The sequence below is a fragment of the Shewanella marina JCM 15074 genome (genome assembly GCF_000614975.1).
Lineage (GTDB): Bacteria > Pseudomonadota > Gammaproteobacteria > Enterobacterales > Shewanellaceae > Shewanella > Shewanella marina.
Window position 1 is genome coordinate 1 of record NZ_BALM01000024.1, and the last position, 57671, is coordinate 57671.

Genomic DNA, 57671 nt, shown 5'->3' on the forward strand with positions numbered 1-57671 from the left:
CCATCTCTTTTTAAATTCCCGCGACGAATTCTTCTATACTTTCCTAAGTTTTAATCTTCATACTGCGTAGTTCATTTTAATACAAATCGCTAATAGACTTATATCTAATATCAGTAATGCCTAATATTTGCCATATTCATAGCTCTTTCAAGGAGAGGGATGAATGATGCAAAAATTAACAAAAACGGCATCGGCTAGTTTAGTTATTGCTGTGCTTTATCAAAGCTCTGCAATTGCGAATATGGTCGATAATACTAAATTTGATTTTGGTGGTTATATAAAAGCGGACATTATGTTCAGTGACTACAGTAATGGCGCTCCTGACTCTGGAAGCCTTTCCCGTCAATTTTATGTGCCTGGAACGATTTATGGCACTCCCGGTAATGGCAAGCAAGTTGTTGATTTTCAAGCAAGAGAGACGCGATTTAATATGAAAAGCGTCACTAATGTTGGTGGCAGTAAATTAACCGGATTTATTGAGTTGGATTTTATGACTCATACTGATGGTAATGAGCGTGTTTCTAATAGTTATTCCCCTCGTATACGCCAAGCTTATGTGAGCTTTGATAATTGGTTGTTTGGTCAAACATGGACCACATTTCAAAATCCTGGTGCCTTACCTGAAAACTTAGATTTTGTGGGGGCTGCAGATGGTACGCCGTTTGTTAGGCAAACACTGCTTAGATATAGCAATAATGGTTTCCAATTTTCGATTGAAAATCCAGAAACGACGGCAAGTTCATTCGCGACAGGTCAGCGGATTGTAAGCGGTAGCGGTTCTATTCCAGATTTTGTTGGGCGTTACAATGTTAAATTCAATTCAGGCGGTAGTATGGCTTTTGCGGCTATTTTACGTCAATTGAATATAGAGCAGGGAGTGCTTGATACACAAGAGATGGGATACGGTATTAGCTGGTCTGGTGTCGTGCCAGTCGGTGATGATGATTTTAAATTTACTGCGACGTACGGAGATGGTTTAGGGCGTTATCTGGCGCTAAATTTTGCCAATGCTGCTCAACTTGATGCACAAGGTGAGCTTGAAACCATTAAATCGTATGCAGGCTTTATATCATATCGTCATTGGTGGAATGAAAAGTGGCGTAGTAGTATTACTTTATCAGGCTTTAATGCTGATAATGACCAACGTATAACTGCAGCAACCAGCAATAAATCATCATATAGCGGCTATTTAAATTTGCTTTACTCACCGAGTAAACCATTAACGCTTGGTATCGAATATATGCACGCCGAAAATGAAAAACAAAATGGTTATACTGGCGAATTAGATAGAATTATTTTCTCAGCTAAATATGTACTTTAGCGCAAGATAGTAGATATAAAAATGGAGGCCTAAGCTCCATTTCTTTTATCATCTTAAGTTAATCTGGCTGATTAACCTAGAAGATTGTTTTCGCGTACATATTGTTCAAACTCGGTGTAACCACCTACATGCGTTTGATCAACAAAAATTTGTGGAACAGTCTGTACTGGCTTACCAACAGTCTTTTCTAAGTCTGCCTTGCTAATTCCTTCAGCCTGAATATCGACATACTTAAATTTAAAATCTTCGCGTTTTTCCGCTAGTTGCTCTGAAAGTTGAACTGCACGAACGCAGTAAGGGCAGCCTGGGCGACCAAAAATTACAACAAACATAATTGCTCCTTCATCGTTAGAAACCAATTTATATCACAGCTAACGAGCAAATCATAATGCTTCTAGCTTAAAATTATTATCAGTTTGGTATCGGCCTTGGTAGTCAAACCAAGTCTCTTGTAAATCCCAGCCCCGTTTAGCTTTTTTAAGTAAAAGTAGGTCTGGCTTTCTGAATTTATCCCTATCGTTTATAACTTGCTCTACCTTGCTATATCTTGCCATTTTTAATCCCGGCGTCTTACTGTGAGGATAAATAAAAATGGCGTATAACGCACTGATCTGTGGCTTAGTATTCATTTTAAAATATTGGCAAAAATCATTACCTTCAAAATCGAGATAGCGAATAACTAACTTGTCATCTTGTTGTTCAAGTAGCATATCTTGGCATTTAAAAAGGTGATGATGTTTTTGCTGCAATACTTGTTTCAGTCGTTTGTCAGGATCGATTAACGTTGATTGGCAGCATTGGCATATTTTAGCGGCAATATCGTTTTCTGCGCCGCAATCGGGGCAGGCTTTACTGCGAAACCGATAGTCACATTGCTGTTTAATTGAATCGTGTTCTATAACGCCCTGACAGCGTCGACCAAAATGCTCAACAATATCGCCATCATTATCTGTAATTCCCCAGAAAATATTGGCAAACTGGCAGACAGGGCAGTGAACTTGCACTGGTACAGATTTACTATTGGGTTTAGCTTGTCCGACTTCTGGGTAGTAGAGGTCGTAGCCATTTGCCGCATAATCAATAACTAAGCAGTCCTGTTTACCTTCGCAAATCCGTAAACCGCGACCTACCATCTGTTGAAATAAACTAATAGAAGCCGTCGGCCTTAAAATTGCAATCAGATCAACATGCGGCGCATCAAATCCTGTGGTAAGTACGGCGACATTGACAATAAATTTAAGTTTTCTTGCCTTAAATTGTTCTATCACTAAGTCACGCTCATGATGAGGTGTATCGGCAGTAATTAATGCCGCGTTATCATCAAGCAAATTGATAATCTCTTGTGCATGACGTACCGTAGCAGCAAAAATAATGACCCCTTGACGATGTATCGCTAGGGTTTTTATTTGCGCGATAATTGCTGTGGTTGCACGGCCATTATGATTCAATAAATCATCAACTTGATCTGTCGCATAATGTCCATTATCGCTGGCCTTCAATTGGCTAAAGTCGTATTGAGCACTAAGGCCATCAAGTAGTTTGGGCTCAGTGAGGAACCCTTGTTTGATCAGCGGTCTAATTGGGTAATCAAAAATACAATGTTCAAAAATACCATGTTCTGGATTGCCCACTTTTCCGTGATAATGAAATTTATATATATAGCCAACACCTAGTCGATAAGGCGTTGCAGTTAATCCAAGTAAACGAATATGAGGATTGATTTGTTTCAAATGACTGAGAATTTGCTGGTATTGGCTCTCTTTTTCAAGACTAACACGATGACATTCATCAATAATAACCAGTGAAAAAGGTTGATCAAATTTAGTGAGAGCTCTTGCCGCTGACTGAACACTTGCAACCACGGTTTTGGCTTGAGTCTGTTTTTGCTTTAAACCTGCAGAATAAATATCAGCATCTTCAGTTAATAACCCAACCTTTTCCGCATTCTGTTCAACTAGCTCTTTTACATGGGTTAAAATTAAGACTCGCCCTTTAGCAATACGAGCTAATTCTGCAATAACAATACTTTTGCCTGCGCCTGTCGGTAGCACTAATACCGCAGAATCATGGCTTCTCTTAAAATGATTAATGGCGGCATCAACCGATTGTTGTTGATAATCTCTCAGTTTCACAAGCAAAAAACAATTAATGAATTATGCTGATAATTTATCATAAAATAGGCCGCTAAACGCGGCCATGATCACTTTATTACGCAGCAGATTATTGCTTAAGAGTAAAACTAAAGAACTGGCTTGTACCGTTATCATTGTCGCTAACGATATAGCCTTTAGCCTGTTGTTTTGTTTGTGTTGCAACAGCAATTGACTCTGCTTTGGTTAGTAATGCTCTTCCATCATGCTGCATCAGTTGAGTGTAAGGCGTAAGATCAATTTGCTTGCCATTTAATAGACTCAGTGGCAAAACGCCAACAAAGCTGCCTTGTATTTCTCCGTCATTGATGCTGCTTTGATTGTTTCCTTCCACTGAGGCGGTGAAGATAATACTGTTATTATCTTGCCAAAAGTCAGCGCCAGAAAAACACGCTTGTACGCCATTTATACTCGGTAATTGAATTTGATATACCTTGGTTGAATTCAAACGATGACTATGTCCCATTAAATATGCCATCAGTTCATTGGTATTGATGCTAAAGATTGCATTCTTACCTTCATTACCACGATTAAATATAAAAGTTTGCTGGTTATTACTGGCAAGGCCTTCAATATTTATTTTTTGCTTTGCTGTAAATCCTGCAAGCTTATGTAGCTCAGTGTAGAGAGAAGCAAGCGACAGCTTTTCTGTACTTTTACCATCAGTGCTAATTAAAAATGCTTGTTCCCGTAACTGCTTTTTACTGCCAGATCCCCATACAAAGTAATAAGATTTACCTTGATAGTTAAGTTGAGTCATTGATTCAAAATCAGGTTTGGTTTTATGGTTGATACGGTTTTGTTGATTAACCCGAAATGGAGCAATTTGGCTCTTGTGAGTAATATTAAAATTTGAGTTTAGATTAAATAACCAAGGCGAATCATCACCAGCAACGATAAGTTGTCCTTGATTAATCACCATAGCAGAACCAGAAGGAAGTTCATGATTAATGGTTGAGTTAGCTATTTTTAGTGTGAATGGTGGCGTAATTGTTTGTGCTGCAGCAGTGCTGCTCATTAATAGTGTGATGACACCAATAACATAGCTTTTATTAAGTTTCATTTGTATTCCTAAATTGAGCTGATACAAGCGTGTTGCTATATCTATTTTACGCCTGCGTCAGCTAATTTAGAATAATCTTATGACTGTTGATTTAATCTATCTTCAATTAATAGGTCAATAACCGACGGATCTGCAAGTGTTGAAGCATCACCAAGGTTCGTAATCTCATTCGCCGCAATTTTGCGTAGAAAGCGGCGCATAATTTTGCCTGAACGAGTTTTAGGTAAACTGCCTGCCCATTGAATTAAATCGGGTGTGGCAAGTGCACCAATCTCTTTTCTGACCCATTGTCTCAATTCTTGATTAAGTTCATCAGAAGGGACACAGTCTTTCGTGAGAGTCACGTAAGCATAGATACCTTGTCCTTTTATATCGTGTGGGTATCCAACAACTGCGGCTTCTGCAACCTGTTCATGTGCGACCAATGCGCTTTCTATTTCAGCTGTACCTAAGCGGTGACCTGACACATTAATGACATCATCGACACGGCCTGTGATCCAGTAATAGCCATCTTCATCTCGGCGTGCACCATCGCCAGTGAAATACATACCTTGGAAGGTTTTAAAGTAAGTTAATGCAAAGCGCTCATGATCGCCATAAACGGTACGCATTTGCCCCGGCCATGAGTCTAGAATAACTAAGTTGCCTTCGGTGGCGCCTTCTAGAATATTGCCTTCATTGTCAACGAGTGCTGGCTGTACCCCAAAAAATGGTCTAGTTGCTGATCCAGGTTTTGCTTTAATTGCACCTGGTAGTGGGCTAATTAGAATTCCACCCGTTTCAGTTTGCCACCAAGTATCAACAATTGGGCAATGTTCGTGACCAATAACCTCGTGATACCAACGCCATGCTTCTGGGTTAATAGGTTCACCAACCGATCCCATGATCCGTAATGAACTGCCGTCGAAGTTGTCAAACTCTTGTTTACCTTGCGCCATTAATGCGCGGATCAAAGTGGGGGCTGTGTATAACGTATTGACCTGATGACGATCTATCATCTCTCCTAGTCTTGCAGGACTTGGGTAATTGGGTACGCCTTCATGGATTAAAATCTTGGCACCATTAGCTAATGGTCCGTACACGATATAACTGTGCCCGGTAATCCAACCTACATCGGCAGTACACCAGAAAATCTCGCCATCTTTATAATCAAAAACATATTCATGGGTCATTGCGGCGTAAACCAGATAACCCCCTGTGGTATGTAATACGCCCTTTGGGTTACCTGTTGAGCCTGAGGTATAGAGCAAAAATAATGGATCTTCGGCGTTCATCTCTTCTGCGGGACAGTGTTCTGATGCCGTAGCCATCAGTGAATGCCAATCAATATCTCTTGTATCATGCCAATTAACGTCGCCGCCAGTACGTTTCAGTACGATGACTTTTTCAACGGTATTAACACTTGGGTGAGTCAATGCTTGATCAATATTTTGTTTTAGTGGAATGATCCGTCCAGCACGAATCCCTTCATCAGCGGTAACAATGACTTTTGATTGACCATCAATAATACGTGCCGCAATTGAATCTGGAGAAAAGCCACCAAAAATAACAGAATGAATAGCACCAATACGTGCGCAAGCAAGCATTGCTATTGCCGCTTCGGGCACCATTGGCATATATAATGTGACCACATCACCCTTGACGACACCTTGGCTTTTCAGCGCATTAGCAAATTTACACACTTCAGCATGTAATTGTTTATAGGTTAGAGTGCGCTGTTCGTTGGCATCATCACCTTCCCAAATAATCGCCTCTTGGTCACCACGGCTGGCTAAGTGACGATCAAGACAGTTAACACTGGCATTTAAGGTGCCATCATAAAACCAATTAATAGATAGGTTTCGATCATCAAAACAGGTTTTTTTAACTTCAGTATAAGGTTTTATCCAATCAATTCTCTGACCATGCTCACGCCAAAAACCGTCAGGGTTGACCACTGACTCTTGATACATTTTTCTATATTGTTCATCATTGACCATACAATGAGCTGCAATATTTTCCGGAATGTCATATAGGTTTTGGCTCGTCATAGGATACCCTTGTTAGTTGGATTTTTATTTTGCATAAGTATGCAGTCGATATACTAAAAAGCACTATTAGACCTTGGTCTAGGTATGTAAAATCCTTGTTTATTATAGGCTTGCAACATTTATTAAAATCTAATTTTGTGTATACTTATTGCACAATAAAAACTAATAACAATTATATTGAACTAACTGATGAATTTGACCCTACTTGTTGCCGTAATCGCTATTGTTTATGTCTTTCTTTTGTTTGTGCTGGCGTGGGCAGCTGAGCGTTGGGGACGATTTATCTCATCACGTTTGCAAGTGGCTATCTATGGGTTAAGTCTAGCGGTTTATTGTTCATCTTGGAGCTTTTTAGGGACGGTAGGCCAGTCTTCAAATAATCTTTGGTCTTTTACGCCGATATTTATTGCGCCAATATTACTGTTTGTATTTGGTTTCAGTTTATTAAAGAAATTAGTGCGTACAGCCAAAGCGCATAATATTACTTCGGTAGCAGACTTTATTGCGGCTCGTTACGGTAAATCTCAATTTCTTGCGGTATTAGTGACCTTTATTTCATTATTCGGCATCATGCCTTATATCGCATTACAGCTAAAAGCAATGATGCTCAGTTTTGGCCTGTTTATTCCTTCAGGTGATAATATTGATGAATTAAGTATGGGCTTAATTATTACCGTTATCTTAGCGATATTTTCCATTTTGTTTGGTACCCGCAAACTCGATGCAACCGAACATAATCCGGGATTAATGTTTGCCATTGCATTTGAGTCATTAGTTAAATTATCTGCTTTTTTATTAGTTGGAATAGTCATCATTTATGGGGTTTATAATGGCATTGGTGATGTGTGGCAACAATTCGAGCCATTAGCTACACCACAATTAACAGAGATAAATCTGCTACGTTTATTGCCTGAGATTATTGTCGGTATGGCGGCTTTTTTATGTATGCCAAGGCAATTTCATGTCATGGTTGTGGAATGTCCAGATCCACAAGCATTAGCGAAAAGTCGTTGGATTTTACCTGTCTACTTATTGTTATTTGCGCTGTTTATTCCACCACTAGCTTTAGCGGGCCAGTTATTACTTGGTGATAGTGTACCTGCTGATACCTATGTCATTAGTATTCCGTTAGCACTTGATCATCCTTTAATCGCCATTATTGCATTATTGGGTACTATCTCTGCGGCAACAGGCATGATGATTGTTGCTGTAGTCACGATCAGTATTATGGTGAGTAACGAATGGGTTGTGCCTTTGATGTTACGTTCAGGACAAATGCAACGTAAGAATTTTGATCAATTTTCACATCTGCTGCTTAATATTCGTCGCATCGTTATTATATTGATTTTCACCATTGGCTTTATTAGCTATATGGCGCTAAGTCATAACGATTCATTATCTGACTTAGGCATGATGTCCTTTGGCGCATTTGCACAATTGGCGCCAGCCCTTGTTGGGGGGCTATATTGGCAGCATGGGAATCGCTATGGCGTGATACTCGGTTTAGCCGTCGGTTTTGGTTTGTGGTGTACAGTGTTAGTTCGTGATGGCTTAGGTGTTGCTGCCGTGACCGACAATATTACGTTATTACAATCTATTACGCCGAATGTACGTGATATTTTGTTAGCGCTATTGGTTAATTGCATCTGTTATATTTTAGGTTCACTGTGGTTTAGATCTGGGGTGGTTGATCGTATTCAAGCCAGTAGCTTTGTCACTCCAGGGAATGAACGTAATAACTCAGATAAAGCCCGTTTTGTTTCTCAGCAAGAGTTACTACTTTTAGCGGGACGATTTATTAGCCCTGCAAGAGTTGAGCAAAGTTATGCTGCATTTGAACTGACTGATACCCCTAATAAAGCCGCATCAGCAGAGCTTATTGCCCACACTGAACATTTATTATCAGGTATTTTAGGGGCAACAAGTGCGGCGTTAGTGCTTAATTCTGTGATGAAAGGGCGTGATTTAGCATTAGATGAAGTATTTGAACTCGTTGATGACGCCTCAAGTCAGGTGGTAATGAGTCAAGATATGTTAAGGGCGGCGATTGAACATGCTTATGAAGGCATGAGTGTGATTGACAGTGAGCTTAACCTTGTTGCTTGGAACTATCGTTACGTTCAGCTTTATCATTATCCTGACGGATTTTTAAAGGTTGGGTTACCTATTGCCGAGGTGATTCGTTTTAATGCTCGTCGTGGTTTTTGTGGTGAAGGTGAGATAGAAGCACAAGTTCAAAAACGGTTGCAGCATATGCGTAATGGTAGTGCTCATACTTCAGAGCGTAGACGACTTGATGGCAAGGTGATTAAAATTCAAGGTAATCCTATGCCTAAAGGTGGCTTTGTGATGACCTTTACCGATATTACGCAATATCGATTGCAGGAACAGGCGCTAAGGGACATGAATATTACCCTTGAAGCCAGAGTTGCAGAGCGTACTTCTGAATTAGCCGCGTTAAATCAAGCATTAACTCAAGCTAAACAAAAAGAGGAGCAAGCCAATGCTTCTAAGAGTCGTTTTTTAGCCGCGGTTGGGCACGATTTAATGCAGCCATTAAACGCTGCTCGTTTATTTACAGCATCTTTGGCGCATGATCCGCAACTCTCTATAGCAACACAAAAGGCAATTAATAACGTTAATGGCTCTTTAAAAGCGGCTGGTGAGTTACTGACAGATCTACTTGATATATCTAGACTTGATTCAGGCTTGGTTAAAGTTAATCGTAAGGATTTTTATATTGCTCAGCTTATTGAAGGTTTAAGTGCTGAATGTATTGCTATGCAGGATGAGTTCAATATCCACTTTTCGATGTTGCCATGTAAGCTTGCTGTGAATTCCGATCCAATATTATTACGTCGAATTGTACAAAACTTTTTAACCAATGCTTATCGTTACGCTAAAGGTGGACGCGTTGTATTAGGTTGTCGCCGCAAAGCAGATGGCATATTAATTCAGGTATTGGATACTGGATGCGGGATAGAACAAGCTCATTTACAAGATATTTTTACTGAGTTTAAACGTGTTAGTAATCCCCATTCGAAAGTGATTTCAGGTTTAGGCTTAGGGTTAGCCATTTCAGATCGAATTAGTAAAGAGCTAAATCACCCCATCACAGTTGACTCAGAGATTGGCAAGGGCTCCGTGTTTTCGGTTTTTGTGCCGTTAGCACAGCAAACAGTCGTTAAGCCTGTCACTAAGCCTATGTCACTTCATTCTTTAGCGGGTATATCCGTGTTATGTATTGATAATGAACCTGCTATTTTAGCTGGACTTGAATCTTTACTGACGCGTTGGCAATGCGAAGTGATATGTGTCCCTGATTTAGGCCAAGCGCGGATCCAATTAGGATTAAAAGGGATTGCACCAGATATTGTGCTAGCTGATTATCATCTTGATGCCGGATGTAATGGGGTGGATGCTATGGATAGCCTACGTGAAATGTACGGTACATCGTTGCCTGGCGTATTAATGAGTGCCAATAATAGTCAAGAGTTGATTGATGAAGTTCATGCTAAGGGCTATCACTTTTTAGCAAAAATGATAAAACCCGCAGCACTAAAAGCATTAATTTTGAGTTTGACGCAACCCAATTAGGTTAATCGGTTTCGTTGATATTGGTAGGCTCAATATTGAGTTGCTTAAAAGCGATTACCGCTTGGGTACGGTTGCGCACATTAAGTTTTCTGAAAATGGCTGTCGCATGAGCTTTAATGGTCGCCTCTGAGACTGAAAAGTCATACGCGATCTGCTTATTTAACATCCCCTCGGCAAACATTTGTAATACTCGATATTGCTGTGGGGTTAAATCTGCTACCTGTTTAGCAATGCAAATATGCTCATCAGTGTTTAGTTGCTCGAGTGTTAGATTATTAGGTAGCCACATTTCACCTTGTAAGATCTCATTAATTGCTTCAATTAATATTGGCATAGACGAGGATTTAGGAATAAATCCAGCGCTGCCATATTCAATTGCTTTGGCTATGGTTGTTTGATCTTCATGAGCTGAAATAATCGCCACAGGAATATGCGGATAATGGCTGCGCAGATGGATTAAGGTTGAATAACCATTAGCACCTGGCATTTGTAAATCCAGCAGCACTAAATCATATTGCGCGGATTGCTGTAGTAATTGCTCTAAGGTTTCCGCATTTTCAGCTTCAAACCATTGGCTATGGCTAAAATCATTACTGAGTGCTTGTCGTAGGGCCGTTCTAAATAGGGGGTGATCATCAGCGATTATGATCTGTAGATTTTCAAGCTTCATAGTTATTTTTATAATTCATTGCTACACCTTGATAAACTTAATGTAACAGAATCTGGTTCAAAATAGCTACCAAAGCTTGAAATTGACTATAAATAGCTTTGTCGGAGATCAATCTAATACTTTGATTGGCTTACCGTTATTATCAATTGCAACAAAGGTAAAGACCCCTTTAATCGCGTGTTCACGCTTATCTTGATACATATCCTCAATAAAAATATTTACTTCAACTTTTAATGAGGTATTGCCAACGTAAATGACCCGTGCAACTAGTTCAGCTAAACTGCCTGCAGGAATGGGCTTTTTAAAATCGATTTTATCAGAGCAAACTGTGGCTAAGTCTTTATGACAAAAACGGTTAGCCGCAATAAATGCCGTTTCATCCATCCATGCAAGGGCTTCACCACCAAAAAGGGTGTTACGGTGATTGGTTTTTGAGGGAAAAACCACTTTAATAACACGTGATTCTGAACGCTCGATTCGTGCTAATATTTCAGCAGGGTATTGAAGGGGACTGGCATCGATGGACATACTACAACCTAAAGCGATGTATAAATAAGGCGAGCAATTATACAGACTAGCTCAACATATTCAAATTTGCTTATCTTATGTCAGTAATATAAAAAAATCCCTCATATAATGAGGGATTTTAATGTTTTGCGGATACTCAATTAGTTATTTAAGTCTATGCGCGCACGCGATGCTGCGGCTAAATCTCGTAATAACTTTTCAGAATCTTGCCAATTTAAACAAGCATCAGTAATGCTTTGACCATAAGTGAGAGCTTGGTCTGCAACAACTTTTTGAGTTCCTTCGATTAGGAAACTCTCAGCCATAATGCCTGAAATTACCGTATTACCACTGCGGATCTGCTGCATAATGTCATCAGCAACATTGAGTTGTAATTGATGCTGTTTTTGGCTATTACCGTGACTAAAGTCGACCACAATATGTTGGTTAACACCTGCTTGTTCAAGTTGAACACGGGTTGCTTCAACATCTGCTGCACTGTAGTTTGGCGTTTTGCCACCACGTAAAATGATATGACCGTATGGGTTACCGTGGGTACGGTAAACAGCCATGACTCCATCCTTGTCTGGTGAGTAAAAAATATGTGGCACTTGCGCAGCACGTACTGCATCAAGCGCGATGTTAATATTACCGTCAGTACCGTTTTTAAAACCAACAGGGCATGATAGGCTGATGCCATTTCACGGTGAATTTGGCTTTCTGTGGTTCGAGCACCAATTGCGCCCCAAGTAATTAAGTCAGCAATATATTGACCGTTGACCATATCTAAAAACTCAGTCGCGATAGGCAATTTAAGTTCGGTAATTTGCTGTAATAGCTGTCTCGCTAAACGCAGACCTTTATTTGGGCTAAAGCTGCCATCTAAGTCTGGATCAGAAATTAATCCTTTCCAACCTACAATCGTACGTGGCTTTTCAAAGTAAACACGCATAACAATGCAAAGATCATCTTTTAACTCTTGATGAAGTGCTGCTAGTTTACCCGCATACTCAAGTGCCGCTTCTGTATCATGGATTGAGCATGGGCCAATGATAACCAATAGACGTTTATCTTCGCCGGTTAAAATGGACTCAACTTCACGACGTTGCTGAACTAAATAGTCTGCAGCTTCTTGAGTTAATGGATACTCAGATGCTAATTGAGCAGGTGAGATCACTTTACATAATAGTGAGGTACGTAATTCGTCTGTTTTAGTGGTCATTAAGTTTACCGACAATTCTCATGGCTTATTTGCCTTATTGGTTCGGATTATAACGAATCAAGCGTCGCTGCACAGCGCAAATTGCTCGTTTTATCATCAAGTGTGCATATAAAAGTATAGATTGGCCCAATTATTTTGAAAAAAACATAAATGAGCCGTATCAAAGACAATTTTTTAGCATTAGAACATGTGACGTTTAAGACCCGTTTTATCCAAAATCTTAGTCGCAATTTCTTCAACTGAGTGATAAGTAGTATTAACGAATGGGATCCGTTCCTTCTTATATAGCATTTCAACTTCGCTGACTTCGAGTCGACATTGGCGCAGTGAAGAGTAGCGGCTATTACCTAATCGACATTCTCTAATTTCATGTAATCGATCTGGATTAATGGTTAAACCAAATAATTTATGTTTGTTGCGCTTTAATGCCTCTGGTAGTCGCAAATTATCCATGTCATCTTCAGTAAATGGATAGTTGGCCGCTTTAATACCAAATTGCATCGATAAATATAAGCTTGATGGTGTTTTTCCGCAGCGGGATACCCCTAATAAAATAATATCGCTTCATCCATGTGTTTCATGGTTTGGCATCATCATTATCCATTGCGTAGTTAATTGCACTAATACGTGTTTCATAACTGGCATTGGCTTGCCCATGGGTGCGATTTTGCACTGGTACAGCTTGAATGCCTAATTGTTGTTCTAATGGCGCCACAAAAGTATTTAAAAAATCGTAATTTAAGCCTTCACAGTTATAAATAATCTCACGGATCTCCGGATTAACGATGGAATGAAAAACTAAAGGCCTTTCACCTGTTGTAATAAAACTATCATTAATTTGTTCGATAACCTTGAGTGCTTTTTCTGTTGTCTCTACAAAAGGAATTGTAAGTGACTCAAATTCTATAGGAAATTGCGATAATACCGCATGTCCAAACACCTCTGCGGTAATAGCTGTTCCATCAGAAACATAGAAAACTTTACGTGACATTTTGACCTCTTGTAGTAATAAAATTACAAATAAAATTATGCATTTACGTTTGCTAGTTGTCGAGTGTAGAATGCCATGGCCCTCATGTGAATGGGTCATTAAAAAAATAAACATTTGGAGATAGAACAGTGTCGCAATATGTACTCTGGTATCAGGAATTAGGCATGGGTGACGTCAACGTAGTTGGCGGCAAAAATGCTTCGCTAGGCGAAATGATCAGTAATTTAGCTAATGCAGGAGTTCAAGTGCCAGGCGGGTTTGCTACCACCTCGTATGCGTTCAATGAGTTTCTTGAACAAAGTGGTTTGAATCAGAAGATTTATGATATTTTAAATACTTTGGACGTTGACGATGTTAATGCTCTAGCTGAAGCGGGCGCTAAGATCCGCCAGTGGGTGATTGATACACCGTTCCAAGTTGAATTTGAACAGGCAATTCACGATGCCTACAACAAATTAGCTTCTGAAACCCTAGACGCTTCTTTCGCAGTTCGTTCTTCTGCTACAGCGGAAGATATGCCTGATGCATCTTTTGCTGGGCAGCAAGAAACTTTCCTAAACGTTAAAGGCTATGAGTCTGTATTAGTCGCAGTTAAGCATGTATTTGCTTCACTATTTAACGATCGCGCTATCTCTTATCGTGTTCATCAAGGTTATGAGCATCATGGTGTTGCATTATCTGCGGGTGTGCAGCGCATGGTTCGTTCAGATAAAGCATCATCAGGTGTGATGTTCACTATTGATACTGAGTCAGGTAATGAAGATATTGTTTTCATTACCTCTTCATTCGGCTTAGGTGAAATGGTTGTACAGGGCGCCGTTAACCCTGATGAATTCTATGTACACAAGCCAATGCTAACGGCAGGCAATAGAGCGGTTGTACGCCGTAATATCGGTAGCAAGCTGATTCAGATGGTTTACTCTGATGATGCAAGCCACGGTAAGCAAGTTAAGATTGAAGATGTTGCTACTGAAAATCGTCGTCAATTCTCTATTACTGACGAAGAAGTGATGGAACTTGCAAAGCAAGCCATGATTATCGAAAAGCACTACGATCGTCCAATGGATATCGAGTGGGCTAAAGATGGTAATGACGGTAAGCTATACATTGTTCAAGCTCGTCCTGAAACAGTTCGTTCACGCGAAGATGTACAGTTAATTGAGCGTTATCACTTAAAAACTCGCGGTGCCGTGATTACTGAAGGTCGTGCTATTGGTCATAAAGTGGGTTCAGGTATTGCAAAAGTACTTACCTCTATTGCTGATATGGATCAAATTGAGCCAGGTGATGTATTAGTAACAGATATGACCGACCCTGATTGGGAACCGATCATGAAGCGTGCAAGCGCGATTGTCACTAACCGTGGTGGCCGTACGTGTCATGCTGCAATTATTGCACGTGAACTAGGCGTACCGGCTGTTGTTGGTTGTGGTGATGTGACTGAGCGTATTAAGCATGGTCAATTAGTGACGGTATCATGTGCTGAAGGCGATACGGGTTATATCTATGAAGGTAAGCAAGAGTTTGAAGTGCTATCTTCACGTGTAGACTCAATGCCTGATTTATCAATGAAAGTGATGATGAACGTAGGTAATCCAGATCGTGCCTTTGATTTCGCTCGTTTACCAAACGAAGGCGTAGGTCTGGCTCGTTTAGAATTCATCATTAACCGTATGATTGGTATTCACCCTAAAGCATTACTTGAATTTGATCAGCAAGAGCCTGCATTGCAAGCTCAAATCACTGAGATGATTGCGGGTTATGCCTCACCAGTTGAATATTATATTGAGCGTTTAGTTGAAGGTATTTCTTCAATTGCTGCGGCTTTCTATCCGAAGAAAGTGATTGTGCGTATGTCTGACTTTAAGTCAAACGAATATGCAAACTTGGTCGGTGGTGATAAGTACGAGCCAGAAGAAGAAAACCCAATGTTGGGCTTCCGTGGTGCTAGCCGTTATATCTCTGAATCATTCCGCGATTGTTTCGCGCTAGAATGTGAAGCGATGAAGCGTGTTCGTAACGATATGGGTCTTAAGAATGTGGAAGTGATGATCCCATTCGTACGTACTCTAAGCGAAGGCGAGCAAGTGATAGAGCTATTAAAGCAGCAAGGTTTAGAGCGTGGTGTAGACGGTTTACGCGTCATTATGATGTGTGAATTACCATCTAATGCACTATTAGCAGATAAGTTCCTTGATATCTTTGATGGCTTCTCTATCGGTTCAAATGATTTAACTCAGTTAACGTTAGGTTTAGACCGTGACTCTGGCATCATTAGTCATCTTTTTGATGAGCGTAATGAAGCGGTTAAAGCTTTATTATCAATGGCAATCAAAGCCGCTAAAGCACGTGATGCTTACGTGGGTATCTGTGGTCAAGGCCCATCTGACCATGCTGATTTTGCAGCTTGGTTAGTTGAGCAGGGTATTGATAGCGTATCATTAAACCCTGATACGGTAATCGATACTTGGTTATACCTAGGTAAAGAACAAGCTAAATAATTTTATCTTTATTGCGTATTGTTAATTTAGTATAAAAACCCACTGCAAAGTGGGTTTTTTGTTATGTGCGAAATAAGTAAAATCCCTGCTATTTACTGGGAAGTGGTTTATTGCAAACTAAACGAGTAGAGCTGCTACAATTGTGGTACTGCTTGAATACTTGGCGTACAGCAAAGGATTATTATGCAAGTTAAATATGAATGGAGAAAGAAAGAGAAATCAATTTATCTACCTAAAAATATACCTGAAATAATTGATATTCCTCAGTTTAATTTTATCACTATTCAGGGGGAAGGTAGTCCAGCTGAAGGTATTTTTACTGACAATATTGGTGCTTTATATTCTTTAGCATACACCATTAAAATGACTGCAAAAAAAATGAATGTCCCTCCTAAAGGCTACTTTGATTTTACGGTATATCCACTTGAAGGTATTTGGGATATCAATGATCAAGCTAAAGCCTGTTTTGATGGCACTATTGATAAAGATGATTTTGTATATAAATTAATGATACGTCAGCCTGAGTTTGTGAATGAAAAGTTCTTCTTACAAATGTTAGCAATAGCCAAACAAAATAAGAAAAATCCATTATTAGATCAGATAAGTTACCAATGCTTTACCGAAGGTCTTTGTCTTCAAATGCTCCATTTAGGGCCATTTGAAGAGGAGCCTGCAAGTTTTGAAAAAATGGAACAGTTTGCAAAAGAGCAAGGATATAGACGTATATCTAAGGTGCATCGAGAGATCTACCTTTCTGACGCACGTAAAGTTGTACCTGAAAAACTTAAAACAGTGCTTAGGTTCCAAAATAAAAAAAGCTGATCTTTAATTGAAATAATACCAAAAATAAAAACTGAAATATAAGGGGAGGCATAATGGAAAAACAATTAGTCGTTGATTCATTTAGTAATAAACTTGCAATGGATATTGGCCTCAAAATTATTCAGTTAGCAAAAGCACGTAATCTTTGTATCAGTGTGGCAATTAATAGAATAAATCATATTGTTTTTTTGTATTTAGACGATGGTCTACCTGCAGATAAACACTGCTGGTTAAATAGAAAAGCTAATCTAGCAATGCATTTTGAAGAAAGCTCACTTGCAGTAAAACAAGACCTAATAAACGGGGCGATGACGCTAGCGGGGACATTTGCTTTAGATGAAACTCAGTTTGTTGCACGCGGTGGTGCTATTCCTATAATGGTAAGAGGTTCTGGTTTAATAGGAGCGGTGACAGTAACTGGCCTTCAAGATACAGATGATCATCAGCTTATTGTTGATGCTTTAGCAGCAGATGTTGAGTTTATAAATTAGTTAATCCCATAGGCTTGTGATAAATGAATAGCAGTATTTTTGATATTCAATAACAATTTATTATTTCGAAATACATTAATGCTGCTTGTATCTTAACTATGTTGTTATGTCGTTTATTATTGAAGTAAATGTCATAAACCATTTAAACATAAAATGTTATATACCATTTAGAGTATTTAATATATTGCAGAACTGGTAGCGAGGGCTTTAAATTATGAGGGTAATTTTATTATGAATGATACCAAAAAATTTTTACCTATATGGATGTGGTTAATCGTTTTAGTACAAATTGGCTTAGTACTGTTTTTTTCTGCTGGGACAGCAATGAATCCGGGTCAATTTATACCTGATGTTACCCAGCTTAATTATATCACCCAGCTTTATATTACTCGAAATGTCACAGTCATTTTGGGGATGATACTGGCGCTATTACTTAAATCACATAAAGCGCTGTTAGTCGTACTGGTGATACGGTTAATTACTGATATCTCAGATGTTGTGACTGTCTATGCGCTAAATGTGGAAGTGATAAAAGAAAGTGTGCCTATGGTCGTTGTATTACTTATTATTCCTGCGTTTATCGCTGTTGCTTATTTAACAAAGTTAGTATTTCATTCTCAATCCAAATAATTTAGTTTGTGTTAGTAATATAAAAGCCACTATATCGTGGCTTTTATATTAATGTGCGATGTTTTTATTACTGAGCATTAAATTCTTCACCATTATGATTAATGCTGTCATTGCCCATTAAGTACAGATACGTCGGCATAATCTGCACAGGTGTTTTTAATGATTGTGGGTCCTCAGCTGGATAAGCACTAGCGCGCATAGAAGTACGAGTGGCTCCAGGGTTAATGCTGTTCACTCTGACTTGAGAACCATCACATTCATCGGCTATAACTTGCATCATGCCTTCAGTCGCGAATTTAGAAATAGCATAGGCACCCCAATAAGCACGACCTTTGCGGCCAACACTGCTCGAAGTGAATACAATTGAGGCATGAGCAGATTTACGCATAAGCGGTAATAACGCTTTAGTCATTGCTGCTTCCGCAATTACGTTAACGTGTAATAGCTCAGATAAAGAGTTTATATCTAAGTGTTCAAACGGGCCTAGTGCACCAAGTAAGCTCGCATTGTGTAATAATCCATCTAAACTGCCAAATTGCTGTTCAATGGTATCACTCATATCGCGATAGTGTTGTTCTGTTGCGCCTTTTAAATCTAGCGGAACTATCGCAGGAGTAGGGTAACCCGCATTCACAATTTCATCGTACACAGCTTCTAATTTAGCAACTGTTTTTCCTAATAAAATGACTGTAGCGCCATGCTTAGCATAAGTTAGAGCTGCTGTGCGGCCAATCCCTGCACCAGCACCTGTTATTAAAATAGTTTTATCTGTTAGTAAATTTTTTGGAGCTTGATAATCCAACATCGTTGTTTATTTCCCTTCTAATACCTTGACGGTTTATATCGAAAATAGCTTGTGATTAAACAAGCGTTTTAAACATTCAATCAAAACGAATGACTTAAATTACCATGAAAAGCAGACAAAGTTGTAGATAAGTCTTTATATCTGCGTTAAATTAAAGTTAATTTTGTGTTTTTAGTCACATCGAGTTGGTTTTGTTATTGTGACCAATTCTTGCAGAAATTAAAATAAATACAACAAGACTGGGGAATAAAATGAAAAGACTCATGTTAGGTATTGCTGTTACGTCAGCACTTGGACTCACAGCTTGTGACGGTGAAAGTGTTGACCAAATTACAGAAGGGACATTGCCGTTAGTGCCACAATCACAAATGGTGTATGACCCTGCGGCAGGTCTGTTACCGTTACCGAATGATCTGCTATTTAATGGTACCAGTGATGGAACACTTAATATCCCCGGTGAAGAAGGTGGTGATTATACTAACCCTGAATATGCGCTAGGCGCATTAGATGGTTGGTCTACTGTAGCACCAATCAGTTTAACGGTTACATTACCCAATGATACTGAAGGCAATCAGTTATCTATTATGGAATCAAGCGTATTACAGCCAGGTGCAGTACGCATGTTTGAAGCGACCGTAGGTGGAGCATTATCGAGTGATTCTGAATGTACTGCTGAAGCGTCTGTTAGTGCTTGTAAAGTGGGTGAAGAACTGACCTTTGGAGTGGATTTTGTTACTGCAGTTTCTGGTAATAGTATTGTTATCGTGCCGCTGAAGCCCTTAAAAGCTAAACAATCTTATATTTATGTGACAACAGATTTAGTTCAAGACAGTACGGGGCGTGCGATTGCACCTTCAACCAGTTATGCTTTATTGAAATTAGATATCACAACACACCCTTTAGAAACACCTGATCAACTTTTCTTACAAACCTTAGTTAATAGCTATGAAAAGAAGTTAGCTGAAGCTCATGGCATTGATCCTATGTCAATCTCATCTGCTAATTTATTTACCACACAAAGTGTTGGTGATGTTTATGAAACCACTAAATTGTTGATGGTTCAACCCGCAACAGAAGCGGGTCCAAATCCTTATGCACCAAGTTTGGTTACGCCACCAATGCCAACAGGAAAAACGGTTGCAGATGAGCTAAACATACCAGCAGCACACCCTAGTTACGCTGGATATGCTATTGCAGATGTCTATAGCGCACAATTTAAATTACCTGTCTATAGCCCTTGTTCATCTATTGGATGTTTAGAGGGAGATAGATTACTTCTTAATGATAATTGGTCAGCACATTTTGATAGCCCTGTTGCTGTCTTATTAGCGATTGAAGCGGGTACGTTATCAATTGCAAACTTTGCGGCGCAAGCAGAGGCTTATAATATCGATCCTGCCGCAGCGCAACAAAATCCAGCGCTACTTGCTGGCAAGGCTTGGGTATTAGATGATGGTACAGCAGTAGATAAAACTAAACACTTAACCCAATACAATCCAATTCCTAGAATTGTTGGTTATGAGACGGTTGATGCTTTAATTACTATCCCGAATCATATTGATAAGCCTGTGACTGGTTGGCCAACCACTATGGTGATGCATGGTCTTGGTGGCGTCAAAGAAACAGCTTTAGCAACAGCCGGTGCCTATGCTGTCGGTGGCGTGGCAACAATTGCTATCGATATGCCTTTACATGGTAAGCGTTCCTTTGGTGCAAATGCTGAGGGGGTATATGCCGTTTCAGCAACAGACCCAAGTGCGGGGCCTGAATATGCTAATGGTGATCCACTGGTATTTGTAAACATTGCGAGTACCCTTGCAGTGCGCGATAACTTCCGCCAAGCGATTTTAGATCATTTAGCTGTAAGAGCTGTAGTCACTGGATTTTCTATGGCATCAGCTCAAGCAGGCGCACCAGTATTATTTGATGCAACTAAAGTCACCGCTCAAGGGTTAAGCTTAGGTGCAATTGTTGATACCACTTTTTCAACTTATGCCAATACTGGTTTAGTTAATCCGGCAAATGGTGAACCATTGCCAAATCCGTATGGTTTAGTGGGCACGTCATTAGTGGCGCCTGCTGGTGGATTAGCAGGTACTTTTGCTGGCTCACCTACTTTTGCACCAGTGTTAAAAGCGACTATTTTGGCTACTGAAGATTTCCAAGCATTAGTTAAAGAAGCAAATACGGCTGGTTTCGCAGAAGGAACACCTGAATATACGGCATTGGTTGATGGCGTTTACGCATCATTCTTAAATAGCTTTGCCTTTGCGGTTCAAACTGCCATTGATTCAGCAGATCCTATCAATCATGGCGCTGCACTTGCTGCTACTGCTTTACCAGTACATTTAATTGAAATTGTTGGTGATGGCGGGGCAAGCTTGCCAGATCAAGTGCTACCAAATACTGTTGCAGGCTTCCCATTATCGGTACTGAACCATTAATCGCGGCAACAGGACTTGATTGCGTGGCAACCACCACTCCGGGCTCTGGTGCTGTGCGCTTTACTAAGGGGCATCATAGTTCTATCTTTAGTCCATCAGCCATCTCTGGTGTTACCGATGGTTCTGAGCTAGAAGCGACAGTCGAAATGCAAACTCAAGTAGCAAGTTTTGCATCTTCAGCTGCAGCAGGCCAAGCGACTATTGTCATCACGGATCCATCAGTGATTAAGCCATGTAGCTAGTTAATTAAGCAATTGCACTTAAAAACCCAGCTTTGGCTGGGTTTTTTTATGTTTTTTTAAGGTCATACGCTGTTAGAATGAAGCCATTAAATTTTGGATAAGCTGAAGAAATAGTATTACGACTATTTCAAAGGAAGTTGGAGTGTATTTTGGAATTTTTATACGAGTACGGCTTATTTTTTGCTAAAGCTTTAACGATTGTGGTTGCAATTGTTGCCGTGTTAGTTGTGGTATTGGCGACTGCTGTTAAGCAAAAATCAGAAAAAGGTGAGTTAAAGCTGACTAACCTGTCTGAAGAACTGGTTGATTTAAAACATCATATTAAACAAGAGTTATATACCAAGAAGCAATTTAAAGCTTATGAAAAAGAGCTAAAGGCTGAGCAGAAACAACAAGAAAAAGATGAAGAGGATAAGCCTAAGTCACGGGTATTTGTAATTGATTTTAAGGGCAGTATTGATGCCCATGAAGTGTCATCATTACGCCGTGAAATTAGCGCGATTATTGCGATTGCAGACGTTAAAGATGAAGTCATTGTTAATGTCGAGAGTGGCGGTGGCATGGTGCACGGTTATGGCTTAGCATCGAGTCAACTGGATCGTTTACGCCAAGCGAATATTCCACTAACGATTTGTGTTGATAAAGTCGCTGCAAGTGGTGGCTATATGATGGCATGTGTTGCTAATAAGATTTATGCAGCGCCATTTGCCATTGTGGGTTCTATCGGTGTTGTGGCACAGTTGCCAAACTTTAATCGCCTATTGAAAAAGCATGAAATTGATTACGAGCAGCATACAGCGGGTAATTTCAAGCGTACCTTGACCGTGTTTGGCGAGAATACCGATGAAGGTCGTGATAAGTTCCAACAAGAGCTAGAAGAGACTCATGTATTATTTAAGAACTTTATCCACCAATATCGTCCAGATCTCGATTTAGATACTGTTGCGACAGGTGAACATTGGTATGGTCAACAAGCAATTGAGCTTGGTTTAATTGATGCGATTTCTACATCTGATGATGTGATTATGAAACTCGCTGAAACGCACACCGTTATTAAGGTGAGCTACCAAATTAAGAAAAAACTCGCAGATAAATTTGCCCACGGCGCATCATTATCTGTTGGTGCTATCTTTAATAAATTAGCTGAGAAAAACCAACCGCTTAACTAATTTTTTCGTTATTTTCAAAGATTGCATTTTGCAGTAATACCGTTCACTTAAGGTGAGCGGTATTTTTATTTTGGGTATATCGATGAGGATTATGTTTTGCTGTTTCTACTTTCGATCCCCCAACTCTCTTTAGCAACGATGCCGGTACAGTTCGCTATATCGGCTGTTGGTCATCGCATGGCATCAAGCATCGAGGTTAAACCGCTATAGGTTTTACCTTTTAATTTTACGTGTAACAAGCCGTGCTTGAATCGTTTCAGGTCATTCAGACCAGAGCTTTTTCGCTCTTTGATTGCTAGCAATAGCAGCAATTTACCTTACACCATCGCGATGGTGTAACTTCATATTGGACGTTCTTTGTTTAGTGGAATAAGCCAATATCTTTCAGAATCATTTGCCTAGTTTCTATCAATTGCTCTGCAAGTATCATTTCATTGACGTTATCGTCATCAAAAGTACTCCCTGTAATTAAGTGACTACTTTATTTTATCTGGCAAACCATGCTTACTTGTAGATATTGAGTTTTTTGATGTGAAAATGCTTCACTATTCGTTGGGGGATCTTGGGGTTGGCAAGCAACATCATTGACACCTAAGAGCGTTAGTACACTCCAATGAGGTAAATTAGAACTGGTTAGCTAAAGTAATATTATTCAGCTTCAAATCGCTGATGATATTAAGAGTTTGATAAATTTTCATAAAAAAAATCCGAGTGTTAAAAACACTCGGATTTTGCCATCTTATAAAGATTGCTCAACCGAACAATACACAGTTAAATAGTGGCATTACCTAAGGTTCCTTTTGGTAATGCGGTATTTATATTATGGCGTTATTGTTTTTCGTTGATATATTGATTAACTAATTGTTCTAATACATCAAGTGGTACAGCTCCATTTTTAAGAACCACATCATGAAAATCAGCAAGATTGAATTTATCGCCTAATGCTTGTTTAGCTTGCTCACGCAGCGCCAGTATTTTCATCATACCGACTTTATATGAGGTGGCTTGCCCCGGCATAACAATGTAGCGTTCAATTTCAGAGACGACATCTGAATGTGCCATGCCAGTATTGAGTTCCATATATTCAATGGCTTGCTCACGGGTCCAACGCTTTTGATGAATTCCCGTATCAACCACTAATCTTACGGCTCTAAATAACTCGGCTTGTAAGCGACCTAGATTATCAAGCGGCTGACTTTGAAAACCTAATTCCCAAGCCAGTTGCTCAGTGTAAAGCGCCCATCCTTCGGTATAAGCAGTAAAGGGGGACATACGTCTAAATAGAGGTAAGCCTTCTAATTCCATCGAAATCGCAATTTGAAAGTGATGGCCGGGTATGCTTCATGGTAAGCAAGTGTGCGCATGCTGTATTTAGGCGTCGCTTTGATATCGTATAAATTGGCAAAAAAACGACCGGGTCTTGAACCATCAATTGCAGGTTGCTGGTAATAAGCCCCTGGTGAGGTTTTTTCTTTAAATTCTGGGATACGGACAACTTCCATGCCCGCTTCAGGACGTACTCTAAAGGCATGATCGAGACCAGCACCTATTTCATCGAGAATGGTTTGGTAATCCGCTAGTATTTGCGCGCGGCCAGCATCAGTATCTGGATAATATTGACTTGGGTCAGCTTTGAGTTGCTCCATAGCAGCATTAAATCCTTGTGAGGTGTCGTAACCTTCAAGTGCAAGAATTGCCAGCATTTCTGCTTGGATACGTTCGATTTCAGATAATCCAAGTTGATGAATTTCATCAGCAGTCATATCTGTTGTAGTAAAAAATGCTAACGAGCTAGCATAGACTTTGTCGCCATCAGGCATGTGCCACATGCCATCATTGTTACCCGCTAACGGTCTTATTTGAATAAAATAATCAATGAGCTGTTGATATGCGGGATAAACGCTTTGACTAATTGCCGTTTCAGCTTGCTGTAGAATTTGTTGTTTTTCATCCGCAGGAAACGATTCAATATCAGTGAGTTTTTGTTCCAATGAACTATAAAGAATATTTTCAGCTATCGGCGTTTCTATAAATTTTTGCATTTCATCAATCACACGATCAATCACAAAGGCGGGCGGAATAATCTGTTGTTGCTGCCTTATTTTTAATCCTGCGATTGTTTGTTGGAATTGTAAGTTAACAGCTTCTAAACGGGCAATATAATGCATCGCATCTCGCGTGGAATTCACTTGATGCTGGGCTTGCATAAAGCTTGGATAATTATTTTGAATACCGAATAATTGGTTTACCGGATAGTTGTGATAGCGGTACTGCTCATTTTCAACCAAGAAATCGAGTAGATATAATGCTATCTGTTTTGACATCAGTTCATTTTTATCAAGATCTTGATCTTGGTATTGCAAAATACCTTGGCGAACTTGTTTTAATTGTGCAAAGAGTTCGTCACCTTTTTCAGGGCTATTATCATCAAGTAGGGCATTATGTTTAGTTATCCCTACTGACTCTAAAAAACCAAGTGAAGTTAACGTTTCAGGGCTATCTAATGCCATTTTTAACGTTTCTCTGTCTAAATAAACTCTTAAATTGATTGGTTTATCAGTAAACCATTGGTGAGTTGCAAATATCGCGACGGCAAATATTGAAATTAATAATATTGCGCCTAACCATTTAAAAAAGCGTTTCATCAGTTATATCCATATTCTTTTACTGTTATGGTTAACTTAACAAAATGATGTAAATAATTTGGGTTGTAAGTGTAATCAAATGTAACTGCTTGCGGCGGAGCTTCTAAATATGGATTATTTAACACTGAATAAAGAGGCGTGGAATAAACGCGCCGCTTTGCATGTTTCATCAACATTTTATGATGTAAATGGTTTTTTATCGGGTAAAACAAGCTTAAACAAAATTGAGCTCAATGCACTTAATGATGTACAAGGTAAGCGCTTATTGCACCTGCAATGCCATTTTGGTTTGGACACGTTATCTTGGGCGCGTTTAGGGGCTGAGGTGACAGGGGTTGATCTTTCTGAAACTGCTATTGAACATGCAAATAGTTTGGCTAAACAAAGTGAATTAGCCGCCACATTTATCTGTCGTGACGTGATTGAGTTTGGCCGTACTGTGAATGCTGAATATGACATTGTGTTTACTTCATACGGCGTATTATGTTGGATGCCTGATATTAATTTATGGGCGCAAACCGTTGCCAATAGTCTAAAAGAGGGCGGCACTTTTTATCTGTGTGAATTTCATCCCTATTTTGATTTACTATCAGGATTTTCATATTTCCATCAAGCTGACGGTGATGTTATTAAAGAGGGCACTTATACTGAAAACTGTGATGGTGAGTTAACTGAACTGATCACTTGGTCTCATCCCATCAGTGATGTTGTCAACGCATTGATAAAAGTTGGAATTCAAATCACTGAGTTGAATGAGTACCCTTATAGTCCTTATAACTGTTTTGATGGGCTAGAGCTGGGAGATGATGGCTTCTATTACGTTGCAGACAGTAAACAAGAGATACCTCTGCTATTTGAGATTAAAGGGGTGAAATGCTGAATACTGCTGATTAGGTACTCAATTAGACAATTAAAGATTAGCGCAGTAAACTACGCGCCCCTTGTTGTAAGAGATAGATCCTGATGGCTACAGATACCCCGCACACATTTGAATTGCTTGCCCCGGGTGGCGATATAGATTCCATTAAAGCAGCAATTGTAGCGGGCGCTGATGCAATTTATTGTGGATTGGATAACTTTAATGCGCGTAATCGTGCGGCCAATATCTCATTTGATCTGCTTGAAGAGTTACTCGTCATTGCCCATGCCCATCAATGCAAACTTTTTCTGACGCTTAATATCGTTATTTTAGAAAAAGAGATGCCAGCCTTGCTGCGTTTATTGAATCGATTGGCGAATACCACAATTGATGGTGTGATCGTACAAGATTTAGGGCTGTTTGATATTTTAGCCAAACATTATCCAAGTCTTGATGTACATGCCTCGACTCAGGTTAATACGCACAATGAAGGTCAAATTAAGTTCCTGCATAAGCTTAATGCATCAAGAGTCAATTTATCGCGCGAACTTGAGTTAACTGAGATTGATCATTTAACGCAAATTGCTCATCAGCATCATATGCAAATTGAAGTGTTTGTACATGGTTCATATTGCATTGGTTTTTCTGGCTTATGTTATTTTAGTTCGGTGAAGAAAGGGGCGTCAGGTAATCGTGGTCGTTGTAGTCAGCCTTGCCGCGATCAATATCAGACGACTCGTGTAGGTAAGCAGTATCCATTCAATTTAAAAGATAATTCCGCATATCATGATTTTGATGCGCTAGCTAAAATTGGCGTTGATTCATTAAAAATCGAAGGCCGAATTAAGAAATCTCATTATGTTTATACCACTGTAGATAGCTGGCGTAAGCAGATCGACACTTATCAGCAAACCAATACATTACTGACCGATACCACCGCGCTTTATACGGTTTACAATCGTGATTTTTCTAATGCATTTTTACGTGGCACCATTGGTGCGGATATGTTTATTGATAATCCGCGAGATAACAGTGCAGATCACTTTGCGGCACTCGCCAAAGCAGGGGATGAAGCGCAAATTAAAGCGATTAAAACCCGCTTATATGACACTAAAACAGAGATTATTGAAACGCTTAATCAGAAAATCAGCCAATTAGGCGTTAATGCTAATCCGATTACCATTAAAGTGATTGCGCAAGTATCGCAGCCATTACTTATCCAAATTAGCGGTGCAGATGTTGATATTTCAGTGAGCTCACGTAGTGAACTTAAACGCGCCGATAAACATGGTTTGTCGCAACAAGAAATTAGCCAACGTCTCAATACGATTGCCGATCATCAATATCCTATTGCTGAGACTTGTTTCCAAGATTTTGATCCGCAGTTATTTTTGCCATTTAAAGAACTGATTGCTTTACGTGATGAATTAGCATTCTTATTGCGTGGTGCTAAACCGCATATGCCAGCGGTTGATAAAATTCCGTTACTTGAGCGTGCTCAGCAAACGCAGGCTCCACGTCTATCAGTATTGATTAATGATGAGCGTGATATTGGTCTGTATATGCCGTCAGATGCTGAGTTGTTCTATCAATTACCTGAATCTATTGCCCATAACTTTGATAAGTTAGTGGCTCTGTTTAATCAACACACCGCATTATTGCCTTGGTTTCCGGCGGTATTAATTGGTGATAACTATCAAGCTGCTGTTGAATTACTGAAGACAATATCGGCAAGACTGCTTGTGACCAATAATAGTGGAGTTGGCTTCGCTGCGGCGCAGCTTGGCTTACAATGCTCGCAGGCCCATTATTGAATACAACTAACTCATATAGCATACAAGCGCTTAAACAGGAGTTTAATTGTACTGGTGCCTTTATCTCCAATGAACTTAATCGTGCTGAAATGCGCCATCTAGTTAAGCCTGATGATTTTGAATTATGTTATAGCATTTATCACCCTAATTTATTGCTAGAGAGTCGCCAGTGTTTGTTCTTACAGACGCGTGGTTGCCGTAAAACGCAAATTGATGACAAGTGCTTAGACCGTTGTCAGAAATCGACTGAAGTGCTGAGTTTAGACAGTGATGCTTTTATCATTGATAAACAACGTGGTAGCCATAACAATTTATATGCACAGCAGCATTTTATGAACACAGAGAGTGTCACTCAGATGCCACAGTTCTTTGGCCGTTACCTCATCGATATGCGAGTGATTAACACCCATACTCACATTGAAGTCAGTCCGCTTGAATTAGTGACACTTTTTAAGCGGTTTATTGCCGGAGATATTGAGGCGGGGCAGCAATTGCAGTCGGTCGTGACTCAAACAAGTTGTCAGCAATATCATAAAGGTTTATAGCAAAAAGGCTGCAATTGCAGCCTTTTTTGTATGTTTTGTATATAACAGAGATTATGCTTTTAATTGGCTTAATACATAATCTAAACCAGCTGTAATGGCAGCAACTTGCGCATCATTACAATTTTGGTCAGTGACTAATGGGCTATCTGGATAGACTTCGGTGGTGGTGCAATATACCGCATCACTTAAGCCGGCGCAGAGTCCGAGCTTTTTGGTTGGATAGTTAATCACACCATGTTGCTCAAGTGGTGCGCCAATAATATTGCCATCTTTATCAGCAGGCGCAATATGCGTTACTTTTGACACATTGGCAATCATCGCCTGTTGGAACTCTGGCTGTGGCTTATCACTGTCACCCACCAAATAAAATCCATCAGGGATCTCGCCTGGCTCATACTCTTTACCATCACGTGCCGCAAGTGCAGGACGGAATTCAGTTTCGTCAGAGTCGGTGGTTTCATGCAGATCAATATGCACATAAATGTCAGTATTAAGGCTTGTAACCAGTGCCATTACTTGAGCTGCTTCTTCAGCAGGGCTATTACTGACAAATGAACGGTTAGGGTCAATCGCACTTGGATTCCAGCGATTGATGGTTTCATAACCCCAAGGGCTAATGCAAGGCGCAACAATAAAATTAAATTGCTGGCTATATTGCTCCACTTGAGTGTCTAGAAATTGGATTGCACCTTGTACACCACTGGTTTCATAACCATGCACACCACCAGTAATTAATACTGTTGGCTTGTTGTTATCCCAATTTAAGCTTTTAAAAGCAAATAATGGGTAGCGTATTGGATCGATCGGCAGTGAGCCATATGCGATCTTTTCAAAACGGCCATCCAATTGGGTAAATTTATTGAGTACTTCATCTTGATAGCTGCGTTTGATTGAACGGGTCGCTAGCCAAGTTGCTTTTTCGACATCATCCCAAGCTTGTCCCTGCGTACCTATGCTGTAAAAATTAACCTGAGTCATAATGTTCCTTTATTTTTATAGATTACCTATCAGTATATTCCGAGTTGTAATATTTTCACATCCTTGAAATTCGATTGCATCAGTGAATTTTTTAGTCGTAGAAGTTGGCTGAGCAATATTTAGAGGCTTTATTTCCTTATTTTATGGCTTAATTTGTGTGCATTGTTATCGTTAATTTGTACTAATCTTGCAGATTATGCGTCAACATAATTGCTGTAATATGACACTAAATAGTAATTAGTTAGACAATATTCACTACAAAATATTATTATAAAATAATGATTTACATCATATTGGGTAGTAGGTTCAATTCGATTCAGCTAAGGAGTTATTATGTCGATTAAACATCATGGATTATCAATTGGTATTAATTGTATTGAGCTGCAAAATTTTATTTCAATCAAAGCTGTTGGGACATTGACCCATGCAGATTATGAAGTGATTACGCCATTTATTGAGTCAGCGTTAGCAACAATTAATACCCCCAAAGTCAAAGTGTTATTTGATGCAACTGATTTAAAAGGATGGGAACTACGAGCAGCTTGGGATGACTTTAAGTTAGGTATGCAACATGGACATGAGTTTAGTCGTATTGCTGTTTACGGTGATAAGTCATGGCTTGAAGCCGCAGCTAAAATAGGGAACTGGTTCACTTCGGGTGAAATGGCTTATTTTGATGATTATGAAGATGCGATTGATTGGCTAAAAGACTAATTTTTAATTGTTCTAAGCTAACGGCGCAGTGTTATTTTGCGCCGTTATTTCTTTTATTATTTTATTCGCAGCATTGATCTATTACTGAGTTTAAGCGTAATGCTGACGACGCCTTAATTCACGTTGATATTGTGCTTCTGCTTTATACCAACTAAGTACGCCTAATAGTAGGCCTGTTAGTGGCCAAACAATATAATGCAACATGGCTTCTGGTGCTAATAAGCCATGATTTAAAGCCCTAGTAATCAATGACATTACGATTAGCAGTGGAATACCGTAAAGTACAACACCATTGATTAAAAAGTATCTAAACCTACCTTGTGAACGCACAGTTTGCCATGCTGTAAAGTCGTTGGTTTTCATTTTAAGGTAACTCCAAATATTAAGATAACGCGATCTGTTTATGTGTATTAATAAGTTTTGTAATTGGCAAATTACAAATTTTTTCATCTAACGGGTGTCGCCTAAAATTGATGATATGAGTTGTAATTTACGTATTTAGCACTGCTTTCAGACAATATTGTACGCCTACAATGTGACGTTAGCATGAGGCTGTACTTCAAAAAATCGTGAAATTATCAACTAAATAATATATTTGTGATCAAGTTAGCATTTCATTTGTGGGCGTTATTTTTAGCCATGAATATTTACACAAATTGAGTTTCAACCCTCGCTAATGTTGGCGTTCAAAATCAGTTAACAAGCCGCTAGATGAGTAAGAAGTGTATGCTGGTATTTAAATTTGATGATGGTTATCAGTTCTTGGTCAGAACTGACTAGAAAGAGGGAATTTATGCCCCATTATCATGTTAACGGATCAAAATGGTAAATAGCACAAGTAAAGCTTTGGCGATAAAAAACGAATGTGAAAAGTTTTACTAACCTACAATATCTGACAAACGATCAAATGGACTTATTGTCCCAGCTCTACTTTGCCCAAGTACATGTGTGTAAATTTCAGTGGTTCGCAAATCTTTATGTCCTAATAACTCCTGCACTGTACGTATATCACTGCCCTGAGCCAATAGCTGTGTAGCAAATGAATGACGAAAAGTGTGGGCTGTCACTCTTTTTTGTAGCTTGCTTTTTATCACTGCTTTTCTTAGGTTTTTTGAAAAACTCGAGTCATGAACATGATGACGACAATAATACCCGTCAATGGGATGACAACAGGTAGTTGTTGATGGAAATAGGTACTGCCAACTTAAATCTTTTAATACTGACTTGTACTTTCGATGTAAAGCAGAAGGCACTGACGTTAAGCCATTTCCATTATCTAAGTCATTTTCATGGATTTTTTTGACCAATAGTATTTGTTTTTGCAAAGGTTGATTTAATTGCTTAGGTAGCAGTGTATATCGGTCTTTTGCTCCTTTTCCTCTAAAAACAAACAAAGATTGAGCCTCAATGTTCACGTTTTGTATTCTTAAAGTTAAAGCTTCCTGTAGCCTTAACCCACATCCATATAACAATGAGGTGATTAACCAATATGGAGCAGTAAGGTTAGCTAATACCGATGCGACCTCGGTAGGAGTCAATACTGTTGGTAGGTTCTTTGGTTTTTTAGCATAGCCATACTTTAAACCTTCAAACTCCATCCTTAGCACATGTTTGAACATAAAAATGAGTGCACATAAGGCTTGGTTTTGTGTTGCCGAACTGACACCACGATTACAACCAAGAAACGTAAGAAATTGCTCTATATGACAACCCTGCATGTCCTTTGGATGCATATACTGATGAAACCTAATGAAGTTACGTACCCAATACAGGTAACTTTTCTCAGTTCTTAAACTGTAATGTTTAGTCCTTAACACCTGCCGAATGGATTCAATAAAAGATGATGACATAGTTTTTACTTATAAATACTGTTCATATATACAGTTATAATAGATGTTATACATTTTTGCCATTATTTTGGGGAAAGAAGGAAGGGAAGCGGCAGAGCGTATTCACTAAGTGATTGTTTAAAAGCAAGTATTCATAATGGTTGATTCAAAGTACATCACAAATATGCGAATTCCGGTTTTCACTATGACAAGTGTTAGCTAAATGGCGGCTAATGACATCATAAAGTATTGAAGTTATGACTGTTACAGGGTAATTTGTTGGTATTTAGTAACTTGGCTGTCTGTTCTTATTCGGAATTCAGCCTAATATACTGTTACATGCCCAAAGGAAGGTTCTAGTGAATGAAGATGATTTAGCGAAGATTCTTAAAAAAATGTACTTTGAATCGAAGAAAGGTGAGACTGCCACGAACGTTCATTTATTTGGAATAAAATATGCAGATGAGATTTCTGCGAGTAGATGTTCGCCAAAAAACATAGCTAAACTAGCAGGGATTCCTGAAACATATGGAACCGAAATTAACAAAGGTCGTAATCTTTCTCGCTTTGTTAAGGTAAAGTAAGTTCCATCAGAGTGTACTTAGGCTGATTGGGGTGATAGGTCAAGGTTCAATTCCTTGGGCGTTAGTTGGCTCCATAGCCTTATATTTGTGCTTTTACGATACGTAAGTATCCAACTGGCTTCATCAACCACGGGAGACAAAAATGAGGAGGTGTCTATGGTTAAAACTTTAAAAGCTCGTGCTCGTATTCTTTTCAGTTCAACGTTTGAAACAACTTGGGCTACTGGGGTCGGCTACGCTGCTGGTCACCTATCGACCTAAGTGCATTCGGCATGTAACAAGCGCATTAAATTTGACGCCTAAAGCTTGGCTGGTGCTCATTCTTCGCTATTTTTAGCCAAGCCATATCCGCAATTTATGCTGGCGTTATGAGTCACACAAGGAGAAAGCATGAGTGTAAAAATCACTGGAATGGATAGCCTTCAAAAGAAGCTGAAGAAAATGGCTGATGGCGCCCGAGAGCTTGACGGACAACATCAGGTGGCAATACCTGACCTTTTAACCGAGTCATTCTTGGCAAAGCACACAAGTCTTGCAAACGCTCAGGAACTATTCGACAAAAGCGGCTTTAAAATTGATTCTTCTGAGGATTTCAAAGCTATCCCAGATGATGAATGGGATCAGTATATTTCAAGTGTATCGAGCTTTGAATCATGGAAAGAAATGCTTCAATCAGCCACAGCCGAATATGCAAAGCGTAAAATGGGCTTCAGCTCATAACAAAGCCAGCCAGAGGGACAGCCAAACCGCTGTGCGCTTTGTCTGCCCCTGCTGGCGGCGTTATGTTACAAAGGAGTAAGTGTGGATATATCAACAATCACTGGTTTTTTGAAACTACCTAAAAAAGTCTATTTTTTAGGTGCAATTGTTGGGGGGATGTTGCTATTTCTAAATGAGAGTATGCTAGCACAGTTGGGGCTTTTATCATTTAAGGCCTCATATTCAATGTGGATAGGAATATTTTTTCTGGTTACATTTGGAATGAGCGTAATTTTTGTAGCAGAGAGTATCTTTCTTTATGCAAAGCAGCGCAACGAATTTAAGCAACGTCAAATAGAAATCAAATCAGAAGAAGAACGATTAGCCCGCGAGGCTGCTCGCCAAAAAGAACAAGAGCTTCAAGATGAACTCAAAGAAAAAGAGATGTATCTTAAAGTACTAACGCGGTTAGATAATTATGAGAAAGCCGTGCTACGAGAGTTATTTTTATCAAAGAAAAACACTGAGGAGTTATGCTTTGATGATGCTACGGTTATGGGGTTAATTAAAAAAGGCGTTCTTAAACAAGTAAGCACTACAGCTTATCATACCGATATTACGGGGCATGTTGGTAAGTTTAGGATTGACGATAGAGCTATTGATTACCTAGAGAGCTTTGATTTCAATACAATTAATCATATTTCTCGTCCTAGCTGGGTAGAAAAAATAGAAATTTATCAATCAATGCAGAACAAAATTTTAGATTTAGGTCGTCAGATTAAGTATTTGTAACATAACAATCTGTTTAAGAGTGATTCGCAACGCTTGGCATTTTTGCTATGCGTTGCGTTTAGTGTTTTAGGTGGTATGCGGGAGCTTCGGTATTGCGTTGCTCACACCTTAACAGGGCGTTAGCTGCTTTAGTGCACATCATTAATGAAGAGTATTAAATGAAAAAGTATCTTATTGAGTGTGATTTTGAATTCCAGTCATCCCATGGCATTAGTGAAATCGGGTTTGAAGGAGGGAGTAGCTACAACCTTGAAGAAGGCGTTTCATGTGATTGCCCCTTTGGATTACTAAATACAACGGTCTCACTATCTAGCTTTGGAACTCCAATCTTTAAAGTAAAAGTTGAGTCCTTTGATCTTGCTGATAAAAAAACACAAGAATCATACTTAAATAAATTGGCTAATTATTTATCATTCATAGCTGCAAAAAATGAGCACAACGGGCATCGTGGAACACCTTTCATAAAAATAAATTTCAACACTTTCAATGAAGATGTTGTTGATGTTTCAAATGCCAGTTTCAAAGATAACACTTTAGCTCTGAATTCAGTGATAAAGATGACTGATGCACTGTCAATATCATCTATAAATAGCGTTAAGTTCAATGACAGTAATGTACAAGAAATCCATTATAATGAGTTATTGGGTTACTACTACAATGGACTTAAAGCGGAGAGTGAAAAGTCAAAATTTTTCCATTGGTTTTTAATAGTTGAGTCTCTAGAAGGAAGTAAACGATATAACGAATTATTCCCTAGTGGAACTATGTTTACTAATGACGAAAGTGAAAAAATTACACAATTAGCAAATACACTATCAAATGACGGAAAGAACACTTTACTTTCTGTTCTAACAAGAACATCTGAGTTCAGAAACCCAAAGCTATTTAAATTCCTAGAAGAACTCGGCATAAGCCAGCTGACTAGCATGATGGGAACTAAGCCCGTTACGCTAGAAACAGTCAAAACTGTTACTGCAGCAAGAAATAAGCTATTTCATAGAGGAAATGAATTTCCTACCAATACACTTTGGTTCATCTTATTTCCATTAGTAACCACGATCATTGAGAAAATAATTACTGATCCCACGTGCCTAGATGCAGCTAACAAGTAAATCCTGGTGACGCCTACGGCGCACCTGATTTAGGCGTTAGCACACTTTTCGGAATGGAGATCTAAATTTGCAGCCTAAATCACACACGTTATTCCACTTCACTAAAAATTTAGAGTTCTTGAAAGATATTTTAAGAAATGGGTTTTGGCCTAGATACTGTTTAGAAGATGTGAAATGGTATAACGGTAATGAAAGTCAATCTGCTTACCCAATAATTTGCTTTTGCGACATTCCGCTTTCAAGAGTTGATGAGCATGTAAATTTTTACGGGCATTTTGGTATTGGTGTAACTAGAGAGTGGGCAAAATTAAATAAACTGGCTCCGGTAATTTACCTAAACGAGGGAAGTGCTCAGCAATTGGCACTTACGAATTTGTTTCTCGAAAATTTGAAGGTAAGCAATTTTATTCGGGAGTTGGTGATGATATCAACAACATTATGACTCACATAAAGCCAATTGAAGGGAAAATGTACATTAATGGTCAGTTTATTTTAAAGGAGTTTCACCAAGAAAATGAATGGCGATTTGCTGTTAATGGTAAATATATAGAGCTCAAAGCTAAGCCTTTTCTTTTGGAAAAACACTTTCAAGATGCACAGTTGCTAGAGAAAGAGAATCTAAAAACGAAAGAACATTATAGTGTTAAAATTTCGCCTTCTGATATTAAGTATCTATTTGTAAAAACCGATAGTGAAATACCTGATTTAATTAATTTTATTCAAACGGAACTCGATCATTTCGCTAGCTCTGAGGTGAAAATACTAATGTCCAGAGTAGTTTCTTTAGAAACAATAAGTCGCGATATGTAGTGTGCTAACAAGTTACTCAAAAGGACGCAAAACGCTTAGCTTGCGCTCCTTCGTCGCTAATTTTAGCCAAGCATTTATGCGCCTATTAGTAAGGCGTTAGTGTTCAAGGAGAGTTCGGTGTACACGGAAGATGATAAAGTTCTTTTAAAGTATTTGGCAGAACACTTTATTAATGAAGGGAATGGCATGATGACTTCTGATTTAGAAGCCCTTGATTGTTATTCTGAAGCATCAATAAACAAGTTACGTACTTTGAGTCTTGTTAAATATGATACGGACATATCAGTACAAATTCATCCGAATGTAGTTTCTGAAAAAGATAAACTTGAAGTTCTCCCTGACCATTTTCAGGATCTTAAAAAGTGGTGGTTTAGTAAAAAATGGGCTGTAATTTTTACGGTGATATTCTTAGTATTACCTGCACTAAAAACATATATTGATTTAGTTACGTATTTCTTAAATTGAACACTAACAAGCAAATAAAGCGGGACTGATAAAGCTTGGCTCAGTTTCGCTCCGCTACACAGTATAGCCAAGCATTATCAGCCCCTTATTAGGGCGTTATGTAGCAAAGGTAATTCAAAATGAAGCATTCTGAAGAGCAGCTTTACAAAGCGATAGATGAAATTTTGTTTTATCTTTGGGACCCACTAGATTGCAAAGAAATTCCAGCCGCTAGGGATGAGTACCGCTCATATGTGCCTAGAGTTTTTGATTTACTCGTATCTGATGCCAATGAAAAAGAAATAGTTAAATACCTTTCTAGTTTAGAAACAAACTCAATGGGAAGAAGTGTCGCTTCACAAAACCCAATTGATATTGCAAGAATACTAATCGAAGCAAAGGATTGTTGTTTTGAGTAAGCTACATAACAAAAAAATAAAGTCGGACGTATCAAGGTTGGCTTGCGCTCATTCTTCGCTAACTATAAGCCAACCCCTCTACGCTCCTTATTTAAGGCGTTATGAACGGATAAAGTGTGCAGGGCGAATAGGGGCTTTTGAATAAACTAAAATACTGTATCTGATTTAGTTCACTCGTGATAGACCGGATACTCGAACGTGTTTTTGCCTAAAAATCATTTTGAAATCAATCAAACTTAATTATGAACGTATCGCTATACTAGCCAGTAAAGGTGAACAATCGATTTTCATTGAAAGCTTACTAAAGGTGTTGCGAGTCTGATAGTTAGCGAGAAATAACAGAAGATTAACCATATACAAATAACCGCGGAGTAATTATATTGCGTGAGCAGCCACTTTTAGCTAAGTGTTGATGGTTAAGCATAATCCGTAGTCATTGAGAGCATAATTTGAATAACTATTTTTCTAGCCCTTTTGTAGGGATACCATTACAGCAACAGGTCACTAATCCTAATATTATTGTTGGTGAGCACAGTTATTACTCTGGTTATTACCATCAGCATAGTTTTGATGATTGTGCCCGCTATTTAATGCCAGACAGAGATGATGTCGATAAGTTAATCATTGGCCGTTACTGTTCTATTGGTTCTGGTGCGGTCTTTATGATGGCGGGTAATCAAGGTCATCAACATCATTGGGCCAGTAGTTTCCCATTCTTTTATCAAGATAATCCCAACTTTACTGATGCCAAAGATGGTTTTGAGCGAGCAGGGGATACCGTTATTGGTGACGATGTTTGGATTGGTAGTGAAGCCATGTTGATGAGTGGTATTAATGTGGGTACAGGTGCTGTTATTGCCAGCCGCGCGATGGTGACTAAAGATGTACCGCCTTATGCCATTATTGGCGGTAATCCCGCTAAAATCATCCGTTATCGCTTTACTGAATCACAAATAGCGCGATTACTTGAAATGCAGTGGTGTCATTGGCCTGATGAACAAGTTAAAGCCGCTATGGCATTAATTTGTTCTGCAGACATTGAGGGGTTATATCAATACTGGTTACAAAATATAAAGTCAGAATAACTAGAATTTACCATTGTCATTTTTCCATAAATTGAGATCGGGAACCACTTCTGTTGTGTCCCAATGTTCCATAATTTTACCGTTGCTCAGCCGGAAAAGATCATAAAAAGAGGTATGCTGTTGTTCATGCATACCTTCACATACACTTAAAACAAAGTTACCTTCAGCGAGCACTCGATGCATTTTTTGGTAATCGAGTTGTTGATGCATAAATTGCTGTTGTAATCGTGAATGTAAGGCGACTATACCATCATGATGAGTAGGACTATGATCAATCAGGTTATGATCGACATATTCTTCAAGCCGTGAGAGCTCTTTTGCTATCAGTACTGAGTTAATAAATTGTTTGATCCGTTGACGGTTAGTTTCTGTTTTATCAAGATCTTCAATGTTGTTGCTACCATCAACCATAGAATGGCCTGCTGGATTGATTGCTTGACGACGCTGAATATTATCCCAATGTTCAACGACTTGGTCATGCTCAAAACGAAATACTTCAAAGCCAATATTGGAATGAGCAAAGTCATATTCAGTATGACCAAAAACATAATCACCATCCGCAAAAATTCGAGCAATATTGACCTTAGGATTCGTTTTTGAAAGGCGTTTAAATAACGCGGCTAAACCTTCACTTCCTTCGTGTGTTTGCGGATTATGCTGAATATATTGAGCCTCATTGACCACTTTGACTGACTCACTATCTCCAGTCTCAATTCCTTTAAGTAGTGCACATATTTGCTGCTTTCTAATATCGCTCATATAGCTCGCCTTAGATGTTATGTCTGGAGATACATAACTAATCTCGCTTATTTGTATATGTTTGTCTAGTTACAAGCATATACAGGTTATTGATTGGTAAGCTTGATAGTACTTAGATGCTATAAATTTGGTGCAGAGTAACTCCTTTTAATGCCTATAATGTTTTTACGTGTTGTCACCCAATTTAGGTGGGGTGGTGAGCTCTCAGTTACAACTATGCGCTTTTTCTAATGTTAATGTGAGTATCTATTTGTACGTTTAATCATATAAATTTGGAGGCATGATGAAAAACAATACAGAATTATCAAAAAAAGATGATGCTCAAGTACTTTGTACCAATTTTTCTTTGAATAAAGAAATCTCTGCTTGGTTGAAAATGAAAAGAAATAGGCAAGGATATACGATGCGAATTTTAGCATTAAAAATGGGTAAATCTCACTCCTATATCAGTAAAATAGAGGCATCACAAAGTAAATTAAGTGTTGGGGATTATATTGAATATTGTCGCGCATTGAATGCGGACCCATGTGAAGGTATTGAGTATCTAAAATGGTATAAAATTTCGAGTATTTTAACTAGAATAAATAAGATTAAAGGTCTGAATATTTTAGATGTAAACTTAGCAAAAAAGTAAGTCTTAAATATTTTTATGTAAACTTAACTAAAAGTAAGTGATGATGAGTTATATTATTAAAATAGCAGAACGAATATGTTCTGCTATTTTATATAATGCCTATCTATAATTCTTTAATTCTTGTTTTACTCTATATTTTGCAGTTTTAAATTGCTCCTCTCCAATAATATCATCTTCAGATAAATTTAGCCCAATATTGAAAATGGATGCCATAGACTTATTTGAAATTTTACATGTGTCTTCAAATATTCTTGGTGAGTCAATTTCTTCTTTTTGAATCGTAGCATAAAAAGAACGAATAGAATCACTTATAGATGGCCTTTTTGACTTTATACCCATTTTAGTTGATAGGTCCTTGGGCACCACTTTAGCTTTGCTTGCGTCATCTGATATACATGAAATTACTTCTGCTATATCAGGTAGCTGATCATATTCTAATTCTTCGCTTTTGATTAAATATTCATTGTTAGTTGGTTTATTTAATTTGCCATTATTATTCGCGGCATTAATAATATCTTTAGTACAACAATAGCAATCTGTTTTTATTTTTGATGTTTTACATATGTTTGATCTTTGTTTTAGCAATACGCTTAAATTTGTAGCTGATTTTTCTATTTGACTATTGATCAACTTTAGCTGTTTTAGATCATCTCTAGCTTTTACTAAGTGATAAGGTGTATAGCTTTCAAATGTAGATAACAAAGCTTCTAATACGATCATTCTTTTATTGACAGGAATGTTCAATATTAATTGTTCACAAAATTCTATAGTTTCAATTTCATTAAATCTATTAAGAATTAACGAAATTACTGAGTTTTCAGATTTATTAATGTTTTCACAGTTTAGTTTTCTTTTTATCGTTAGGAACTTTCTTATTGATTCTATACTATTCATTAACAATGCTTTCTCTAGCATTATCTTTTGTTCATTCATGTTTTACTCCATATAACTGATCCGACATTCGTGCTTAGTATCATAATAGTTAATAAGTAAAAAATTATGGAAACTGTTAAAGTCTTTAAATATTTATCTCGGTTACATGTATAGCCTATAAATAATATATTAGTAAAGTAACTTGATAAAATAAGATTTCATGATATAGCTGTAGTGTAAATAGCCTTATTATTCAAAATTTTATGATGAAATAATTATTTAATTGATAACTTGGTGGTATGGCTTTTTTATCTTTTAATCTAATAAATAGATTGCTGTATTTGATATTTTCGATTATATAAAGTTGATTTTATTCAACATTAATAATGATGTCAGCTTGAATACCATACTATTTATATGGTTATTAGGTGACGTATATTTTAATATTATATGGCTGTTGAGTATAATGGATATATCATTAGATATGTTAAATCTATATTGACTTGCTGATTTTAATGATGTGACATTATTGATTTATGTTTTGGTTATTTTTAAATTCATTCGAACGATTTTTTTGTCACAGAGTAATTATAACTCTGTGATAGCTTATTTTTACTGTTGTGATAGAAGTATAAACACATGCTTTGATTAGTAGATTTCTATTGGAGCAAACCAAGTTTATTTATGTGTAAAAGTAAGATGTACAGTGATTCCACTTAACTGGTTTTATTTCATGGTATGATTCGATTTGACAATAGCTATACAACCATTGTCAAGGTGAGTCATTTGTTGAGTTTCATATATTTAGTAAATAGAATCAACTTATTCTATTTACTAAGTTAGTCTCTACACTATTGTAAGTTGTTAATGTATTAGGAGGTGATTCAATCATTGTTCCTAATCTTTGACTATTTTTGTTCGATGGTGTTGTATCTGCTTTTGGTTGAGTAATAAGTAGAGATAGTATTAGTGTATGTATTATATATATCATTTTAATCACCTCATGTTATTGGGGTATATGTTTATATTGTTTTCAGAACTTTATTGTCAATGTAGTGGATGTAAGTTTTATAATATTTAACTTGTTAAGGAGTGATGGTCATGTTATCTACCGTCAGTGATCCTGCATAAATATTAAAAGTAACAATGATAAATATAACAACTATCAGCAATAAAATTTGTTTTATCATCTTACACTCCTTATTTATCATTGATGCAGATTATAATGTTGTTTTAATTCAGGAATGGTATCTGAAATGAATAAATATAATAAAGTTTGCTATCTTTTTTAAATGGTTAGGATTGATATCTTTTTGACGGATGGGTATTTATCTAAATATATTTATGGTTTTATTTTCTATTAATTCTAGCGTGTGAAACTACATATAAATAAGCCCAATGATTAATTGGGCTTATAATATATATTAAGTTGCGTGTCAAAGTTGAATTTAATGTTGGTAAAGTCTTCGACTCTCGCGCATTACCTGAATGAGATCAGGCCACTGAGCCTTTTATCAAGCTGATGTAAATAATGGTTGTCATAAATACGGTATTTACCATGTCTGTCAATGACAGTAATTTCTTGTTTTTGGTAAATCGCAAAAATACGGTTATCACCCACATAAACCCAGTTTTGGCTATTTGGTTGCAATAGACTCCGGCCTGCACTGTAATCCGTGCTTGGGTTGGTACAGCCTAATAGCTTAGTCATGAGTGTTGGTACTAAACCATAGTGGCTGGTGCGGTAATTTATTCTTGATGCCGCGCCGTCTGGCCAATGGATTATCAGTGGTACTTTTACATTAGCAGGTGATAAATTATTTTTTGCTTCATTGGCATTACTGGTAAATACCTTACCACTGACTCCCGTGATAATGATTATGGTATCTGCAGGTTGCGCTTTGACTAATTGCGCTAGCTGTTGGTCAATAAAGTTAATCGATTGGCGGTACTGATTAAATAACACTTTTTGAGCCGGTTTTAGTGGAGTATTGGGTTTAACTGTTTCAATGCCCCAAAATCCGGCAGGGGTATCGTAACTTTCTGGTGCGGTTAAGTTTACTAGTGCAAACCAAGGTGCAGTTTGTTTTGGTTGCCATTGCTCGAAATGTGCGACAGAAGCAAGATCATTATTGGCTGAACTTTGCTGTGCATCATCACTGATGTAGTGCTTAAACTGCTTGAAAATAGCGGGTGATTTATCGATAACTTCTGTGTGTTTATCTGTAAATAACGCGAGTTTATAACCTGATTTAACCAGTGTTTGGCTTAATAACGGTGGAGTATTGGTGAGGTCATAAGCATCCATATAGCTGCCTTGTAGACCATATAATAATGAAAACATGCCACTGGCATATTCATTACCACCACTTAAGTGGTTAGTAAAATCTTGGTTTTTAGCCGCATATTGAGTTAAAAACGGCATGGTTTTAGCGTTAATTAAGTCAGCGCGTAGACCGTCTACTGTGATCATTAATACATTGCTTTGTTGCTGTTGGTGACACTGTAGTGGTTCTATTGGGTAAGTTAAGCCTTCAATATTATTGCTACGAGCATGACGTGCTGTATTGCTTTCAATGCCATGGCTTTCCATAAATGAACGTGCCGTTGCAGGATACGATAATGGGTAAGTATCATCAAAACGGGTAATTTGTGTGACATCGGCAGCGTCTGCCCAAATATGAATTAAATGGCTGCTAACAAAACAGATACCCACAAATGCGACAACCTTGTTGCCCCAGTTTTTACGTTGAATTTTGTCGATTCTCTTCCACAAAAAGTTAGCTAAGGTCAGCTCTATCGCAATAATGGCGAGTGGGGCGATGATATATGAGGTGCCATGCAAAATAGCATTAAGATCCGTCCATGCTAAATCAAATGAAAATGGGCTTAAATGTAAGCCATAGTCATCGTAAATGATGGTGTCATAAAGTAGGACATATAGACTAAGGCTTGCAATAGTTGCTGCTACGCCGCGTAAAATACGCGAGTAGGGCATAATAATCGTAAGTGGAAATAACGTGATAAGATAAACAATAAAGGCTAAAAAGCTGAAGTGGCCTATGGTACTAATGCTAAGGTAGCCCCAACCTATCCATGTGTCTGGATAGCCAACAGTCTCGATGTAACGATTGCCGATAATCATGGCGAAGATGCCGTTGATAAAGGCAAACCAATGACCCCAGTTAACTAAGCGAGACACTTTGTCACGCCCAAGTTGTTTTTTCTTCTCACCCATAATAAAGCGTTATTTCCTTAACTTTGGTGATGAATACCCAATCAAAAAACAGGCGTTGATTGGGTATCTTAAGTCGTTTTTAATCCTAGCGTTAGTCTTTTATTACTACCAAGACCAATAACACTATGATTAGTTTTTAATAGATTGTGTTAATGCTTTTGCAAATTGTTCAGCAACAAGCGCACGAGATTGCTCTGGTACTTTGTTTTGTAGCAGGTTAGAAATGCAATCGCCTAGCACCATTAAGCTTAGGTCTGTAGGTGCTTGGTGCTTGCTTAATACAGCAAGTACATCATTGATGATTGCTTCAACTTGCGCATTAGAATATTTTGATTGAATAGCCATAATTTAAAAAAACTTCACTTAGGAATGGATTAGCAGCATATAATAACAGGAATTATCCCTGTATCACTATCTAGGCTTATGAGTATTAACGTCGAACAAGCAATTATTCATGAAATTTCTCAAAATAGTGATGGCCAAATGCGCTGTCGCTTACGTCCACAACCGCTTTTGAATGGTAATGCGGTAGAAACCATGCTCGAAGAGCTACATCAGACTTATTCAAGTAAAGCCGGTAAGGGCTTTGGTTTTTTTGGTATTCATGGTGATGATGGCGAGGCTAACCCCGCTTTTGCTGAAGGTTTATCGGCATATCGTCAAGGTGAGTTAGGCTTTGTTGAGTTTTCAGCTAAAGCGGGTGAGCTGCTGATGGATGAGTTATCTAAGTATGACTTCAGTCAAGGCGGCTTTTTATTGATGTCGACTTACACGTCAATTGCTAACGAATATCTATTTGTAGCGTTATTGAATGCGAAATCGTCAATGACGGTCTTAGACGATATGGAGTTGACTCAAAATAATCATTTGGATCTTTCTAATATTCAATTAGCTGCCCGTATTGATTTAACTGAATGGCAAGTTGAAAAAGACTCTAAAAAGTATATTTCATTTATTCGTGGTCGTGCTGGCCGTAAAGTAGCAGATTTCTTCTTAGACTTTATGGGATGTGTTGAAGGCATTAATCCTAAAGCACAAAATAAAAACTTGATGAATGCCGTTGAAGATTTTGTGGCCAGTAGTGAGTTGACCAAAGAAGAACGTCAGCAATGCCGTGATAAAGTGTTTGATTACTGTACCGAACGATTTGACGCTGGTGCCGAAATCGAAATGAAAGATTTAGCAGATGAATTAGCTGATGGCGGTATGGAATCATTTTATGATTTCGCTAAAGGCGGTGATTACGACTTGGAAGAAGAGTTCCCAGTCGACAAAGCGACTTTACGTCAGCTGAAGAAATTTTCAGGCACTGGTGGCGGTGTGACGCTAAGTTTTGATGGCGTGCATTTAGGCGAGCGCGTTATTTACGATCCGGTGTCAGACACGATTTTGATTAAAGGCGTGCCTGCAAACCTAAAAGATCAGTTAGACCGCCGTTTGAAAGGTGAATAATCTTAGGTTTTAATAAAAAAAACGCGCTCATTGAGCGCGTTTTTTATTGGTCGATAACGATTATTGCTTATCTTGTTTATCGAGGAAACCTGCAAATTCAGTTTCGTATAAGTTAAACAATACCAGCGTGACTGCGAAGATAATTGGACCGTAAATTAAGCCAATAAGACCAAATAGCTGAATACCACCAAGTAATGAGAAGAAAAGTAATAGGGTGCTCATGCCCGAACTCCCCTGCATTAATAGCGGTCGTAAGAAGTTATCAATAGAACCAACAACAACAACGCCCCAAATTGCTAGAAATAGGCCCCATTGCCAATCACCTGTCAGTGCTAGATAGATAGAAGCCGGCATCCAAATTAATGCTGTACCCACAAATGGGATAAATGAAGCAAAGCCCATCATAGACCCCCAGAATAAACCTGGAAAACCCGCCATGCTCATGCTAAGCCGCCTGCAAAGCCTTGTGCGACCGCCGTTAAAAATGAGCCCAGAACTGCTGACTTTGCAACTTGTTCGACTTCATTAAAAATCTTATCTTCTTGACTACGAGATAGCGGCAAAATGTGGCGCATAACGCCAACAATTGAGTCGTGGTCGCGTAAAAAGAAAAACAGCACAAATAACATTAAGGTGAAGTTTAAGATAACACCAGTGACGTCACTTAAAATACTCGTACTCATGCCAACCACTTGGCTACTGACGCCAGCAATTAATGAACTTGCTTTTTGCAGTAATTCAGTTGGTGAGATGGTATCAAACGGCAACCATTTATTGATAAAGGTAAATGCGGTTTGGATCCAAGGGTGATGAATCAGTTCTTTGGCTCCGCCATCATTAACCCACTGATAAGCACTACTGAATGAGGTTGCGCCTTGGCTAACGATTGCAATTGCCACCGTTAATAATGGGATTAATACGATAAAGGTCAGCAAGGTACAAGATATTGCCGCCGAAAAATTAGGACTATTACTGAATCGCTTTTGAATACGCGAATGAATAGGCTGAAACAGAATAGAAACGATAAAAGCTAATACAATTGCGCCGACATAGGGGGCAATTAATAGATAGCTGGCATAAATAGCGACACAAAGGCAGGCGATTAAAATCCAATGTCTTGATTCGATTTTAAAGCCAGTCGAGCTAGTCGGGTGATTTGGCATAGTATTCAATAGATTCTTATTAATTTGGGCTGATTATACCCAATCTACTTGAAAATGCAGTAGCAGGCTGGAATTTAACTGTTTACCTTGTGGGTGTTGTTACTATTTTGTTATGTTGATGACATAACTAACTATCTGAAATATAAATTATAGCTACTTTATGTTTTTGGGGAGGGCTATGAATAGAGATAACAAAATTAAGCAACCAAGTATAATTGAGCAATTATTGCCAACAGAAGTGGGCTTTATACAGTCTTTAATTCAATCTAAGACTCTTGTCATCATGCTCGTTATCTTTTTGATTTTATTTGTAGGCTTAGGTTTACTTTTAGTTAGTCAATAAGTATGAGCATCATTTTAGACTTGACTACCGAATGGGTAATGAAAGTGTCACAAATAAAAAACCTCGAACTAAGGTCGAGGTTTTATTAAATAAAATGACTTTTAGCGAGTAAAGGTCAGTTTTTGTCCCACTTGATTATTGATAAACTTATTGCCATCAAATAGGTGATGACCATTGACCCAAGTGCCACAAATACTGGCGGCAAACTGGTGGCCCGTGAACGGTGACCAGCCACAATGGTAACGAGTATTTTCAGTCGTCGCGGTATATGGATTAGCTAAGTCAACCATCACTAAGTCAGCCATATAGCCTTCACGTAGGTAACCGCGCTCTTTTAGCTCAAATCGTTCAGCGACTGCATGGCTGGTTTTTTGGACGATTTTATCAAGACTAAATAAGCCTTTGGCATGTAAATCAAGCAGCGATAACATCGCATGTTGCACTAAAGGCACGCCCGATGGCGCACTGAAATAGCTTGCGGCTTGTTTTTCATCCCAAGTATGCGGTGCATGATCCGTCGCAATAATATCAATCACATCATTATTAACCGCTTCAATTAACGCTAATTGATCGTTACGGGTTTTGACTGCTGGGTTACACTTAATTTGGCTACCTAAGCGCTCATAATCCGCGTCATTAAAATAAAGGTGGTGGACACAGACTTCGGCAGTAATATTTGCCGCTTTTAATTCGCTTAAGGTTTTGCCTGCTTGGAAAAGGTATAACTCATCAGCGGTAGTTAAATGTAATACATGCAGACGAGCATTATTTTTTAGTGCCAATTCCGTCGCCAAACGAGATGAGGCTAAGCAAGCTTCACGTGAGCGAATTTCACCGTGCAAATGCATAGGGACTAGTTCGCCATATTTTGCACGCATCGCATTTTCATTGGCTTGGATCATTGGGCTATCTTCACAATGGGTTGCAATGACCACGGGGGAGTTAGCAAAAATGCCTTCAAGGGTTGCGCGGTTGTCAACTAGCATATTACCCGTTGATGCACCCATAAAGATTTTAACGCCACAGGCTTGATGTGGATCAAGGCGTTTAATCTCTTCTAAGTTGTCGTTGGTTGCACCTAAGTAGAAACTAAAATTGGCTAATGAGCTTTGTTGGGCGCGGTCGTATTTATCTTGTAGGGCTTGGAGATTGGTTGTTTGTGGGTTGACGTTTGGCATCTCCATGAAACTGGTGATACCACCGGCTACTGCGGCACGTGATTCACTGGCGATGGTGCCTTTGTTGGGAAAACCGGGTTCTCTGAAGTGAACTTGGTCATCTATCATCCCTGGCATTACATGTTTGCCTTGAGCATCTATCACTTTTGCCCCTGCTGGAGCCGTAATTTGATTGGCTATTTGGCTGATTCGGCCATTTTCAATCAGTAGGTCTTGAGTAGTGATCTGACCTTCATTGACCAGTTGTGCATTGGTGATGAGTGTTTTCATTAAGATACCTGAATTGCGTTATAAATATTATGTCCAGGAAATGGAGCTGCATTGTTATTGCTTCTAGGTATCTTCGAGGGTTACAAGTGATACCATTAGGTTGATGACAGCTCACATGTTCAGTCGATTTGGAATAATACCCGAAAACAAAGTAAAATGCTGCTCAATCCGAATTGGATCGTTATTTTTTTGTGACATTTTAATGAGATGGCACTATAACCGAGGGTTAACGCCCTATTTGGTGGACTGTTTTTCTGCCAGGAGTATTTAATGCAACTATTTGTAAAAGATTTAACTGTTATCGATTTTTCTTACCTTTGTCCGTTTCGCGGTATGGTCGGTGAGAGTTGGATCGTTGATGTATTATTAGATGGCGGTTTAGATGAACAAAATATGGTGCTGGATTTCGCCAAAGTGAAACGCACCATTAAAAGCACCATTGATGCAGTATGTGATCATCGTTTGTTAGTGCCCGTAAAACATCAAGCTTGCCATATTAAGCAACAAGCTGAACGTACTTGGGTGGATTTTGAGAGTCAGCGTGGTGCAATCCATTTGGCTTGTCCTGATCAAGCCTTTGCATTAATTGAAACAGATGTAATTGATTTTGATAGCGTAAACCAATATCTGCAAGTGGCATTAAAGCAAGCTTTGCCAGATAACGTTGCCAGTATTAGTTTGACGTTACGCACAGAGGTACTAGAAGGTGCGTTTTATCATTACAGTCATGGTTTAAAAAAACATGATGGTAATTGCCAACGTATCGCGCATGGTCATCGCAGTCCGATTACTATTTTTGAGCAAGGTATAGCCGCGCCGCAGCTTGATAGCTATTGGGCTAATCGTTGGCAAGATATCTATTTGGCTGCCATTGAAGATTGTGTCCCTGTTAGCAGTTTGGTTCTTTCAGGGCAGCAAGCGGACATAGAAGCAACGCATTTTGGTTTTCATTATCAAGCGCCGCAAGGTGACTTTCAGTTAGCGATGCCAAAACAGTGTTGTGACATTATTCCGCATGATACGACGGTTGAGTTATTAGCAGATTTTATTGCCAAAGAACTGGTGAAACAAAATCCAACGAAGCAATATAAAGTGATTGCATTTGAAGGTGTTGGTAAAGGTGCAATCGCAGTTCATTAAGGAGATTTCATTGAAAAAGTGGTTAGTTTTAGGCCTGCTAGGATGCAGTTTAACCGCGCAAGCGGCAGATACCATTAAATTTGAAGGCCAATTTACTCAGGGGGCGCTAATTCGCGCAACAGTACCTGTTGGTACTCATGTGAGTTTAAATGGGAATGTTGTCAAGGTGAGTCCTGATGGTCACTTAGCATTTGGTTTCGGACGTGATGCTGAACTGACTCAACAATTGACTGTGACATACCCTGATGGCAAACAGGTTAATCAAACGCTGACATTGACCAAGCGTGATTATCGTATTTCGTGGATTAATGGCATCAGTAAAAAGATCATGGAACCCGATCCTAAGGCTGTTGCACGTGCTAAGAAGGATAGCGCTGAAGTAAAAGCGGCGCGTAATGAGTTTACACCGAGCATTGATTTTACTGAGCAGTTTATCTGGCCTGCAACCGGACGCATTTCTGGTGTATATGGTAGCCAGCGAGTTTATAACGGTAAGCCGGGGCGACCTCATTTTGGTGTTGATGTTGCGGCTAAAACGGGGACTGTAGTGGTTGCACCCGCTAACGGTAAAATTAGTCTTGCAGTACCGGATATGTTTTATTCAGGTGGCACCATCATTTTAGATCATGGTTATGGGGTGAACTCTACTTTTCTACATATGAGCAAGCTGTATGTAAAAAAAGGCGAGGCCATCAAACAAGGTCAACCAATTGGTGAGGTCGGGGCAACGGGGCGTGCGACTGGGCCACATTTAGATTGGCGCTTAAACTGGTATCAAGAAAGATTAGACCCAACAACGGTTGTGCCTAGTATGAAATCGGTATTGGCGGCTAAAAAATAGAATAAAATCCGAGTTGTGAAAAGTGCTCAGGTTTTTATAGATAAAAAAATGCCGCTCACCTTGGTGAGCGGCATTTTTCTTGCGCATCTAACTAGTTAACTAATTAGCGCTTAAGTGCTTCACTTAATAAAGGACGTAATGTCTTTACTAATGAAATAGTGATCTTTGGAGAACCCGCAACAATGTTACCTGTTTGAACATAGTTGTGACCGCCAACGAAGTCAGTTACGGTTGCACCAGCTTCACGACAGATTAAGTCACCTGCTAGGATATCCCATGGCTTTAAGCCAATTTCGAACATACCATCAAAACGACCCGCTGCAACATAGGCTAAATCTAGCGCTGCAGAACCTGTACGGCGAACGTCTGCACAGTTATTGAAAACTTCTGCAAGCATATTGAAATAAGTTTCAGTATGTTGACGAGCTTTGAATGGGAAGCCTGTAGCGATAATACCGTGAGTGGTTTCATTTGCATCACCAACGCGAACACGGAAATCGTTTAATTTAGCGCCTTTACCACGAACTGCAGAGAATAATTCTTCACGAACAGGATCGTATACAACGGCAACTTCAGTTTTGCCTTTGTACTGTAATGCGATAGATACAGAGAAATGTGGGATGCCTTTGATGAAGTTGCTAGTGCCATCTAGAGGATCAATTACCCACATAAAGTCTTTGTTAGTACCCGCATTCTCACCACTTTCTTCACCAATGATGGTGTGATCTGGGTAAGATTTACGGATCTGATAGGTAATAGCAGCTTCAGCTTCTTTATCTACATTTGTTACGTAGTCGTTGACGCCCTTAGTTGAAACTTCGATACGATCGAGTTCAGTGTAAGCACGCATAATAGTTTGGCCGGCCGCGCGAGCAGCGCGTACAGCGATAGTAAGCATCGGATGCATTGCAATCCCCTGGATGTAAAAGAACGAAAAATAGCGCCGCGTATTATACGTAATTAATTGGATATATCAAATAGCGTTTTCATATTAATCGTATTTTTATGGTTGAGTTACATTAGTTGTATTAATTACTATTATAGTTCAATGAGTTATTAGTTGATCTTTTTAGCCATATTTTTGCTAGTGAAGTCTCTTGGGTATAGATCCTAGAACATGTTAAGATCCGCCAATCAGTTTTAATGAAGTTAATTATCAAATGTTAAGCAATATTCGAGTGGTTTTAGTTGGTACATCTCATTCAGGAAATATTGGTTCAGTTGCTAGAGCAATGAAGACCATGGGATTAACCAATTTATATCTAGCAGAGCCTAGAACAGAGATTGATGGTCATTCTATTGCACTGGCTGCTGGTGCAGCTGATGTATTAAAAGATGTGACAATTGTAGATTCGCTTGCTGATGCAATTGCAGATTGCAGCTTAGTGATTGCGACTAGTGCACGTAACCGAACATTAGATTGGCCAATGCTTTCACCACGTCAAGCTGGTGAAAAATTAGCGGCTGAAAGTGATAATAGTTCAGTTGCTATTGTATTTGGTCGTGAGAATCATGGCTTAAGTAATGAAGAATTACAGCTATGCAATTATCATTTAGCTATTCCTGCTAATGCTGATTATAGCTCGCTAAATCTAGCCCAAGCGGTACAGATTGTTTGTTATGAAACACGTATGGCGGAGCTTGCCAAAGTTGAAGAACCACAAGAGGTGATTGAATACCCTCATGCTGTGGATTTAGAGCGTTTCTTTAATCACCTAGAGTCTACTTTACTTAATACTGGATTCATTATTAAAAATCACCCTGGTCAGGTGATGACTAAATTACGCCGTCTATTCAGTCGCGCTCGTATCGAGTCACAAGAGATGAATATCTTACGCGGTATCTTAACCTCAATCGACCGAACTACAGATTCAGATAAAAAATAATAGGAACACTTCATGGGTGTGATTTCAAGAATCAAGCAAGATATAAAGTCGATTTATCATCGTGATCCAGCCGCCAATAGTACTTGGGAAATTTTGCTTAACTATCCGGGTATGCATGCCATTTGGTTACACCGAATTAGCCATAAATTATGGTGCGCTAATTGGAAACTATTAGCACGATGTTTATCCACTTTTTCTCGCTGGTTAACAGGGGTTGAAATCCATCCTGGTGCAACGATTGGTGATCGTTTCTTTATCGACCATGGTATGGGCGTGGTGATTGGTGAAACCGCTGAAATTGGTGACGATTGTACGCTTTATCACGGTGTGACTCTTGGTGGTACTAGTTGGAGTGCAGGCAAGCGACATCCAACGCTTGAGAATAATGTGGTGGTCGGTGCGGGTGCTAAAATTCTTGGCCCAATCACCATGCATGAAGGTGCAAGAGTGGGCTCGAATTCAGTGGTAGTTAAAGATGTACCACAAAATACCACGGTAGTTGGGATCCCCGGACGAGTGGTTGAGCGTCCTAATGAAGCGTCTAAAGAGCAACATGCTCGTCGTAGTGAAATGGCCAAAAAGTACGGTTTTGATGCTTATGCTGTGTCGCCAGATAACCCCGATCCTGTTGCAAATGCCATTGGTCAGATGCTTGATCATATGCAACTTATGGACACTAAAGTGCAGGATATGTGCAAGGAAATTAAGGCGATGGGTGGAAAAATTAGCACTGAGAAGCTGCCTGAGCTAGATGTTGTAGACGACTTTATTGATGCAGAGAAAGAAGCTGCGCAAAAGCGTAAACAAGCATTAGATGAGTTCGATCCCATTATCTGACAAAATTAGTCAATTATTTTTTAATTGAGCATTGAATATTTTAGGTTAAACAGGTTAAATACCTCAGCAAAATGGTTGAGGTATTTAACATTTGAACCTTGCTCAAAATACTTGAGTAAAATAGTTGGTTTTATACTTGACTGATTTACTCAGGTATGTTGAAATTCTCTTATACCAAATTTGGAGAATTGGCCGCATGAAACTAACTTCAAAAGGTCGCTATGCAGTGACTGCTATGTTGGATGTCGCAATACATTCATCAGATAGTCCAGTTCCTTTAGCCGATATTTCAGAGCGCCAGGGCATTTCTTTATCTTATTTAGAACAGCTATTTGCTAAATTACGTAAAAATGGTTTAGTGACGAGTGTTCGTGGACCCGGTGGTGGTTACCGTTTAGGTGATAATGCCGACAACATTTCAGTTGGAATGGTGGTTCGGGCAGTAGATGAGAGTGTAGATGCGACTCGATGTCAAGGAAAAGGAAACTGTCAGAGTGGTACTAAATGTTTAACTCATTCACTTTGGGGTGATTTAAGCAGACAAATTTCAGAATTTTTAAATGGTATTAGTCTAGCAAGTTTGATGCAGGAACGGAGAGTTCAACACATCTCACTACAGCAAGATCAAATACAACAGCAACAAAGATTGATTATTTAGTTTTTGTTTTTTACAAATTTAATGTACGTAGTAATGTAGCCTCGCCAGAGACTGCGAAGTACGGAGTGTGTGATGAAGCTTCCTATTTATTTAGATTATGCCGCAACAACACCTGTAGACCCTCGCGTCGCAGAAAAAATGTGTCAATTTATGACAATGGATGGTGTTTTTGGTAACCCAGCGTCTCGTTCTCATCGATATGGCTGGCAAGCTGAAGAGGCCGTTGATATTGCTCGTAACCAAGTTGCTGAGTTAATTAATGCTGACCCTCGTGAAATCGTGTTTACATCAGGTGCTACAGAGTCTGATAACCTAGCGATTAAAGGTGTTGCTCACTTTTACCAAAAGAAAGGTAAGCACATCATTACCAGCAAAACTGAACATAAAGCGGTGCTAGATACTTGTCGTAATCTAGAGCGTGAAGGTTTTGAAGTGACTTACTTAGAGCCTGCTGCAAATGGCATTATTCCGCTTGAGCGTATTGAAGCGGCAATGCGCGATGACACTATCTTACTATCATTAATGCAAGTTAATAACGAAATTGGTGTTATTCACGATATTGATGCAATTGGTGAGTTATGTCGTTCTAAAGGTGTTATTTTCCATGTCGATGCTGCGCAAAGTGCAGGTAAATTACCTATCGATATGCAAAAGAGCAAAGTAGATTTAATGTCGATCTCTGGTCACAAGATGTATGGCCCAAAAGGCATTGGTGCCTTATATGTTCGTCGTAAGCCACGTATTCGTTTAGAAGCACAAATGCATGGTGGTGGACATGAGCGCGGTATGCGTAGCGGTACATTGCCAACACATCAAATTGTTGGTTTAGGTGAAGCAGCTGCTATTGCAAAAGCGGATATGGAAAGCGATAACGCACGTATTCGTCATCTACGCGATAAGTTGTGGAATGGCATCAAAGATATTGAAGAAACTTATGTTAATGGTGATATGGATAACCGTGTTTGCGGTAGCCTTAACGTAAGCTTTAACTTTGTTGAAGGTGAATCTTTAATGATGGCGCTGAAAGATTTAGCCGTATCATCAGGTTCAGCTTGTACTTCAGCAAGCTTAGAGCCAAGCTACGTTTTACGTGCTTTAGGCTTAAGTGATGAGATGGCACATAGCTCAATTCGTTTCTCTATCGGTCGTTTTACTACCGAAGAAGATATTGATTACACCATTAAAATTATTAATGAATCAATCGATAAGCTAAGAGAAATGTCACCATTGTGGGAAATGTTCAAAGATGGCGTTGACCTAGAAAAAGTACAATGGGCACATCACTAAGATAATTATAAGCAGGCCTAATATGGCCTGCTATACAAGCAATTTGGAGCAGTATCATGGCTTACAGCGAAAAAGTAATCGATCATTATGAAAATCCACGTAACGTGGGTTCTTTTGACAAAAACGATCCATCAGTAGTGACCGGTATGGTCGGCGCACCCGCTTGTGGTGACGTGATGAAGTTACAGTTAAAAATTGATGGTAACGGTGTTATTGAAGACGCTAAGTTCAAAACATATGGTTGCGGTAGCGCAATTGCTTCTAGCTCACTAGTGACTGAATGGGTTAAGGGCAAAACCATCGAACAAGCGGCAGAGATCAAAAATACTGACATTGCTGAGGAATTAGCCTTGCCACCAGTTAAGATTCATTGTTCAATCCTTGCTGAAGATGCAATCAAAGCTGCGTTAGACGAATATAAGTCTAAACAAGCTAAGTAGTTAACTGGAGATATAATGGCGATTTCAATTACGCCTGCGGCAGCTGAACGAGTACGCTCATTTTTAAGTAATCGCGGTAAAGGATTAGGCCTTCGTTTAGGTTTAAAAACCTCTGGCTGTTCAGGTATGTCATATGTACTTGAGTTTGTTGATGAACTTAATGCTGATGATGAGATATATGAAGTCGACGGCGTTAATATTATTATCGATGCTAAAAGCTTTATTTACTTACAAGGCATTGAACTTGATTTCGTTAAAGAAGGCCTTAATGAGGCTTTAAGTTCAATAATCCTAATGCTAAAGGTGAATGTGGTTGCGGTGAAAGCTTTACCGTTTAATCAAACTAGACAATGAATTATTTCGAATTATTTAATTTTTCGCCAGCATTTCAAATTGATCTCACTGTCCTTGCAGAGCGTTATCGCGAATTGCAAAGGACAGTTCATCCTGATAATTTTGCTAACGCCTCCGAACAACAGAAATTACTTGCTGTACAACGTACCGCGCAAGTCAATGATGGTTATCAAGCATTAAAAAATCCTGTTCGTCGCGCGGAACATATTCTATTTCTCCGTGGAATAGATATTAGTCACGAGACCACAACAGTTAAAGATACCGCTTTCTTAATGCAACAGATGGAATGGCGCGAAGCACTTGAAGAGATCACCTCTGTTGATGATGTTGCCAGTCTTTATGATGAGTTTTCAGATTATCAAAAATTGTTAACTGCACATTTAAGCTTAATGTTAGCAAGTGATAACGTTAACGATTGGTCAATGGCTGCTGACGACATTCGTAAACTTAAGTTTATGATCAAGTTACATGATGAATTAGTCCGTATTGAAGATGCGTTATATGACTAATTAACCCCGTTTTTATTGTTGGCTCAATTTATTGAGCAACTTTGTTTATAAGTTGGATAAATATGGCCTTATTGCAGATTGCAGAGCCCGGTCAAAGTGCCGCGCCACACCAACATAGACTTGCTGTCGGTATTGATTTAGGTACCACCAATTCACTGGTTGCCGCTGTTAGAAGTGGTGAAGCCATCACATTGACAGATGTTGAACAACGTCACGCAATACCTTCTATTGTGCATTACACAGAAGCGGGTATTGAGGCTGGTTATCTTGCTGAACAAGCATCAGCAAAAGATCCACAGAATACTATCGTTTCTGTAAAACGTTTTATGGGTCGCAGCTTAGCTGATATTCAAGCACATTATAGTAATTTGCCTTACCTTTTAAGTGAGAGCGAAAATGGTTTACCTATTTTTGCTACGCCTCAAGGTCAAGTCAACCCAGTTCAAGTATCGGCAGAGATATTAAGACCTCTTGTTGAGCGCGCTGAAGCGGTTTTAGGTGGCCAACTTGAAGGTGTAGTGATCACTGTTCCTGCTTATTTTGATGATGCACAACGTCAAGGCACTAAAGATGCTGCGGCGCTTTTGGGTGTTAAAGTCCTACGCTTACTCAACGAACCGACAGCAGCTGCAATCGCTTATGGCCTAGACTCTGCCCAAGAAGGGGTTATTGCTGTTTATGATCTCGGTGGTGGTACTTTTGATATCTCGATTTTACGCTTAAATCGTGGTGTATTCGAAGTATTGGCAACGGGTGGTGATTCTGCCTTAGGCGGTGATGATTTTGACCATATGTTGGTCGATTATTTGATTGAACAATGGCAGGTGACTGAATTAAATAGCCAAGAACGACGTCAAATTCTTATTGAAGCCCGTCGTGTGAAAGAGGCTTTAACTGCTGTTGATACGGTTGAAGCTGTATTGACTCGCGCAGATAACAGCGTTTGTCAGCATACGGTTACCAAAGCTTTATTTGAACAGTTAATTCAACCGCTAGTTAAAAAGACCATTGCCAGTTGCCGCCGCTCATTACGTGATGCCGGTGTGACCACTGATGAAGTGTTGGAGACTGTTATGGTGGGCGGTTCAACTCGCGTGCCATTAGTGCGAGAGTTGGTTGCAGAGTTCTTTGGAAAACCAGCATTAACTTCAATCGATCCTGATCGCGTAGTGGCATTAGGTGCTGCTATCCAAGCTGATATCTTGGTGGGAAATAAGCCTGACTCGGATTTATTACTACTTGATGTGATCCCACTGTCGCTGGGTATTGAAACCATGGGCGGCTTAGTCGAAAAAGTCGTATCTCGTAATACCACTATTCCTGTTGCCCGTGCGCAAGAGTTTACGACCTTCAAAGATGGTCAAACTGCAATGGCATTTCACGTGGTACAAGGTGAACGTGAACTCGTTGATGATTGCCGTTCATTAGCGCGTTTTACTTTAAAAGGTATTCCACCATTGGCTGCTGGTGCAGCCCATATTCGTGTGACTTTCCAAGTCGATGCCGATGGTTTATTAAGTGTGACGGCGATGGAAAAATCCACCGGCGTGCAGTCTAGCATTCAAGTGAAGCCTTCTTTCGGTTTATCTGATACCGAAATTACGACTATGCTAAAAGACTCAATGCACAACGCTAAAGATGATATTAGCCGTCGTATGCTAGCGGAACAAAAAGTTGAAGCAGCGAGAGTATTAGAGTCGCTAAATTCGGCTTTGCTAAAAGATGGTGAATTGTTATCTAGTGATGAACGTTTAGCTATTGATAATGCAATGGCTAGCTTAGCTCAAACTGCTGCTGAAGATGACGCAGATGCGATTACGAAAGC

49 protein-coding genes and 6 pseudogenes (1 of these 55 running past the window's edge) are annotated in these 57671 nt (G+C 39.1%); 34 read left to right on the plus strand and 21 right to left on the minus strand.

Annotation, left to right across the window (positions count from 1 at the left end):
* Positions 1-163: 163 nt before the first annotated feature.
* On the plus strand, positions 164-1321 hold the full coding sequence (locus JCM15074_RS15440; RefSeq protein ID WP_025822194.1) for a DcaP family trimeric outer membrane transporter: 1158 nt from the start codon (positions 164-166) through the stop codon (positions 1319-1321).
* Positions 1322-1392: 71 nt separating this feature from the next.
* Here JCM15074_RS15440 and JCM15074_RS15445 read toward each other — a convergent pair whose 3' ends face one another.
* The 4 genes from JCM15074_RS15445 to acs form a co-directional block, all read right to left on the minus strand.
* Positions 1393-1653 carry a GrxA family glutaredoxin gene (locus JCM15074_RS15445; RefSeq protein WP_025822196.1) on the minus strand — a complete coding sequence of 87 codons (261 nt, stop codon included), beginning with the start codon at positions 1651-1653 and terminating at the stop codon, positions 1393-1395.
* Between the two features lie 51 nt (positions 1654-1704).
* Positions 1705-3459 carry a DNA repair helicase RadD gene (gene radD, locus JCM15074_RS15450; protein ID WP_025822198.1) on the minus strand — a complete coding sequence of 585 codons (1755 nt, stop codon included), beginning with the start codon at positions 3457-3459 and terminating at the stop codon, positions 1705-1707.
* A gap of 82 nt (positions 3460-3541) precedes the next feature.
* Complete coding sequence (locus JCM15074_RS15455; RefSeq protein WP_025822200.1) at positions 3542-4534, minus strand: DUF6929 family protein; 993 nt, start codon at positions 4532-4534, stop codon at positions 3542-3544.
* Between the two features lie 77 nt (positions 4535-4611).
* The gene (acs, locus tag JCM15074_RS15460) at positions 4612-6564 is read right to left on the minus strand and encodes an acetate--CoA ligase (RefSeq protein WP_025822203.1); all 1953 of its coding nucleotides are present in this window, start codon (positions 6562-6564) and stop codon (positions 4612-4614) included.
* Between the two features lie 189 nt (positions 6565-6753).
* On the opposite strand from acs, the gene JCM15074_RS15465 reads away from it, so the two are divergent.
* The gene (locus JCM15074_RS15465; protein ID WP_025822205.1) at positions 6754-10161 is read left to right on the plus strand and encodes a hybrid sensor histidine kinase/response regulator; all 3408 of its coding nucleotides are present in this window, start codon (positions 6754-6756) and stop codon (positions 10159-10161) included.
* Between the two features lies 1 nt (position 10162).
* Here the strand turns inward: JCM15074_RS15465 and JCM15074_RS15470 are convergent, their stop codons facing one another.
* From JCM15074_RS15470 to ppsR, 4 genes and pseudogenes are all read right to left on the minus strand, one after another.
* Positions 10163-10831 carry a response regulator gene (locus JCM15074_RS15470; protein ID WP_025822207.1) on the minus strand — a complete coding sequence of 223 codons (669 nt, stop codon included), beginning with the start codon at positions 10829-10831 and terminating at the stop codon, positions 10163-10165.
* 108 nt (positions 10832-10939) lie between these two features.
* The gene (locus tag JCM15074_RS15475) at positions 10940-11359 is read right to left on the minus strand and encodes an acyl-CoA thioesterase (RefSeq protein WP_025822209.1); all 420 of its coding nucleotides are present in this window, start codon (positions 11357-11359) and stop codon (positions 10940-10942) included.
* Between the two features lie 140 nt (positions 11360-11499).
* Positions 11500-12560, minus strand: a pseudogene (locus tag JCM15074_RS25670) (3-deoxy-7-phosphoheptulonate synthase).
* Between the two features lie 180 nt (positions 12561-12740).
* Positions 12741-13551 (minus strand): annotated as a pseudogene (ppsR, locus tag JCM15074_RS22540) (posphoenolpyruvate synthetase regulatory kinase/phosphorylase PpsR).
* Positions 13552-13679: 128 nt separating this feature from the next.
* On the opposite strand from ppsR, the gene ppsA reads away from it, so the two are divergent.
* The 4 genes from ppsA (at position 13680) to JCM15074_RS15505 (ending at position 17995) form a co-directional block, all read left to right on the plus strand.
* Complete coding sequence (ppsA, locus tag JCM15074_RS15490; RefSeq protein WP_025822211.1) at positions 13680-16052, plus strand: phosphoenolpyruvate synthase; 2373 nt, start codon at positions 13680-13682, stop codon at positions 16050-16052.
* Positions 16053-16235: 183 nt separating this feature from the next.
* The gene (locus JCM15074_RS15495) at positions 16236-16874 is read left to right on the plus strand and encodes a GyrI-like domain-containing protein (RefSeq protein ID WP_025822213.1); all 639 of its coding nucleotides are present in this window, start codon (positions 16236-16238) and stop codon (positions 16872-16874) included.
* Between the two features lie 53 nt (positions 16875-16927).
* Positions 16928-17365 (plus strand): heme-binding protein, encoded by a 438-nt coding sequence (locus JCM15074_RS15500; protein ID WP_025822215.1) that lies wholly within the window; start codon positions 16928-16930, stop codon positions 17363-17365.
* Positions 17366-17596: 231 nt separating this feature from the next.
* Positions 17597-17995: a hypothetical protein gene (locus tag JCM15074_RS15505; protein WP_025822218.1), complete on the plus strand. Its 399-nt coding sequence runs from the start codon at positions 17597-17599 to the stop codon at positions 17993-17995.
* Positions 17996-18062: 67 nt separating this feature from the next.
* Here JCM15074_RS15505 and JCM15074_RS15510 read toward each other — a convergent pair whose 3' ends face one another.
* The gene (locus JCM15074_RS15510; protein ID WP_025822220.1) at positions 18063-18800 is read right to left on the minus strand and encodes a YciK family oxidoreductase; all 738 of its coding nucleotides are present in this window, start codon (positions 18798-18800) and stop codon (positions 18063-18065) included.
* A 251-nt stretch (positions 18801-19051) separates the two neighbouring features.
* Here JCM15074_RS15510 and JCM15074_RS22545 point away from each other — a divergent pair.
* Positions 19052-21486, plus strand: a pseudogene (locus JCM15074_RS22545) (VolA/Pla-1 family phospholipase).
* A gap of 149 nt (positions 21487-21635) precedes the next feature.
* The gene (gene sohB, locus JCM15074_RS15520; RefSeq protein WP_025822222.1) at positions 21636-22655 is read left to right on the plus strand and encodes a protease SohB; all 1020 of its coding nucleotides are present in this window, start codon (positions 21636-21638) and stop codon (positions 22653-22655) included.
* An 828-nt stretch (positions 22656-23483) separates the two neighbouring features.
* Here sohB and JCM15074_RS22550 read toward each other — a convergent pair.
* Positions 23484-25300 (minus strand): annotated as a pseudogene (locus JCM15074_RS22550) (DUF885 domain-containing protein).
* A gap of 109 nt (positions 25301-25409) precedes the next feature.
* Between JCM15074_RS22550 and JCM15074_RS15530 the strand changes: the two are divergent.
* From JCM15074_RS15530 to JCM15074_RS25010, 3 genes are all read left to right on the plus strand, one after another.
* On the plus strand, positions 25410-26180 hold the full coding sequence (locus JCM15074_RS15530; protein WP_025822224.1) for a class I SAM-dependent methyltransferase: 771 nt from the start codon (positions 25410-25412) through the stop codon (positions 26178-26180).
* A gap of 83 nt (positions 26181-26263) precedes the next feature.
* Entirely contained in the window at positions 26264-27973 is a 1710-nt protein-coding gene (locus JCM15074_RS23755) for a peptidase U32 family protein (protein WP_084267038.1), read from the plus strand.
* Entirely contained in the window at positions 27970-28518 is a 549-nt protein-coding gene (locus JCM15074_RS25010) for a U32 family peptidase (protein WP_148300814.1), read from the plus strand. Before JCM15074_RS23755 ends, JCM15074_RS25010 begins: the two co-directional genes overlap by 4 nt.
* 51 nt (positions 28519-28569) lie before the next feature.
* Here JCM15074_RS25010 and JCM15074_RS15540 read toward each other — a convergent pair whose 3' ends face one another.
* Complete coding sequence (locus JCM15074_RS15540; protein WP_025822226.1) at positions 28570-29496, minus strand: M14 family metallopeptidase; 927 nt, start codon at positions 29494-29496, stop codon at positions 28570-28572.
* A gap of 333 nt (positions 29497-29829) precedes the next feature.
* On the opposite strand from JCM15074_RS15540, the gene JCM15074_RS15545 reads away from it, so the two are divergent.
* Positions 29830-30210 (plus strand): SpoIIAA family protein, encoded by a 381-nt coding sequence (locus JCM15074_RS15545; protein WP_025822228.1) that lies wholly within the window; start codon positions 29830-29832, stop codon positions 30208-30210.
* A 90-nt stretch (positions 30211-30300) separates the two neighbouring features.
* Here the strand turns inward: JCM15074_RS15545 and JCM15074_RS15550 are convergent, their stop codons facing one another.
* On the minus strand, positions 30301-30573 hold the full coding sequence (locus JCM15074_RS15550) for a hypothetical protein (RefSeq protein WP_025822230.1): 273 nt from the start codon (positions 30571-30573) through the stop codon (positions 30301-30303).
* A 515-nt stretch (positions 30574-31088) separates the two neighbouring features.
* On the minus strand, positions 31089-32060 hold the full coding sequence (locus JCM15074_RS15555; protein WP_025822232.1) for an integron integrase: 972 nt from the start codon (positions 32058-32060) through the stop codon (positions 31089-31091).
* Between the two features lie 338 nt (positions 32061-32398).
* On the opposite strand from JCM15074_RS15555, the gene JCM15074_RS15560 reads away from it, so the two are divergent.
* The 9 genes from JCM15074_RS15560 (at position 32399) to catB (ending at position 37984) form a co-directional block, all read left to right on the plus strand.
* Positions 32399-32623 (plus strand): HTH-like domain-containing protein, encoded by a 225-nt coding sequence (locus tag JCM15074_RS15560; protein ID WP_025822234.1) that lies wholly within the window; start codon positions 32399-32401, stop codon positions 32621-32623.
* Between the two features lie 390 nt (positions 32624-33013).
* Positions 33014-33343: a hypothetical protein gene (locus tag JCM15074_RS15570; RefSeq protein WP_025822236.1), complete on the plus strand. Its 330-nt coding sequence runs from the start codon at positions 33014-33016 to the stop codon at positions 33341-33343.
* Positions 33344-33424: 81 nt separating this feature from the next.
* A complete protein-coding gene (locus tag JCM15074_RS15575) occupies positions 33425-34114 on the plus strand; it encodes a super-infection exclusion protein B (protein ID WP_025822238.1) in 690 nt (229 codons plus the stop codon).
* A 158-nt stretch (positions 34115-34272) separates the two neighbouring features.
* Complete coding sequence (locus tag JCM15074_RS15580) at positions 34273-35226, plus strand: hypothetical protein (RefSeq protein WP_025822240.1); 954 nt, start codon at positions 34273-34275, stop codon at positions 35224-35226.
* A gap of 67 nt (positions 35227-35293) precedes the next feature.
* Positions 35294-35668 carry an abortive infection system antitoxin AbiGi family protein gene (locus JCM15074_RS15585; RefSeq protein ID WP_025822242.1) on the plus strand — a complete coding sequence of 125 codons (375 nt, stop codon included), beginning with the start codon at positions 35294-35296 and terminating at the stop codon, positions 35666-35668.
* 26 nt (positions 35669-35694) lie between these two features.
* Entirely contained in the window at positions 35695-36036 is a 342-nt protein-coding gene (locus JCM15074_RS15590; RefSeq protein ID WP_148300815.1) for an abortive infection system antitoxin AbiGi family protein, read from the plus strand.
* A gap of 117 nt (positions 36037-36153) precedes the next feature.
* Entirely contained in the window at positions 36154-36501 is a 348-nt protein-coding gene (locus tag JCM15074_RS15595; protein ID WP_025822246.1) for a hypothetical protein, read from the plus strand.
* 119 nt (positions 36502-36620) lie between these two features.
* On the plus strand, positions 36621-36899 hold the full coding sequence (locus JCM15074_RS15600) for a hypothetical protein (protein ID WP_025822248.1): 279 nt from the start codon (positions 36621-36623) through the stop codon (positions 36897-36899).
* A gap of 449 nt (positions 36900-37348) precedes the next feature.
* Positions 37349-37984: a type B chloramphenicol O-acetyltransferase gene (gene catB, locus JCM15074_RS15605; protein WP_025822250.1), complete on the plus strand. Its 636-nt coding sequence runs from the start codon at positions 37349-37351 to the stop codon at positions 37982-37984.
* Here the strand turns inward: catB and JCM15074_RS15610 are convergent, their stop codons facing one another.
* Positions 37985-38743: a nuclear transport factor 2 family protein gene (locus JCM15074_RS15610; protein WP_025822252.1), complete on the minus strand. Its 759-nt coding sequence runs from the start codon at positions 38741-38743 to the stop codon at positions 37985-37987.
* Between the two features lie 283 nt (positions 38744-39026).
* Between JCM15074_RS15610 and JCM15074_RS23760 the strand changes: the two genes are divergently transcribed.
* Positions 39027-39377, plus strand: coding sequence for a helix-turn-helix domain-containing protein (locus JCM15074_RS23760; protein WP_025822254.1), 351 nt, complete (start codon positions 39027-39029; stop codon positions 39375-39377).
* 99 nt (positions 39378-39476) lie between these two features.
* On the opposite strand, the gene JCM15074_RS15620 is transcribed toward JCM15074_RS23760, so the two are convergent.
* The 3 genes and pseudogenes from JCM15074_RS15620 to JCM15074_RS15635 all read right to left on the minus strand — a co-directional run bounded on the left by JCM15074_RS15620 (position 39477) and on the right by JCM15074_RS15635 (position 43833).
* The gene (locus tag JCM15074_RS15620; RefSeq protein ID WP_025822256.1) at positions 39477-40310 is read right to left on the minus strand and encodes a hypothetical protein; all 834 of its coding nucleotides are present in this window, start codon (positions 40308-40310) and stop codon (positions 39477-39479) included.
* A 1388-nt stretch (positions 40311-41698) separates the two neighbouring features.
* Positions 41699-43488 (minus strand): annotated as a pseudogene (locus JCM15074_RS22570) (DUF3413 domain-containing protein).
* Positions 43489-43617: 129 nt separating this feature from the next.
* Positions 43618-43833, minus strand: a complete 216-nt coding sequence (locus tag JCM15074_RS15635; RefSeq protein ID WP_025822258.1) for a YejL family protein — start codon at positions 43831-43833, stop codon at positions 43618-43620.
* A 78-nt stretch (positions 43834-43911) separates the two neighbouring features.
* Between JCM15074_RS15635 and yejK the strand changes: the two genes are divergently transcribed.
* Positions 43912-44940: a nucleoid-associated protein YejK gene (yejK, locus tag JCM15074_RS15640; RefSeq protein ID WP_025822260.1), complete on the plus strand. Its 1029-nt coding sequence runs from the start codon at positions 43912-43914 to the stop codon at positions 44938-44940.
* 60 nt (positions 44941-45000) lie between these two features.
* On the opposite strand, the gene JCM15074_RS25285 is transcribed toward yejK, so the two are convergent.
* Together JCM15074_RS25285 and JCM15074_RS22575 are read right to left on the minus strand one after the other, a co-directional pair.
* Positions 45001-45384 (minus strand): AI-2E family transporter, encoded by a 384-nt coding sequence (locus JCM15074_RS25285; RefSeq protein WP_267880189.1) that lies wholly within the window; start codon positions 45382-45384, stop codon positions 45001-45003.
* Positions 45381-46103: an AI-2E family transporter gene (locus JCM15074_RS22575; protein WP_267880190.1), complete on the minus strand. Its 723-nt coding sequence runs from the start codon at positions 46101-46103 to the stop codon at positions 45381-45383. Before JCM15074_RS22575 ends, JCM15074_RS25285 begins: the two co-directional genes overlap by 4 nt.
* 178 nt (positions 46104-46281) lie before the next feature.
* Here JCM15074_RS22575 and JCM15074_RS24405 point away from each other — a divergent pair, with 178 nt between their 5' ends.
* Entirely contained in the window at positions 46282-46446 is a 165-nt protein-coding gene (locus tag JCM15074_RS24405; protein ID WP_159105304.1) for a hypothetical protein, read from the plus strand.
* Between the two features lie 101 nt (positions 46447-46547).
* Here the strand turns inward: JCM15074_RS24405 and JCM15074_RS15655 are convergent, their stop codons facing one another.
* The gene (locus JCM15074_RS15655; RefSeq protein ID WP_025822262.1) at positions 46548-47894 is read right to left on the minus strand and encodes a dihydroorotase; all 1347 of its coding nucleotides are present in this window, start codon (positions 47892-47894) and stop codon (positions 46548-46550) included.
* A 270-nt stretch (positions 47895-48164) separates the two neighbouring features.
* On the opposite strand from JCM15074_RS15655, the gene JCM15074_RS15660 reads away from it, so the two are divergent.
* A complete protein-coding gene (locus JCM15074_RS15660) occupies positions 48165-49034 on the plus strand; it encodes a 6-carboxytetrahydropterin synthase (protein WP_025822264.1) in 870 nt (289 codons plus the stop codon).
* A 10-nt stretch (positions 49035-49044) separates the two neighbouring features.
* The gene (locus JCM15074_RS15665; protein WP_234400248.1) at positions 49045-49875 is read left to right on the plus strand and encodes a M23 family metallopeptidase; all 831 of its coding nucleotides are present in this window, start codon (positions 49045-49047) and stop codon (positions 49873-49875) included.
* A gap of 103 nt (positions 49876-49978) precedes the next feature.
* Here JCM15074_RS15665 and suhB read toward each other — a convergent pair whose 3' ends face one another.
* A complete protein-coding gene (gene suhB / locus JCM15074_RS15670) occupies positions 49979-50782 on the minus strand; it encodes an inositol-1-monophosphatase (RefSeq protein ID WP_025822268.1) in 804 nt (267 codons plus the stop codon).
* A 253-nt stretch (positions 50783-51035) separates the two neighbouring features.
* Here suhB and trmJ point away from each other — a divergent pair, with 253 nt between their 5' ends.
* The 8 genes and pseudogenes from trmJ to hscA form a co-directional block, all read left to right on the plus strand.
* Positions 51036-51761 (plus strand): tRNA (cytosine(32)/uridine(32)-2'-O)-methyltransferase TrmJ, encoded by a 726-nt coding sequence (gene trmJ / locus JCM15074_RS15675; RefSeq protein WP_025822271.1) that lies wholly within the window; start codon positions 51036-51038, stop codon positions 51759-51761.
* 12 nt (positions 51762-51773) lie between these two features.
* Positions 51774-52598: a serine O-acetyltransferase gene (cysE, locus tag JCM15074_RS15680; protein ID WP_025822274.1), complete on the plus strand. Its 825-nt coding sequence runs from the start codon at positions 51774-51776 to the stop codon at positions 52596-52598.
* Positions 52599-52794: 196 nt separating this feature from the next.
* Positions 52795-53256: a Fe-S cluster assembly transcriptional regulator IscR gene (gene iscR / locus JCM15074_RS15685; protein ID WP_025822275.1), complete on the plus strand. Its 462-nt coding sequence runs from the start codon at positions 52795-52797 to the stop codon at positions 53254-53256.
* 72 nt (positions 53257-53328) lie between these two features.
* On the plus strand, positions 53329-54543 hold the full coding sequence (locus tag JCM15074_RS15690; RefSeq protein ID WP_025822277.1) for an IscS subfamily cysteine desulfurase: 1215 nt from the start codon (positions 53329-53331) through the stop codon (positions 54541-54543).
* Positions 54544-54599: 56 nt separating this feature from the next.
* On the plus strand, positions 54600-54983 hold the full coding sequence (gene iscU / locus JCM15074_RS15695; protein WP_025822279.1) for a Fe-S cluster assembly scaffold IscU: 384 nt from the start codon (positions 54600-54602) through the stop codon (positions 54981-54983).
* A 15-nt stretch (positions 54984-54998) separates the two neighbouring features.
* A pseudogene (iscA, locus tag JCM15074_RS22580) lies at positions 54999-55321 on the plus strand (iron-sulfur cluster assembly protein IscA).
* Between the two features lie 12 nt (positions 55322-55333).
* Positions 55334-55846, plus strand: a complete 513-nt coding sequence (gene hscB, locus JCM15074_RS15705; RefSeq protein WP_025822281.1) for a co-chaperone HscB — start codon at positions 55334-55336, stop codon at positions 55844-55846.
* Positions 55847-55908: 62 nt separating this feature from the next.
* Positions 55909-57671 carry the 5' portion of a Fe-S protein assembly chaperone HscA gene (hscA, locus tag JCM15074_RS15710; protein ID WP_025822283.1) on the plus strand. 100 nt of this gene lie beyond the right edge of the window, so 1763 of the gene's 1863 nt are visible here — the first part of the coding sequence; the start codon lies at positions 55909-55911; the stop codon falls past the right edge of the window.

Coding starts and splice junctions, on each gene's coding strand:
- JCM15074_RS15440 (WP_025822194.1), top strand. CDS start 164: ATGATGCAAAAATTAACAAAAACGGCATCGGCTAGTTTAGTTATTGCT.
- JCM15074_RS15445 (WP_025822196.1), bottom strand. CDS start 1,653: ATGTTTGTTGTAATTTTTGGTCGCCCAGGCTGCCCTTACTGCGTTCGT.
- JCM15074_RS15455 (WP_025822200.1), bottom strand. CDS start 4,534: ATGAAACTTAATAAAAGCTATGTTATTGGTGTCATCACACTATTAATG.
- acs (WP_025822203.1), bottom strand. CDS start 6,564: ATGACGAGCCAAAACCTATATGACATTCCGGAAAATATTGCAGCTCAT.
- JCM15074_RS15465 (WP_025822205.1), top strand. CDS start 6,754: ATGAATTTGACCCTACTTGTTGCCGTAATCGCTATTGTTTATGTCTTT.
- JCM15074_RS15470 (WP_025822207.1), bottom strand. CDS start 10,831: ATGAAGCTTGAAAATCTACAGATCATAATCGCTGATGATCACCCCCTA.
- JCM15074_RS15475 (WP_025822209.1), bottom strand. CDS start 11,359: ATGTCCATCGATGCCAGTCCCCTTCAATACCCTGCTGAAATATTAGCA.
- JCM15074_RS15495 (WP_025822213.1), top strand. CDS start 16,236: ATGCAAGTTAAATATGAATGGAGAAAGAAAGAGAAATCAATTTATCTA.
- JCM15074_RS15500 (WP_025822215.1), top strand. CDS start 16,928: ATGGAAAAACAATTAGTCGTTGATTCATTTAGTAATAAACTTGCAATG.
- JCM15074_RS15505 (WP_025822218.1), top strand. CDS start 17,597: ATGAATGATACCAAAAAATTTTTACCTATATGGATGTGGTTAATCGTT.
- JCM15074_RS15510 (WP_025822220.1), bottom strand. CDS start 18,800: ATGTTGGATTATCAAGCTCCAAAAAATTTACTAACAGATAAAACTATT.
- JCM15074_RS15530 (WP_025822224.1), top strand. CDS start 25,410: ATGGATTATTTAACACTGAATAAAGAGGCGTGGAATAAACGCGCCGCT.
- JCM15074_RS23755 (WP_084267038.1), top strand. CDS start 26,264: ATGGCTACAGATACCCCGCACACATTTGAATTGCTTGCCCCGGGTGGC.
- JCM15074_RS15540 (WP_025822226.1), bottom strand. CDS start 29,496: ATGACTCAGGTTAATTTTTACAGCATAGGTACGCAGGGACAAGCTTGG.
- JCM15074_RS15545 (WP_025822228.1), top strand. CDS start 29,830: ATGTCGATTAAACATCATGGATTATCAATTGGTATTAATTGTATTGAG.
- JCM15074_RS15550 (WP_025822230.1), bottom strand. CDS start 30,573: ATGAAAACCAACGACTTTACAGCATGGCAAACTGTGCGTTCACAAGGT.
- JCM15074_RS15555 (WP_025822232.1), bottom strand. CDS start 32,060: ATGTCATCATCTTTTATTGAATCCATTCGGCAGGTGTTAAGGACTAAA.
- JCM15074_RS15570 (WP_025822236.1), top strand. CDS start 33,014: ATGAGTGTAAAAATCACTGGAATGGATAGCCTTCAAAAGAAGCTGAAG.
- JCM15074_RS15580 (WP_025822240.1), top strand. CDS start 34,273: ATGAAAAAGTATCTTATTGAGTGTGATTTTGAATTCCAGTCATCCCAT.
- JCM15074_RS15590 (WP_148300815.1), top strand. CDS start 35,695: ATGTACATTAATGGTCAGTTTATTTTAAAGGAGTTTCACCAAGAAAAT.
- JCM15074_RS15600 (WP_025822248.1), top strand. CDS start 36,621: ATGAAGCATTCTGAAGAGCAGCTTTACAAAGCGATAGATGAAATTTTG.
- JCM15074_RS15610 (WP_025822252.1), bottom strand. CDS start 38,743: ATGAGCGATATTAGAAAGCAGCAAATATGTGCACTACTTAAAGGAATT.
- JCM15074_RS23760 (WP_025822254.1), top strand. CDS start 39,027: ATGAAAAACAATACAGAATTATCAAAAAAAGATGATGCTCAAGTACTT.
- JCM15074_RS15620 (WP_025822256.1), bottom strand. CDS start 40,310: ATGAATGAACAAAAGATAATGCTAGAGAAAGCATTGTTAATGAATAGT.
- JCM15074_RS15635 (WP_025822258.1), bottom strand. CDS start 43,833: ATGGCTATTCAATCAAAATATTCTAATGCGCAAGTTGAAGCAATCATC.
- yejK (WP_025822260.1), top strand. CDS start 43,912: ATGAGTATTAACGTCGAACAAGCAATTATTCATGAAATTTCTCAAAAT.
- JCM15074_RS25285 (WP_267880189.1), bottom strand. CDS start 45,384: ATGAGCATGGCGGGTTTTCCAGGTTTATTCTGGGGGTCTATGATGGGC.
- JCM15074_RS22575 (WP_267880190.1), bottom strand. CDS start 46,103: ATGCCAAATCACCCGACTAGCTCGACTGGCTTTAAAATCGAATCAAGA.
- JCM15074_RS24405 (WP_159105304.1), top strand. CDS start 46,282: ATGAATAGAGATAACAAAATTAAGCAACCAAGTATAATTGAGCAATTA.
- JCM15074_RS15655 (WP_025822262.1), bottom strand. CDS start 47,894: ATGAAAACACTCATCACCAATGCACAACTGGTCAATGAAGGTCAGATC.
- JCM15074_RS15660 (WP_025822264.1), top strand. CDS start 48,165: ATGCAACTATTTGTAAAAGATTTAACTGTTATCGATTTTTCTTACCTT.
- suhB (WP_025822268.1), bottom strand. CDS start 50,782: ATGCATCCGATGCTTACTATCGCTGTACGCGCTGCTCGCGCGGCCGGC.
- trmJ (WP_025822271.1), top strand. CDS start 51,036: ATGTTAAGCAATATTCGAGTGGTTTTAGTTGGTACATCTCATTCAGGA.
- cysE (WP_025822274.1), top strand. CDS start 51,774: ATGGGTGTGATTTCAAGAATCAAGCAAGATATAAAGTCGATTTATCAT.
- iscR (WP_025822275.1), top strand. CDS start 52,795: ATGAAACTAACTTCAAAAGGTCGCTATGCAGTGACTGCTATGTTGGAT.
- JCM15074_RS15690 (WP_025822277.1), top strand. CDS start 53,329: ATGAAGCTTCCTATTTATTTAGATTATGCCGCAACAACACCTGTAGAC.
- iscU (WP_025822279.1), top strand. CDS start 54,600: ATGGCTTACAGCGAAAAAGTAATCGATCATTATGAAAATCCACGTAAC.
- hscB (WP_025822281.1), top strand. CDS start 55,334: ATGAATTATTTCGAATTATTTAATTTTTCGCCAGCATTTCAAATTGAT.